At 66.1% G+C, this 54,593-nt stretch carries 58 protein-coding genes and 1 other RNA gene (1 of these 59 running past the window's edge); 24 read left to right on the forward strand and 35 right to left on the reverse strand.

The annotated features are described in order from the left end of the window. Positions 1-426: 426 nt before the first annotated feature. The gene (locus tag ACEU5R_RS05160) at positions 427-903 is read right to left on the reverse strand and encodes an Lrp/AsnC family transcriptional regulator (RefSeq protein WP_103272480.1); all 477 of its coding nucleotides are present in this window, start codon (positions 901-903) and stop codon (positions 427-429) included. A gap of 156 nt (positions 904-1,059) precedes the next feature. On the opposite strand from ACEU5R_RS05160, the gene hppD reads away from it, so the two are divergent. Then, entirely contained in the window at positions 1,060-2,172 is a 1,113-nt protein-coding gene (gene hppD, locus ACEU5R_RS05165; protein WP_103272479.1) for a 4-hydroxyphenylpyruvate dioxygenase, read from the forward strand. 114 nt (positions 2,173-2,286) lie between these two features. Here the strand turns inward: hppD and msrA are convergent, their stop codons facing one another. The 3 genes from msrA to ilvD all read right to left on the reverse strand — a co-directional run bounded on the left by msrA (position 2,287) and on the right by ilvD (position 4,927). Then, complete coding sequence (gene msrA / locus ACEU5R_RS05170; RefSeq protein WP_103272478.1) at positions 2,287-2,841, reverse strand: peptide-methionine (S)-S-oxide reductase MsrA; 555 nt, start codon at positions 2,839-2,841, stop codon at positions 2,287-2,289. Between the two features lie 78 nt (positions 2,842-2,919). Beyond that, positions 2,920-3,258, reverse strand: coding sequence for a c-type cytochrome (locus ACEU5R_RS05175; protein ID WP_392409341.1), 339 nt, complete (start codon positions 3,256-3,258; stop codon positions 2,920-2,922). Further along, on the reverse strand, positions 3,242-4,927 hold the full coding sequence (gene ilvD / locus ACEU5R_RS05180) for a dihydroxy-acid dehydratase (protein ID WP_392409342.1): 1,686 nt from the start codon (positions 4,925-4,927) through the stop codon (positions 3,242-3,244). Before ilvD ends, ACEU5R_RS05175 begins: the two co-directional genes overlap by 17 nt. A gap of 126 nt (positions 4,928-5,053) precedes the next feature. On the opposite strand from ilvD, the gene lgt reads away from it, so the two are divergent. Further along, on the forward strand, positions 5,054-5,842 hold the full coding sequence (lgt, locus tag ACEU5R_RS05185) for a prolipoprotein diacylglyceryl transferase (RefSeq protein WP_103272476.1): 789 nt from the start codon (positions 5,054-5,056) through the stop codon (positions 5,840-5,842). On the opposite strand, the gene ACEU5R_RS05190 is transcribed toward lgt, so the two are convergent. The 4 genes from ACEU5R_RS05190 to ACEU5R_RS05205 form a co-directional block, all read right to left on the reverse strand. Beyond that, positions 5,817-6,581, reverse strand: a complete 765-nt coding sequence (locus ACEU5R_RS05190) for an SIMPL domain-containing protein (RefSeq protein ID WP_103272475.1) — start codon at positions 6,579-6,581, stop codon at positions 5,817-5,819. The genes lgt and ACEU5R_RS05190 overlap by 26 nt on opposite strands. Positions 6,582-6,654: 73 nt before the next feature. Then, positions 6,655-6,839: non-coding RNA, 6S RNA (gene ssrS, locus ACEU5R_RS05195), on the reverse strand. Between the two features lie 40 nt (positions 6,840-6,879). Next, on the reverse strand, positions 6,880-7,191 hold the full coding sequence (locus ACEU5R_RS05200) for a cell division protein ZapA (protein ID WP_103272474.1): 312 nt from the start codon (positions 7,189-7,191) through the stop codon (positions 6,880-6,882). Continuing rightward, entirely contained in the window at positions 7,191-7,637 is a 447-nt protein-coding gene (locus ACEU5R_RS05205) for a hypothetical protein (RefSeq protein ID WP_392409343.1), read from the reverse strand. The genes ACEU5R_RS05200 and ACEU5R_RS05205 overlap by 1 nt, the downstream gene beginning before the upstream one ends. Before the next feature lie 496 nt (positions 7,638-8,133). Between ACEU5R_RS05205 and ACEU5R_RS05210 the strand changes: the two genes are divergently transcribed. From ACEU5R_RS05210 to ACEU5R_RS05225, 4 genes are all read left to right on the forward strand, one after another. Beyond that, complete coding sequence (locus ACEU5R_RS05210; RefSeq protein WP_103272472.1) at positions 8,134-8,598, forward strand: tripartite tricarboxylate transporter TctB family protein; 465 nt, start codon at positions 8,134-8,136, stop codon at positions 8,596-8,598. A 13-nt stretch (positions 8,599-8,611) separates the two neighbouring features. After that, on the forward strand, positions 8,612-10,117 hold the full coding sequence (locus ACEU5R_RS05215) for a tripartite tricarboxylate transporter permease (RefSeq protein WP_103272471.1): 1,506 nt from the start codon (positions 8,612-8,614) through the stop codon (positions 10,115-10,117). A gap of 181 nt (positions 10,118-10,298) precedes the next feature. Beyond that, the gene (locus ACEU5R_RS05220) at positions 10,299-11,903 is read left to right on the forward strand and encodes a gamma-glutamyltransferase family protein (protein ID WP_392409344.1); all 1,605 of its coding nucleotides are present in this window, start codon (positions 10,299-10,301) and stop codon (positions 11,901-11,903) included. Between the two features lie 52 nt (positions 11,904-11,955). Next, positions 11,956-12,861 carry an NAD(P)-dependent oxidoreductase gene (locus ACEU5R_RS05225; RefSeq protein ID WP_103272469.1) on the forward strand — a complete coding sequence of 302 codons (906 nt, stop codon included), beginning with the start codon at positions 11,956-11,958 and terminating at the stop codon, positions 12,859-12,861. A 117-nt stretch (positions 12,862-12,978) separates the two neighbouring features. Here the strand turns inward: ACEU5R_RS05225 and ACEU5R_RS05230 are convergent, their stop codons facing one another. Continuing rightward, positions 12,979-13,611 (reverse strand): FMN-dependent NADH-azoreductase, encoded by a 633-nt coding sequence (locus tag ACEU5R_RS05230; protein ID WP_392409345.1) that lies wholly within the window; start codon positions 13,609-13,611, stop codon positions 12,979-12,981. 205 nt (positions 13,612-13,816) lie between these two features. Between ACEU5R_RS05230 and ACEU5R_RS05235 the strand changes: the two genes are divergently transcribed. Beyond that, entirely contained in the window at positions 13,817-14,758 is a 942-nt protein-coding gene (locus ACEU5R_RS05235; RefSeq protein WP_103272467.1) for a LysR family transcriptional regulator, read from the forward strand. A 123-nt stretch (positions 14,759-14,881) separates the two neighbouring features. Here ACEU5R_RS05235 and ACEU5R_RS05240 read toward each other — a convergent pair whose 3' ends face one another. The 14 genes from ACEU5R_RS05240 to ACEU5R_RS05305 form a co-directional block, all read right to left on the reverse strand. After that, positions 14,882-15,811, reverse strand: a complete 930-nt coding sequence (locus ACEU5R_RS05240; RefSeq protein WP_392409346.1) for a 2-hydroxyacid dehydrogenase — start codon at positions 15,809-15,811, stop codon at positions 14,882-14,884. Positions 15,812-15,930: 119 nt separating this feature from the next. Next, positions 15,931-17,454 (reverse strand): tripartite tricarboxylate transporter permease, encoded by a 1,524-nt coding sequence (locus tag ACEU5R_RS05245; protein WP_392409347.1) that lies wholly within the window; start codon positions 17,452-17,454, stop codon positions 15,931-15,933. Positions 17,455-17,460: 6 nt separating this feature from the next. After that, complete coding sequence (locus ACEU5R_RS05250) at positions 17,461-17,940, reverse strand: tripartite tricarboxylate transporter TctB family protein (protein WP_392409348.1); 480 nt, start codon at positions 17,938-17,940, stop codon at positions 17,461-17,463. A 203-nt stretch (positions 17,941-18,143) separates the two neighbouring features. Then, the gene (locus ACEU5R_RS05255) at positions 18,144-19,649 is read right to left on the reverse strand and encodes a sensor histidine kinase (protein ID WP_103276314.1); all 1,506 of its coding nucleotides are present in this window, start codon (positions 19,647-19,649) and stop codon (positions 18,144-18,146) included. A gap of 170 nt (positions 19,650-19,819) precedes the next feature. Then, positions 19,820-20,767, reverse strand: a complete 948-nt coding sequence (locus tag ACEU5R_RS05260) for a LysR family transcriptional regulator (RefSeq protein ID WP_392409349.1) — start codon at positions 20,765-20,767, stop codon at positions 19,820-19,822. Between the two features lie 118 nt (positions 20,768-20,885). Then, positions 20,886-21,560 carry an RraA family protein gene (locus ACEU5R_RS05265; protein WP_392409350.1) on the reverse strand — a complete coding sequence of 225 codons (675 nt, stop codon included), beginning with the start codon at positions 21,558-21,560 and terminating at the stop codon, positions 20,886-20,888. Positions 21,561-21,570: 10 nt separating this feature from the next. Beyond that, on the reverse strand, positions 21,571-22,392 hold the full coding sequence (locus ACEU5R_RS05270) for a carbon-nitrogen hydrolase family protein (protein ID WP_392409351.1): 822 nt from the start codon (positions 22,390-22,392) through the stop codon (positions 21,571-21,573). Between the two features lie 33 nt (positions 22,393-22,425). Next, positions 22,426-23,160 carry an HpcH/HpaI aldolase/citrate lyase family protein gene (locus tag ACEU5R_RS05275; RefSeq protein ID WP_103272460.1) on the reverse strand — a complete coding sequence of 245 codons (735 nt, stop codon included), beginning with the start codon at positions 23,158-23,160 and terminating at the stop codon, positions 22,426-22,428. 42 nt (positions 23,161-23,202) lie between these two features. Beyond that, positions 23,203-23,994: an ABC transporter permease gene (locus tag ACEU5R_RS05280; protein WP_103272459.1), complete on the reverse strand. Its 792-nt coding sequence runs from the start codon at positions 23,992-23,994 to the stop codon at positions 23,203-23,205. Between the two features lie 14 nt (positions 23,995-24,008). Further along, positions 24,009-24,887: an ABC transporter permease gene (locus ACEU5R_RS05285; RefSeq protein ID WP_103272458.1), complete on the reverse strand. Its 879-nt coding sequence runs from the start codon at positions 24,885-24,887 to the stop codon at positions 24,009-24,011. Beyond that, entirely contained in the window at positions 24,884-26,023 is a 1,140-nt protein-coding gene (locus ACEU5R_RS05290; RefSeq protein WP_392409352.1) for an ABC transporter ATP-binding protein, read from the reverse strand. The genes ACEU5R_RS05285 and ACEU5R_RS05290 overlap by 4 nt, the downstream gene beginning before the upstream one ends. Before the next feature lie 67 nt (positions 26,024-26,090). Beyond that, positions 26,091-27,155 (reverse strand): extracellular solute-binding protein, encoded by a 1,065-nt coding sequence (locus ACEU5R_RS05295; RefSeq protein WP_392409353.1) that lies wholly within the window; start codon positions 27,153-27,155, stop codon positions 26,091-26,093. Positions 27,156-27,325: 170 nt separating this feature from the next. Next, positions 27,326-28,015, reverse strand: a complete 690-nt coding sequence (locus ACEU5R_RS05300; protein WP_103272456.1) for a response regulator — start codon at positions 28,013-28,015, stop codon at positions 27,326-27,328. Beyond that, the gene (locus ACEU5R_RS05305; protein WP_103272455.1) at positions 27,996-28,568 is read right to left on the reverse strand and encodes an RNA pyrophosphohydrolase; all 573 of its coding nucleotides are present in this window, start codon (positions 28,566-28,568) and stop codon (positions 27,996-27,998) included. Before ACEU5R_RS05305 ends, ACEU5R_RS05300 begins: the two co-directional genes overlap by 20 nt. A gap of 65 nt (positions 28,569-28,633) precedes the next feature. Between ACEU5R_RS05305 and ACEU5R_RS05310 the strand changes: the two genes are divergently transcribed. From ACEU5R_RS05310 to ACEU5R_RS05355, 10 genes are all read left to right on the forward strand, one after another. After that, positions 28,634-30,364 carry a proline--tRNA ligase gene (locus ACEU5R_RS05310; protein ID WP_103272454.1) on the forward strand — a complete coding sequence of 577 codons (1,731 nt, stop codon included), beginning with the start codon at positions 28,634-28,636 and terminating at the stop codon, positions 30,362-30,364. A 57-nt stretch (positions 30,365-30,421) separates the two neighbouring features. Then, positions 30,422-30,844 (forward strand): tol-pal system-associated acyl-CoA thioesterase, encoded by a 423-nt coding sequence (gene ybgC / locus ACEU5R_RS05315; protein ID WP_103272453.1) that lies wholly within the window; start codon positions 30,422-30,424, stop codon positions 30,842-30,844. Positions 30,845-30,846: 2 nt separating this feature from the next. Next, on the forward strand, positions 30,847-31,530 hold the full coding sequence (gene tolQ, locus ACEU5R_RS05320) for a protein TolQ (protein ID WP_103272452.1): 684 nt from the start codon (positions 30,847-30,849) through the stop codon (positions 31,528-31,530). After that, positions 31,530-31,988 carry an ExbD/TolR family protein gene (locus tag ACEU5R_RS05325; protein ID WP_006388741.1) on the forward strand — a complete coding sequence of 153 codons (459 nt, stop codon included), beginning with the start codon at positions 31,530-31,532 and terminating at the stop codon, positions 31,986-31,988. Before tolQ ends, ACEU5R_RS05325 begins: the two co-directional genes overlap by 1 nt. A 39-nt stretch (positions 31,989-32,027) precedes the next feature. Then, positions 32,028-33,116: a cell envelope integrity protein TolA gene (gene tolA / locus ACEU5R_RS05330; protein ID WP_103272451.1), complete on the forward strand. Its 1,089-nt coding sequence runs from the start codon at positions 32,028-32,030 to the stop codon at positions 33,114-33,116. Between the two features lie 20 nt (positions 33,117-33,136). Continuing rightward, a complete protein-coding gene (gene tolB, locus ACEU5R_RS05335; protein ID WP_392409354.1) occupies positions 33,137-34,456 on the forward strand; it encodes a Tol-Pal system beta propeller repeat protein TolB in 1,320 nt (439 codons plus the stop codon). A gap of 31 nt (positions 34,457-34,487) precedes the next feature. Beyond that, positions 34,488-34,985, forward strand: a complete 498-nt coding sequence (pal, locus tag ACEU5R_RS05340) for a peptidoglycan-associated lipoprotein Pal (RefSeq protein WP_103272450.1) — start codon at positions 34,488-34,490, stop codon at positions 34,983-34,985. An 85-nt stretch (positions 34,986-35,070) separates the two neighbouring features. After that, complete coding sequence (gene ybgF / locus ACEU5R_RS05345; protein ID WP_103272449.1) at positions 35,071-35,760, forward strand: tol-pal system protein YbgF; 690 nt, start codon at positions 35,071-35,073, stop codon at positions 35,758-35,760. Next, the gene (locus tag ACEU5R_RS05350; protein WP_392409355.1) at positions 35,760-36,803 is read left to right on the forward strand and encodes a FecCD family ABC transporter permease; all 1,044 of its coding nucleotides are present in this window, start codon (positions 35,760-35,762) and stop codon (positions 36,801-36,803) included. Before ybgF ends, ACEU5R_RS05350 begins: the two co-directional genes overlap by 1 nt. Continuing rightward, on the forward strand, positions 36,800-37,609 hold the full coding sequence (locus ACEU5R_RS05355; RefSeq protein WP_392409356.1) for an ABC transporter ATP-binding protein: 810 nt from the start codon (positions 36,800-36,802) through the stop codon (positions 37,607-37,609). Before ACEU5R_RS05350 ends, ACEU5R_RS05355 begins: the two co-directional genes overlap by 4 nt. A 28-nt stretch (positions 37,610-37,637) precedes the next feature. On the opposite strand, the gene ACEU5R_RS05360 is transcribed toward ACEU5R_RS05355, so the two are convergent. After that, positions 37,638-38,135, reverse strand: a complete 498-nt coding sequence (locus tag ACEU5R_RS05360) for a YbaK/EbsC family protein (RefSeq protein WP_103272446.1) — start codon at positions 38,133-38,135, stop codon at positions 37,638-37,640. A 165-nt stretch (positions 38,136-38,300) separates the two neighbouring features. Here ACEU5R_RS05360 and ACEU5R_RS05365 point away from each other — a divergent pair, with 165 nt between their 5' ends. After that, entirely contained in the window at positions 38,301-39,116 is an 816-nt protein-coding gene (locus ACEU5R_RS05365) for an alpha/beta fold hydrolase (protein ID WP_103272445.1), read from the forward strand. A 37-nt stretch (positions 39,117-39,153) separates the two neighbouring features. Here ACEU5R_RS05365 and ACEU5R_RS05370 read toward each other — a convergent pair whose 3' ends face one another. After that, positions 39,154-39,624 carry an Lrp/AsnC family transcriptional regulator gene (locus tag ACEU5R_RS05370; protein WP_103272444.1) on the reverse strand — a complete coding sequence of 157 codons (471 nt, stop codon included), beginning with the start codon at positions 39,622-39,624 and terminating at the stop codon, positions 39,154-39,156. Between the two features lie 299 nt (positions 39,625-39,923). Here ACEU5R_RS05370 and ACEU5R_RS05375 point away from each other — a divergent pair, with 299 nt between their 5' ends. Further along, a complete protein-coding gene (locus ACEU5R_RS05375) occupies positions 39,924-40,823 on the forward strand; it encodes a DMT family transporter (protein WP_392409357.1) in 900 nt (299 codons plus the stop codon). 16 nt (positions 40,824-40,839) lie between these two features. Here ACEU5R_RS05375 and fusA read toward each other — a convergent pair whose 3' ends face one another. From fusA to ACEU5R_RS05395, 4 genes are all read right to left on the reverse strand, one after another. Beyond that, entirely contained in the window at positions 40,840-42,951 is a 2,112-nt protein-coding gene (gene fusA / locus ACEU5R_RS05380; protein WP_103272442.1) for an elongation factor G, read from the reverse strand. Positions 42,952-43,228: 277 nt separating this feature from the next. Further along, positions 43,229-43,693, reverse strand: a complete 465-nt coding sequence (locus tag ACEU5R_RS05385) for a universal stress protein (RefSeq protein WP_103272441.1) — start codon at positions 43,691-43,693, stop codon at positions 43,229-43,231. 90 nt (positions 43,694-43,783) lie between these two features. Beyond that, a complete protein-coding gene (locus tag ACEU5R_RS05390; protein ID WP_103272440.1) occupies positions 43,784-44,128 on the reverse strand; it encodes a TIGR01244 family sulfur transferase in 345 nt (114 codons plus the stop codon). Between the two features lie 10 nt (positions 44,129-44,138). After that, positions 44,139-45,572, reverse strand: coding sequence for a PLP-dependent aminotransferase family protein (locus ACEU5R_RS05395; RefSeq protein ID WP_392409395.1), 1,434 nt, complete (start codon positions 45,570-45,572; stop codon positions 44,139-44,141). A 220-nt stretch (positions 45,573-45,792) separates the two neighbouring features. On the opposite strand from ACEU5R_RS05395, the gene ACEU5R_RS05400 reads away from it, so the two are divergent. Beyond that, positions 45,793-46,437 carry a LysE family translocator gene (locus ACEU5R_RS05400; RefSeq protein ID WP_392409358.1) on the forward strand — a complete coding sequence of 215 codons (645 nt, stop codon included), beginning with the start codon at positions 45,793-45,795 and terminating at the stop codon, positions 46,435-46,437. A 6-nt stretch (positions 46,438-46,443) separates the two neighbouring features. Here the strand turns inward: ACEU5R_RS05400 and ACEU5R_RS05405 are convergent, their stop codons facing one another. Together ACEU5R_RS05405 and ACEU5R_RS05410 are read right to left on the reverse strand one after the other, a co-directional pair. Next, complete coding sequence (locus tag ACEU5R_RS05405) at positions 46,444-47,139, reverse strand: LrgB family protein (protein ID WP_103272438.1); 696 nt, start codon at positions 47,137-47,139, stop codon at positions 46,444-46,446. Continuing rightward, positions 47,129-47,533 (reverse strand): CidA/LrgA family protein, encoded by a 405-nt coding sequence (locus tag ACEU5R_RS05410; protein ID WP_103272437.1) that lies wholly within the window; start codon positions 47,531-47,533, stop codon positions 47,129-47,131. The genes ACEU5R_RS05405 and ACEU5R_RS05410 overlap by 11 nt, the downstream gene beginning before the upstream one ends. Positions 47,534-47,626: 93 nt before the next feature. On the opposite strand from ACEU5R_RS05410, the gene ACEU5R_RS05415 reads away from it, so the two are divergent. Next, positions 47,627-48,514 carry a LysR family transcriptional regulator gene (locus tag ACEU5R_RS05415; RefSeq protein WP_392409359.1) on the forward strand — a complete coding sequence of 296 codons (888 nt, stop codon included), beginning with the start codon at positions 47,627-47,629 and terminating at the stop codon, positions 48,512-48,514. 116 nt (positions 48,515-48,630) lie between these two features. Further along, positions 48,631-49,518: an alpha/beta hydrolase gene (locus ACEU5R_RS05420; RefSeq protein WP_392409360.1), complete on the forward strand. Its 888-nt coding sequence runs from the start codon at positions 48,631-48,633 to the stop codon at positions 49,516-49,518. Positions 49,519-49,597: 79 nt separating this feature from the next. Here ACEU5R_RS05420 and ACEU5R_RS05425 read toward each other — a convergent pair whose 3' ends face one another. Continuing rightward, positions 49,598-50,074: a multidrug/biocide efflux PACE transporter gene (locus ACEU5R_RS05425; RefSeq protein ID WP_103272434.1), complete on the reverse strand. Its 477-nt coding sequence runs from the start codon at positions 50,072-50,074 to the stop codon at positions 49,598-49,600. Between the two features lie 111 nt (positions 50,075-50,185). Between ACEU5R_RS05425 and ACEU5R_RS05430 the strand changes: the two genes are divergently transcribed. Next, entirely contained in the window at positions 50,186-51,049 is an 864-nt protein-coding gene (locus ACEU5R_RS05430; RefSeq protein ID WP_103272433.1) for a LysR family transcriptional regulator, read from the forward strand. Positions 51,050-51,058: 9 nt separating this feature from the next. Here the strand turns inward: ACEU5R_RS05430 and ACEU5R_RS05435 are convergent, their stop codons facing one another. After that, on the reverse strand, positions 51,059-51,835 hold the full coding sequence (locus tag ACEU5R_RS05435) for a ChbG/HpnK family deacetylase (protein WP_392409361.1): 777 nt from the start codon (positions 51,833-51,835) through the stop codon (positions 51,059-51,061). 75 nt (positions 51,836-51,910) lie between these two features. Here ACEU5R_RS05435 and ACEU5R_RS05440 point away from each other — a divergent pair, with 75 nt between their 5' ends. Beyond that, a complete protein-coding gene (locus ACEU5R_RS05440) occupies positions 51,911-52,306 on the forward strand; it encodes a GtrA family protein (RefSeq protein WP_392409362.1) in 396 nt (131 codons plus the stop codon). Here the strand turns inward: ACEU5R_RS05440 and ACEU5R_RS05445 are convergent. Together ACEU5R_RS05445 and ACEU5R_RS05450 are read right to left on the reverse strand one after the other, a co-directional pair. Continuing rightward, positions 52,266-53,849, reverse strand: coding sequence for a glycosyltransferase family 39 protein (locus tag ACEU5R_RS05445; protein WP_103272431.1), 1,584 nt, complete (start codon positions 53,847-53,849; stop codon positions 52,266-52,268). The genes ACEU5R_RS05440 and ACEU5R_RS05445 overlap by 41 nt on opposite strands. Then, positions 53,849-54,593 carry the 3' portion of a glycosyltransferase family 2 protein gene (locus ACEU5R_RS05450; RefSeq protein ID WP_103272430.1) on the reverse strand. Its footprint extends 308 nt past the window's final position, so only the last 745 of its 1,053 coding nucleotides appear in the window; its start codon lies beyond the right edge, outside the window — the gene reads right to left on this strand; its stop codon occupies positions 53,849-53,851. The genes ACEU5R_RS05445 and ACEU5R_RS05450 overlap by 1 nt, the downstream gene beginning before the upstream one ends.

The following is a 54,593-nucleotide window of genomic DNA, read 5'->3' on the forward strand; positions in this document are numbered from 1 at the left end:
TCGAAGAACCTCGTTTGCCGCTGCGGCAGATCGCTGAAAAAACCAACAACCCGTTGCGTCCTGCTTGGCTTCGCGGTTCAGAAAACTGCTTGAACTGCGAAGGAGCGAGACTATAGCACGGAATTTGAATCTGTGTCGCCGCTATGACACCTTTTTTGCAGAAACATGAAAAATATGGGGGACGATCCCTGATTTGACCAGCGGATCTGTCGCGAACGCCCTGCCCAACGGCATCACAGGCTGCTACTACCTACTCTGGGTCGCCCAGAGCCCCCTCTGTACCTACCTATATATATAGGTAGATAGTGAATGGCGCCTCTCTATATAGAAGGAAGCGCATTCCTGACCCAGCCGGCCGGCCGCGCGCACCGGCTCGGGACGCATTCCCTGAAGAAGCTAACCGTCCCCCAATGGCTCTTCCCCGACCTACAAGCGCAGTTCCGTTGTCTCCTTGATCTGCTGTAGCGCGAAGAAGGAACGCATGTCCACCACGGCGGGATGCCGCATCAGCGTGTCCATAGCGAATCGGGAGAAATGCGCCAGGTCAGCCACCTGGATACGCAGCAGATAGTCCATGTCCCCCGACATGGCATAGCACTCCACCACCTCGGGCCAGAGCTGCACGTCGCGGGCAAAGTCGCTCATCGGTGCGTGACTGGACCCGCTGTACTTGTTGAGCCGGATGTTCACATAGGCCAGCAGGCCCAATCCAACTTTGCCAGCGTCGATCAGCGCGACGTATTTCTTGATGAACCCCTTCTCCTCCAGGCGCCGAACCCGGCGCAGGCACGGGCTGGGCGACAGAGAAACGCGGTCTGCCAGCTCCTGGTTGCTGAGCCTGCCATCGCGCTGCAACTCGGCAAGAATCCTGATATCTGTCCTATCCAGTTCATTGTCAGACATTTTCAACCCTTAAATTTCCAAGTACGGCAATTTAATTGCCGAGACTACTGCCTTTCGCAGCATGTTTGCAATAGTCTGCCTGCCTTTCCTACCTACAATCTCCAGCCTAGACTTGAAGAACAAGTCGTCCGCAAAACGATGCAAGGGAGCAGACTTATGAGCAGCGCTTTCCAACCCTGGGACAACCCGATGGGCACCGCCGGGTTCGAGTTCATTGAATATGCCGCGCCGGACCCCGCCGCGCTGCGCAAGGTGTTTGAACTGCTGGGCTTCAAGGCCATCGCCAAGCACCGCCACAAGGACGTGACGCTGTATCGCCAGGGCGGCGTCAACTTCCTGATCAATGCCGAGCCGGATTCTTTCGCGCAACGTTTCGCCCGTCTGCACGGTCCGTCGATCTGTGCCATCGGATTCCGCGTCCAGGACGCCGCCAAGGCCTACAAGCGCGCACTGGAACTGGGCGCCTGGGGCTTCGACTCGCACAGCGGCCCGATGGAGCTGAACATTCCCGCCATCAAGGGCATCGGCGATTCGCTGATCTACCTGGTGGACCGTTGGGCCGGCAAGGAAGGCCACGGGGGCATCGGCGACATCAGCATCTATGACGTGGACTTCGTGCCGCTGGACGTAGAAAACGCCCAGGCCGACCTGAACCACCGCGGCGCGGGCCTGACGCTGGTGGACCACCTGACGCACAACGTGCACAAGGGCCGCATGGCCGAATGGTCGGAGTTCTACGAGCGCCTGTTCAACTTCCGCGAAGTGCGCTATTTCGACATCGAAGGCAAGGTCACGGGCGTGAAGTCCAAGGCCATGACCTCGCCGTGCGGCAATATCCGCATTCCGATCAATGAGGAAGGCACGGACGAGAAGGGCCAGATCCAGGAGTACCTGGACCTGTACCGCGGCGAAGGCATCCAGCATATCGCCATGGCGACCGACGATATCTACGGCACGGTCGAAGCGCTGCGCCAGAACGGCGTGGTGTTCCTGGATACGCCCGAGACCTACTACGAACTGCTGGACCGCCGCCTGCCGAACCACGGCGAGGACGTGTCACGCCTGCAGAAGAACCGCATCCTGCTCGACGGCGCCCCCGGCGGCGGCCTGCTGCTGCAGATCTTCACCGAGAACCAGATCGGCCCGATCTTCTTCGAAATCATCCAGCGCAAGGGCAACGACGGCTTCGGCGAAGGCAACTTCAAGGCCCTGTTCGAATCGATCGAACTGGACCAGATGCGCCGCGGCGTACTGAAAACGGTGGAATAAGCACCCGCTCTTCCCCTGTCGGCGCCGCCGCTCGGGCGGTAGCGCCGGCCTTGAAACCTCGCCAAGCGGCGAGGTTTTTTTTTCGCCGGATGCGGAACCGGCGGGCCCATCGGCTCAGCGCTGCAGGCGATCCTGGAATTGCTTGCGGAACTTCGCCACCTTCGGCGCGATGACGAACTGGCAATAGCCCTGTTCCGGATGCAGCTCAAAATAGTTGCGATGGTAGTCCTCGGCCGGCCAGAACGTCGCCGGCGCCAACAGCTTGGTCACGATGGGCGCATCATAGATTTTCTGCGCATCGACCTCGGCGATGACGGCCTGGGCCTGTTCGCGCTGGGTTTCGTTCTGCCAGAAAATCGCGGACTCGTATTGCGGACCGACATCGTTGCCCTGACGACCCGGCGTGGTGGGATCATGCGTGGCAAAAAAGACGCGCAGCAGATCGCCATAAGACAGCACTGCCGGATCGAATTCGACGCGTGCCACTTCGATATGGCCGGTATCCTTGCGGCAGACCTGCTCATAGGATGGCTGGTCAACGTGGCCGCCGCTATAGCCCGGCAGCACGCTGACAACCCCGCGCAGGTCGGTCAGTACCGCCTCGACGCACCAAAAGCAACCGCCACCTAGGACGGCGACTTCCTTTCCAGGAGATGCTTGTTCTGCCATGACGGCTCCTTCCATAGGAAAAACGGGCAGACCGCCCGGCCCGGCCGTCACACGACCGGGCGAATAGATGAATAGAGACTACTGCTTGGCGGGCGCCAGCGACAAGATCCATTCGGCCAGCTGGCGCGCATCTTCGGCGCTGACCTGCGTCTGGGCCGGCATGGGCACGGCTCCCCAGGCGCCGCGACCGCCGCCCCGGATCTTGCCAGCCAGATAATCCACCATGGCATCGCCCTGGCCGGCATAGCGCTCGGCCACGCTCTTCAAAGGCGGACCGACGCGCTTGGCCTCGACCTGGTGGCAAGCCATACAGGCCTTGCTCTTGGCCAGGTCCAATCCGGTGGTCTGCGCCTGCGCCGCGGCGGCCGCGCCCAGCACGCTGATCACGGCGGCCATCAAACTACGCTTCAAATGCATCGGTTACTGCCCCACGGCTCGCGGTGCTGGCGAGCTTGCCGAACTTGGCAAGCACACCGCGTGTATAACGCGGCTTGGGCTGGACCCAGGCCTGGCGACGGGCCGCCATTTCCTCGTCGCTGACATTGAGCTGCAGCAGCAGCTGATGGGCATCGATGGTAACCGAATCGCCCTCGCGGATCAGCGCGATCGGGCCGCCGACGAAGGCTTCCGGCGCGACGTGCCCGACCACCATGCCCCAGGTGCCGCCGGAAAAACGACCGTCGGTGATCAGGCCGACGGTCTCGCCCAGCCCCTGCCCGACCAACGCCGACGTTGGCGCCAGCATCTCGCGCATCCCCGGGCCGCCCTTGGGGCCTTCATAGCGAATCACCACCACGTCGCCATGCTGAATCCTGCGGGCCATGATGGCCTCCATGGCATCGTCCTCGGAGTCGAACACGCGGGCCGGCCCGGTGATGACCGGGTTCTTCAGGCCGGTGATCTTGGCCACGCAGCCTTCCGGCGACAGATTGCCCTTCAGGATGGCGAGGTGGCCCTGCGGATAGAGCGCGCGGTCCAGCGGCATGATGACGTCCTGGTCGGCGCGCGGCGCGTCGGGCACATCCACCAGTGTTTCGGCGATGGTCTTGCCGGTGATGGTGATGCAATCGCCATGCAGCAGGCCCGCATTCAACAACAGCTTCATGACCTGCGGAATGCCGCCGGCGCGGTGCAGATCCGTCGCGACGTAACGTCCGGAAGGTTTCAGGTCGCACAGCACCGGCGCGCGCTGGCGGATGCGCTCGAAGTCATCGATAGTCCATGGCACTTCAGCCGCATGGGCAATGGCCAGGAAATGCAGCACGGCATTGGTGGAACCGCCCGTGGCCATGATAACCGACACGGCGTTTTCGATGGATTCGCGGGTGATGATGTCGCGCGGCCGCAGCCCGCGCCTGACGGCATCCACCAGCACGCGCGCCGACTCCGCCGCCGAGACGACCTTTTCCTCGTCCTCGTTGGCCATGGTGCTGGAGTAAGGCAGACTCATGCCCATGGCCTCGAAGGCCGAGCTCATGGTGTTGGCCGTGTACATGCCGCCACAGGAACCGGAGCCCGGAATGGCGCATTTCTCGATCTGCTTGAAATCGGTCTCGTCCATGCGGCCCATGGTGTACTCGCCCACTGCCTCGAACACGGAAACGATGGTCAGGTCCTTGCCCTGGTAGCGGCCCGGCTTGATGGTGCCACCATAGACGTAGATGCCGGGCACGTTCATGCGCGCCAGCGCGATCATGCCGCCGGGCATGTTCTTGTCGCAGCCGCCGATGACGACCACGCCATCCATCCACTGGCCCTGGGCCGCGGTCTCGATACAGTCCGCGATGACTTCGCGCGACACCAGCGAATACTTCATGCCCTCGGTGCCCATGGACATGCCGTCCGAGATGGTCGGCGTGCCGAACACCTGCGGATTCGCCTTCGCCCGACGGATGGCGTCGATGGCGGCGTCGGCCAGCCGTTGCAGACCGCTATTGCACGGCGTGATGGTGGAATGGCCGTTGGCGACCCCGATCATGGGATTGTCGAAGTCGGCTTCCTGGTAGCCCAGCGCGTAATACATGGCGCGGTTGGGCGCCCGCGCGACGCCATGAGTGATATGGCGGGAACGTTCGTTGTTCGGCATGGTCTGGTCTCCTGACGACCGCCACGGCGCGCGGCGGCAAAGCCGGATAAGGGCGGACCCGCGCGGGCACGCCGTGCTGCAGGCTCGCCGGTTATTATCATTCAACTTCATTCTGCCGGGCGGAACATGCTGCAATATCCCGAATTCGATCCCGTTGCCTTGCGGATCGGCCCCGTCGCCATCCACTGGTACGGCCTGATGTATCTGGTGGGCTTCGCCCTGGTCTACCTGCTGGGCCGGCGCCGCATCCAGAGCGGCCACACCACGACGCTGACCACCCGCGACCTCGAAGACGTGATCTTCTACAGCGTGCTGGGCGTGGTGCTGGGCGGCCGGCTGGGATATGTGCTGTTCTACAAGCCGTCGTACTACCTGTCGCACCCGCTGGAAGTGCTGTATCTGTGGGAAGGCGGCATGTCCTTCCACGGCGGCCTGATCGGCGTGATCCTGGTGATGTTCCTGTTCGCACGCAAGAAGGGCCTGCCCTTCTTCGCCATCAGCGATTTCATCGCCCCGATGATTCCGCTGGGCCTGGGATTCGGCCGCCTGGGAAACTTCATCAACGGTGAACTCTGGGGCCGGCCGAGCGACGTGCCCTGGGCCATGGTGTTCCCGCAAAGCGGCGACGGCCTGGCGCGCCATCCGTCCCAGCTCTATGAGCTGGGCCTGGAAGGCATCGTGCTGTTTGCACTGATGTGGTGGTTTTCCAGCAAGCCGCGGCCCCTGGGACAGGTGAGCGCGGTCTTCCTGATCGGCTACGGAACGTTCCGCTTCCTGGTGGAATTCACCCGCGAGCCGGACAACTTCCTGGGCCTGCTCGCGGGCGGACTGAGCATGGGACAGTGGCTGTCCCTGCCGATGGTGGCGCTGGGCGCCATCCTGTTCAGCCTTACTGCAAAACGATCGTCCCGTTGACGGCGACGCTGACCGTCACTTCACCGGATTCCAGGGGAACGTCCGCGCTGTAGGCGGCGCCGCCCCCGGCGTCCTTGGCCATCGCCATCATGCGCGGCATCGGGCCAGGGCCGCCGGAGCCGCCAAGCTCAAGCTTGCTCAGGCGGTAGCCCGAAAATCCAAAAGCGTTGGCGGCGGCCAGCGCCCGGTCCTTGAAGGCTTGCGCCGCTTCCTTGAGCAGCTTGCGCTCCTCGGCCTCGCGCGCAGCGCGCGACAACGAGAAACTAATGCTGGAGATCGCGGTCTTGTCCGACAGCTTCGACGCCAGCGCGGCGGCGGCCTCGAAATCCTTGGACTCCAGGATTACTTCGCCCTGCCCGCGCCAGCCGGCGATCTTGCCCTTGCTGCCGGTATTGGGCCAGACGTTGTAATTACCCGTGCGCACTTCGACGCCCTTGGTGTCGCGCGCCCGCTTGACCACGTCGTCCAGCAGCGCACTGAGCTTCTTGCCCGTAGCCGGCTGGTCCGCCCCCTCCACCTCGGCAGCCAGCGCGATACGCACCGTGTCCTGCTTGACTTCGGATGACGCGGTGGCTTGCAGGCTCAGTTCGGGCGAGCGGTTGGCGGCGGCCTCGGCGGGCGCCGGCGACGCGGCCGGAGCCTGCGTTTGAGCGAAGACGGGCTGCGCCACGGAAATGGCGGCCACGGCGGCGCATGCCGCGCTGAGCCTGGTCAGCGTAGTAACGGTGTTTTTGAGCATGAACTGGTCCTAGGAGGGAGGACGATGGGAGGCACCCGAGGCGGACCTGCGCTCATGGCAGGCCCGCTGGGATAGATGCCCCGCCTGTGCCGTCTAGGCCGGCATCTCGAACCCTGAGGTTCAAGGTGGTCGCGTTCCGAGGAGCTTCGGGTTCGTCTACGAGAGACAATCACACCTGCTCCGCACTCCCGCAACCAATATGCCATAAGACATAGGTTCAGAGAATGTATGGCCAGGTCACGAGCACGGCAGGGACAAACTGAAAAAACAGACGGCACCAGGTGCCGGTACTAGAACGTCAGAGCAGCTTTTCCTGGCCCGAGAGGGCGTCGTCCAGCGTCGCGTTCATGTCCTCGATTCTACGCTTGAAGTCGCCGACCGCCAAACCGCCCAGCGGACCGTCGGGCGCTTTCATGGCCAGCAGCTCGCCAGCGATCTGCAGCGCGGCCATGACAGCGATGCGTTCGTTGCTGGAAACCTTGCCCGTGCCCTGGATGCGCAGCATGAGCTGGTCGACATGGCGAACCGCCGCGACCAGCGTGGGTTTTTCCTCGGACGAGCACGCCAGGGAATAGTCGCGCCCCAATATGGTTACGTCTACGCGTTCCATCAGTGTTGCTCCCCAGCCGGCGCGCCCGGCAAGCGGGCCAGCACGGCGTCGATGCGCTCGCGCGCGGCCACGGCCGCGACGCGCAAGCGCTGCAATTCGGTGTCACGGTTTTGCAGGTTGCCCTGCAGTTCCGCTTCGCGGGCCGTGAAGCGCGCTTCGAGCGCCTGACGCTCGGACGTTTCGCGGGCCAGCTGTTCGCGCAGGGCGGTTTCCGCGCGCTGGGCCTCGGCCAGCATCGAGGAAACTTCTCCGTCGTGGTCCTGCAGCTTGGCCTGCAGGGCAACGATTTCAGCCTCGCGTTCGGCGGCGCGCTGCTTGAGCGCGCGTTGCTCGGCTTCGGCGTCGTTCAGGCGCAGGCGCAGCGCGTCGCGCTCGGAGTGCAGGTGCCGGGTGCGTTGCACCAGTTGCCCGATACGGGCAGCGAGTTGGTCTAGGTCTTGCAGCATGGGCGCTATCGTAAACCATCCAGGGGTGATCCGGGCTACTACACGCAAGGTGAGAAACCCAGCAATATTCAGTAGGAAATCAGGGGCTGCGATTCATGGGCATGAAGCGAGCGGCCGGCACGTTAACCGATTCCCGGTCAGCCAGGAAAGTCCCTCGCATGCGAAAGCCGCCATCCTTCCGATCGTCTGCTTTCGCATTTCTTTCTATAAACTTTCACTTTGCTTTCAATCAGCCCACAAACCTCCTGACCCGTTACATCTCGGGATCAGGAGTTCCCCAATTTTAGGGAAAACCCCAGGCTTTCACCTAGCTTACAGGGTTTGCATCGTGCCGGGCGTCAATTACCATTCGCCCTTTCAAGAAGGCACTCCCAAGCTTTCAATACATAACTAATGGCACGCCGGAGTGCCTTTTTTGTGCCTGTCACTTGCCTTTCGGCGACCCGACAGACCACAAGCTTTTTTCTACATGCTGTAAACAGGAGCCAACCACATCATGCAGCTACGCAATCGACAGGATTTCTGGTCGGGGGTGATGTTCATCATCCTCGGGCTGGGATTCGCCTGGCAGGCCAGCAGCTACCAAATGGGTACTGCCGCCCGCATGGGCCCAGGGTATTTTCCTTTCTGGCTCGGCATCGTGCTGGCGTTGTTGGGCGCCGTGGTGTTGCTCGGCGCGCTGTCCAAGAAAGCCGAGGAAACGCATGTCGACAAGTTCGACTGGCGCATCGTGTTCCTCGTGGTGGGCTCGGTCGTCGTGTACGGCCTGGTGCTCAAGCTCCTGGGCGTGTACATCTCCGTCTTCATCCTGGTCCTCATCAGCAGCCTGGCCAGCCATGAATTCAGCCTGAAGGTCGCCGTCGCCAATGGCATCTTCCTGGTGGTCTTCACCTACTTGGCGTTCATCAAGGGGCTGGGGCTGATTTTCCCGCTGTGGCCGTCGTTTCTGGGTATGAATTGAGGAGCTAACGGCCATGGAATTGTTTGACAACCTGATGCTGGGTTTCACGGTCGCGTTCACGCCCGAGAACCTGCTGTACGCGCTGCTGGGCTGCGTCCTGGGCACCCTGATCGGCGTGTTGCCGGGCATCGGCCCGGTCCCGACCATCGCAATGCTGCTGCCGATCACCTACGTGCTGCCACCGGTGGCCGGCCTGATCATGCTGGCCGGCATTTACTACGGCGCCCAGTACGGCGGATCCACCACGGCCATCCTGGTGGCGCTGCCTGGGGAAACCTCCGCGGTGGTGACCGTGCTGGACGGACACCAGATGGCCCGTAACGGCCGCGCCGGCGCCGCCCTGGCGATCGCCGCCCTGGGTTCGTTCTTCGCCGGCTGCGTGGCCACGCTGCTGCTGGCCGCCTTCGCGCCCCCGCTGGCCGAAGTCGCCTTCAAGTTCGGTCCCGCCGAATACTTCTCGCTGATGTGCCTGGGCCTGGTGGGCGCCGTGGTGTTGGCCTCGGGCTCGCTGCCCAAGGCCATCGCCATGATCATCCTGGGCCTGTTGCTGGGCATGGTCGGCACCGACGTCAACTCGGGCGTGGCCCGCTTCGACTTCGGCGTGCCGGAACTGCAGGACGGCATCGACTTCGCCATCGTGGCCATGGGCGTGTTCGGCTTCGCCGAAATCATGACCAACCTCGAGCAGAAGGAAAACCGCGTCGACATCACCGACAAGATCGGCTCGCTGTACCCCAACAAGCAGGAGTTCAAGGAATCGTATCCCGCGGTGCTCCGCGGCACGGCCCTGGGCTCTGCGCTGGGCATCCTGCCGGGCGGTGGCGCCGTGCTGTCGTCGTTCGCGTCGTACACGCTGGAAAAGAAGATCTCGCGCAATCCGGAACGCTTCGGCAAGGGCCATCCGGCCGGCCTGGCCGGCCCGGAATCGGCCAACAACGCCGCCGCGCAGACCTCGTTCATCCCGCTGCTGACGCTGGGCATCCCCGGTAACGCCGTGATGGCGCTGATGGTCGGCGCGATGACGATTCACAACATCCAGCCGGGTCCGCAGGTCATGACCAGCCACCCGCAGCTGTTCTGGGGCCTGATCGCCTCCATGTGGATCGGCAACCTGATGCTGGTGGTGCTGAACCTGCCGCTGATCGGCCTGTGGGTCAAGCTGCTGAAGGTGCCTTACCGCATCCTGTTCCCCGCCATCCTGGTGTTCTGCACGATCGGCGTCTACTCCCTCAACTACAACCCATTCGACGTGTTCACCACCGCCATGTTCGGCATCGTGGGCTACGTCTGGTCGAAGTTGAAGTGCGAAGGCGCGCCGCTGCTGCTCGGCCTGGTGCTGGGCCCGATGATGGAAGAGAACTTCCGCCGCGCCCTGCTGCTGTCGCGCGGCGACTTCACCACCTTCATCACGCGCCCCCTGTCGGCCTCGCTGCTGGCGATCGCGGTCTTCCTGGTGATCCTGGTCGCCCTGCCCGCGATCCGCAAGAAGCGCGAACAGACGTTCGTCGAAGAAGACTGACGCAGGACGCTGCCGCCTCGCGGCGGTCCTTGTGCACAAGAGCCCCCGGCCCGTCCGGGGGCTTTTTTTCGTCGAAATTTGACCCTTTAAAAGCAACCAAGAACTACAACAAACTACAAACTGTCGTAGAACCGTTTTCTTCTACGTTAAGCTACGGGTTTACCCCACGCGATCGTTCGACATGAATTTCGACTGGAACAACCCCTATCCCACCACGCGGATTCCGGTGTTCGCCCGCAATGTCGTCGCCACCTCGCAACCCCTGGCCGCCCAGGCCGGGCTGCGTGTCCTGGCCAGTGGCGGCAATGCGGTGGACGCCGCCATCGCCGCGGCCGCGACGCTGGCCATCGTCGAGCCTGTCAGCAACGGGCTAGGGTCGGATTGCTTTGCCATCGTCTGGGACGGTTCCCGGTTGCATGGCCTGAATGCATCCGGCCCGGCGCCGGGCGCGTGGAACCTGGATTACTTCCGCCGCAAGCACCAGGGCGCGATTCCGATGCGGGGCTGGGACAGCGTGACCGTGCCGGGCTGTGTGGCCGGCTGGGCTGCGCTGCATGACAAGCTGGGCAAGCTGTCCTTCGGCGACGTGCTGGCGCCAGCCATCGAATATGCCGAGCGCGGCTATGCCGTAACACCCGTCGTGCAACGCAAATGGGCCGCGCAGGCCGACATCCTGCAGCCCCAGCCCGGCTTTGCCGCGCACTTCATGCCGCGCGGTCGCGCTCCCCAGGTCGGCGAGCACTTCGTGCTGCAAGGCGCCGCGGCGACCCTGCGCCGCATCGCCGCCAGCGCGGGCCGGGATTTCTATGAGGGCGAGACCGCCCACAAACTCGTGGCCCACGCGCAGGCGCACGAAGCCGCGCTGACCCTGGCGGACCTGCGGGACTACGCGCCGGAATGGGTTACGCCCATCAGCCAGGCCTATCGCGGCCACACGTTGCACCAGATTCCTCCGAACGGGCAAGGCATCGCGGCGTTGATCGCGCTTGGCATCCTGCAGCATTTCGACCTGGCCGCGCGCCCCATCGATCATCCGGAAACGCAGCACCTGATGATCGAGGCCATGAAGCTGGCCTTCGCCGACGTCTACGCCCACGTGGCCGACGCACGGCACATGCAGGTGCCGCCTGAACAGATGCTGCAGGCGGACTACCTGGCCTCGCGAGCGCGGCTCATCGATCCGAGTATCGCCCAAGCCTACGGCACGGGCCATTCGCCCCAGGGCGGCACGGTCTACCTCACCGCCGCCGATCGCAGCGGCATGATGGTGAGCTTCATCCAGTCCAATTACATGGGCTTCGGCTCGGGCGTGGTCGTGCCGGGCACCGGCGTCAGCCTGCAGAACCGCGGCTACTGTTTCGGCCTGGACCCCGAGCATCCCAATGTGGTGGCCGGCGGCAAGCGGCCCTTCCACACCATCATCCCGGGCTTTCTGATGCGCGACGGCGCGCCGGTGATGAGCTTCGGCGTCATGGGCGGCAACATGCAACCCCAGGGACAGTTGCAGACCCTGGTGCGCATGCTGGACTACGGCCAGCAGCCGCAGGCGGCCTGCGATGCGCCCCGCTGGAAATGGAACAGCGGTCTGACCGTGGACGTCGAGCCCGCCCTGGGCGCGAGCATGGCCGAAGGGCTGCGCGCGCGTGGCCATGTCCTGGAAGGATTGGACGACCCTTACATGGACTTCGGCTCCGGCCAGTTCATCTGGCGTCTGGGCGACCCGGCCGTGGACGGTTATGTCAGCGCCAGCGACAGCCGGCGCGACGGGCTGGCCGCCGGCTTTTGATTGCCCCGCTATTGCGGTAACGTTGCGGTTGAAAACAACCGGAGTTCCCTGCATGGCATCGATCGGTACCAAGAGCTACGACGCGGTCGTGGCTCAGAAAGTCGCATTCCTCGGCCTGGGCGTCATGGGCCTGCCCATGGCCGGCCATCTGGCGCGCGCCGGCCACCACGTCACCGTCTATAACCGCACGCCCGCCAAGGCGCAGGCCTGGGCCTCCGAATTCGGCGGCCGCCATGCCGCCACGCCGCGCGAAGCAGTCGCGGGCGCCCAGATCGTGTTCGCCTGCGTCGGCAACGACGACGACCTGCGCAGCGTGGTGTTGGGCCCGGACGGCGCGTTCGCCGGCATGGCGCCGGGCGCGGTCTTCGTCGACCACACCACCGCCTCGGCGGACGTGGCCCGCGAGCTGTACGTGCAAGCCAAGGAACTGGGACTGAACTTCATCGACGCGCCGGTTTCCGGCGGCCAGGCCGGCGCCGTGAATGGCGCGCTGACCATCATGTGCGGCGGCGAGCAGGCAGTCTTCGACGCCATCAAGCCGGTGGCCCAGGCCTTCGGGCGCGCCGTCACGCGGGTGGGAGCCCCCGGCGCCGGCCAGCTTGCCAAGATGGTCAACCAGATCTGCATCGCAGGCATCGTGCAGGGCCTCTCGGAAGCCGTGGCTTTCGGCCAGGCGGCCGACCTCGACATGAAGCTGGTGCTGGACGTCATCAGCAAGGGCGCGGCGCAAAGCTGGCAGATGGAAAACCGTGGCGGCACCATGGTCGACGATAAATTCGACTTCGGCTTCGCGGTGGACTGGATGCGCAAGGACCTGGGCCTGGTACTGGCCGAAGCGCGCAACAACGGCGCCCGGTTGCCCTTGACCGCGCTGGTGGACCAGTTCTACGGCGATGTGCAGAAAATGGGCGGCGGCCGCTGGGATACGTCCAGCCTGATCAAGCGCCTGCGCGACTGACGCCGCGCCGCGTCTGCGTCCATGCGAAAGCGGGCCTGAGGCCCGCTTTTTTCATTGCCGATCGCACCTGGAAGAACGCCCCGTGGACCCGGCAGCACGCTACATGACGGACATCGCTCAAGCCGCCTGCAAGGCTGGCTGGACCGCGCCCGGCATCGACTCGTCGATCCGCTGCTTGGCCAGGGCCAGCCCTTCCATCGCGGCCAGCTCGCCCATCGCCAAGCCTTCAGCCGCGACAAACGTAACATCCGTCATCCCCATGAAGGCCAGCATCTGGCGCAGATAGGGCGTCATCGTATCGGCCGGCGTGCCTTCGGCCTTGCCGCCTCGGGAAGTCAGCACAAACACCTGCTTACCCTTGACCAGCCCTTCGGGCACGCCTTCCGGCGTATAACGGAACGTGACGCCAGCACGGGCCAGGTAGTCCAGGTAGCTTTTGAACTGCGCCGGCAAATTGAAGTTGTACACAGGCACGGCGAACACGATGCGATCCGCGGCCATCAGTTCCGCCACCAACGTGTCGCTCAGCTCAACGATGCGCTGCTGCTCCAGGCTGCGGGCGTCGGCGGGCGTGAACAGCGCGCCGGCGGTGGCGCCGTCGAAGTAAGGGATGGGTTCAGCGCCGATGTCGCGCAACGTGATGGATGCGCTCGGATCCGTCTGCTTGATGCGGGCGACCATGTGGTCGGCCAATTGCCGGCTCTTGGAACGGTCGCCGAGAATCGAGGAAAGAATCACCAGGGTTTTCATTGCAAATATCTCCGTAATTGCCCCGCCATGCCGCGGGTCGCCAGGGTCTGCAAGCGCCAGGCCCCAAGGCGCGGGGCCCGGGCCGGTCTGGCTCGCCGCCCGACGGGCGGTGGCAGATCCCGAACACATGGCCTCACTGTAGCGGGCATTATTAGCAACATAAACCCGGTTAACATGAACTGTTCGTTCCAAAGCTAGAACAATCATGCAAGATCTCAATGACCTGTACTACTTTTCCCAAGTCGTCGAGCAGGGCGGTTTCAGCGCCGCGGCCAGGGCGCTGGACATTCCCAAGTCGCGCCTGTCGCGGCGCATTTCACACCTGGAGGAAAGCCTGGGCGTGCGCCTGCTGCAGCGGACCACGCGGCGGCTGCGCCTGACGGCGGCGGGTGAGCGTTATCTGCACTACTGCAAGGAAATGGCCGCGTCGGCGCGCGCCGCCGACGACGCCATGCGTCAGCTGCAATCCGAGCCCGCCGGGCCGGTGGTCGTGAGTTGTCCCGTGTCCATCGCCCAGGACATCCTGGCGCCGCTGCTGCCAGAATTCCTGGATGCCTGGCCCGCGATCTCGGTGCAACTGCTGGTGTCCAACCGGCGCGTCGACCTGATCAGCGAAGGGGTGGACCTCGCGCTGCGGGTCCGCACCAAGCTCGACACGGACGCCGAACTGGTGGTGCGCCACCTGGGCACCGCGCGCGGCACGCTGGTCGCCAGCCCGGGCTACCTGCAACGTCACGGCGCGCCGGACACGCCCCAGGACCTGGCCGCCCACACCACGCTGAGCTTCAGCGACCCGCAGCACGAGGTGCGCTGGCCGCTGCGCAACGATAAGGGCGAAGAGGTCCACATCGAGCTCAAGCCCCAGCTGTCCTGCAACGACTTCATCGTGCTCGTCGAGGCCGCGGTGCGCGGGCGTGGCATCGCGCTGCTGCCGTCCATCGCCACGCAAGAGGAACTGCGCCGCGGCCAGCTGGTGCCCGTGCTGCCGCAATGGCAGTCGCCCGAAGGCATCGTGCACTGCATCTACCCCTCGCGGCGCGGCATGATGCCCGCCGTGCGCACGCTGCTGGATTTCCTGTCGCAACGCATCCCCGCCACCTACCAACGGCTGGAACGCGCGCCGTCGCCAGCGGTGGCGGCAGCGTAAGAAAACCGGGCCTGTCGCCTGACGCGGGCGCCGCGTCATCGGGATAGCGCGGATCCGGCCCTGCCGGTCCGCAGGCATGCCCTCTTGAGGGGGAAGCGCCAAAGGCGCTTCGAGGGTGGGCGATCAATAGCCGCGATTGCGCTCCACCACGCCGCTGATCGGCTCGCCACGCATCAGTTGCGCGACCTTGGCCGCGATCTGGGCGATGCTCTCGTCGCGCAACGTGCGCGCGGCGATGTGCGGCGTCACATGAACACGGGGATCGCGCCAGAAAGGATGGTCCTTCGGCAAGGGTTCGGTGCGGAACACGTCCAGCGTGGCGCCGGCGATCTCGCCCTCTTCCAGCATCTCGACCAAGTCTTCCTCGACCAGGTGGTCGCCGCGGCCGACGTTGACCAGGTGCGCGTCCGGCAACAGTTGCGACAAGGTATCGCGGTTGAGAATACCCACGGTATCCGGCGTCAGCGGCAGCACGTTCACCAGGAAGCGGGTGCGAGCCAGGAACGCCGGCAAGGCCTGCTCGCCAGCGTAGGATTGCACGCCGGGCAGATCCCTGGGCGTGCGCGACCAGCCGGCCACCGGATAGCCGAACCCGGCCAAGGTCTGCGCCACGCGCGCGCCCACCTGACCCAGTCCCAGCACGCCCACTGGCCAATCGGCCGGGCGCGTGCCTTCGCGCGTATCCCAATGCTGGCGCGCCTGAGCTTCGTCGAAGGCCTGGAAATCACGCGACACGCGCAGCAACGCATACAGCGCGTACTCCGCCATCTGCACCGACATGCCGGCATCTTCCAGCCGCACAATGCTGATTTGCGGCGGAATCTCTTTCATCTTGAGCAGCGCGTCCACGCCGGCGCCCAGGTTGAACAGCGTCCGGATGCCCTGTTCATGCGCGAACAACTCGGCTGGCGGACGCCATACCAGGGCGGCCTCGGCGCCGGAAGGCGGGCCTTCCGGGTCCCACACGGAAATGCGGCAACCGGGCATGGCGGCCTGCAGGCGCGGCACCCAGGCATCGGGATCGTGGAGCGGACAAGCGAAGAGAATATGCATGAAGGATCGTCCAGCGCTGAGCAACGGGGAAAGCGCAAGCATGCGGCAAGGCGCGGCACAAATCAAACGGCCCGGCGGAACAATCCGCCGGGCCGTCTTCCCAGCCGCCTCGAACCGCTTCAGGCCGCGGACGCGACTTCGGGCTTGTCCTTGGCCTTGCCACGACGCAGGAAGGCCCAGACCTGCAGCAGGATCAGCAAGGCGCTGGCGCCGATGAACCAGGCACTGATCGGCCGCTGGACGAACACCATCAGGTCGCCGCGCGACAGCAGCAGCGCGCGCCGGAAGTTCTCTTCCACCATCGGGCCGAGCACGAAGCCCAGCAGGATGGGCGCCACCGAGAACTCCAGCGTCATCAGCACGGCGCCAATCACCCCGAACGCCAGCACTTCCCAGATCTGGAACAGGCTGTTCTGAGTGCTGAATACGCCCACCGCGATGAAGAACAGGGCCGACGGGAACAGATAACGGTAAGGCACCTGCAGCAGTTTCACCCAGACGCCGATCAACGGCACGTTCAACACCATCAGCAGCACGTTGCCGACCCAGAAGCTGGCGATCAGCCCCCAGAAGATGTCCGGATGCTCGGTGATGAGCTGTGGACCGGGCTGGATGCCCTGGATCAGCAGCGCGCCCAGGATCAGCGCCATGACCGCGTCGCCGGGGATGCCCAGGCTCATGGTGGGGATGAAATCCACCTGCGTCTTGGAGTGCGAGGACGCCTCGGGCGAGGCCACGCCCGCGATCATGCCGGTACCGAATTTCTCTGGCGTCTTGGAGATCTTGCGCTCCAGCGCATAGGCCACGAAGGTGGTGATGGTGGGGCCGGTGCCCGGCATGGCGCCGAACAGCGTGCCGACCAGCGTGCCGCGCACCATCGGCATGAATGCGGTCTTGAGCTCTTGCTTGCTGGGCCGCATGTCGCGCAGGCGCAGCTTGGCGCCGCTGCCGATGATGGTCATGCGGTTCACGCTCATCAGGAAGTCGGCCACGCCGAACAGGCCCATCGAGATCGCCACCAGCTCCAGGCCGTCAGACAGGTCCAGCAGGCCGAACGAGAAGCGGATAGTGCCGGTGTTCACATCGGTGCCGACCACGCCGCACATCAGGCCGAACAGCGTCATCGCCACGCCCTTCAGCGGCGAACCTCGGGACATCGTGGCGCCAGCCAGCAGGCCCAGCAGCATGATGGAGAAGATCTCCGTCGGCCCGAACTTGAACGCCACCTCCACCAACAGCGGCGAGGCGAAGATCATGACGATGATGCCCACCGACGCCGCGAAGAACGAGCAGATCATGGTGATGCCCAGCGCGGTGCCGCCCTTGCCCTGCTTGGTCAGTGGATAACCGTCCAGGCAGGTGACCGCGTGCGGCGGGTGCGAAGGCAGGTTCAGCAGGATCGCGCCGATGGCGCCGCCATACTGCGAACCGTAGAAGATGCCGGCCAGCATCAGGATGGCCGGCACCGGCTGCATCACATAGGTGAGCGGCAGCAGGATCGAGATCGCCGACAGCGCCCCCATGCCGGGCAGCACACCGATGAGGTTGCCCACCAGCACGCCGAAGAACGACCACATCAGGTTGTGCCACTGGAAGGCGACGCCGAAGCCGTACCAGAGATCCATCAAGGATTGCGAGATCATGGCGCGTCAACCCCAGCGAAAGAGCGGCAGCTGCAGTTGCAGCGCCCACCAGAAGACCACGACCGCGACCACGGACATGCCCAACGCGAGCACCAGGGCCTGCTTGACCGTGTTGTTGCGGTCGCCCAGCGCGGAAATGAAGACGATGGCGAAGGTCGCCGGCAGCAGGCCGCCGTAGTGGCCCAGGCCCAGGAACGCCAAGATGCCCAGCAGGATGCAGACGCTGCCGCGCAAGTCGGGCAGGCTATGACTGTGGGCTTCGCCCGGCGCAGGCTCCGAAGCCTGGCCAGAACGCGCGGATACGGCGATCAGCACGCCCGTCAGTGCGAGCAGGCCACCCAACGCGGCGGGAAAAAATCCCGGACCCATGTGGCTCAGCGTGCCGATGTGATAGTCACTGCCGCCGTAGATCGCCCCCAGTCCGATCAAGACCATCAGGGCGCCGCCGTAATAGTCTTTTCTGTTGATTGTTTTCTGCACTTCCATCCTCCTCAAGCAGGACCCGTGCCGGTCCTTGAGACGCCGCCCGGAATGCGCGGCGCCCAGCCCATTGCTGCAGGCTGGAAGTCAGGTTACGCAAGCAAGCTGCGAATCCGCTTTCCCTGCGCTGTCGCGCCCCTGAATCCAGGGGTAATCCCTGAGCACGGAAGCCAGCCCATTGAAAGCTGAAGGAAAAAAGCAGGAGGAGACTACTGATCGCCCTTGAGTTCGATTTCTACGGTGCGGGGGTACGGCGACACCGTCGGCGCCAGCGGCAGCCACAGCACCGATGCCAGGCCGACGCCTCCCTGGCCATTGGGTTCTCCATCGCGCAGCTCGATGTCGCCGTCGTTGCGGCGCGCATAGGCCCGCGCGATCGCCAGGCCCAGGCCCGAACCCGACGATGCGGCCTCCGGCCGGTCCGTGCCGACACGCTCGAAACGCGCGAAGGCGCGCGCGCGCAGCTCCGGATCCAGCCCCGGCCCATTGTCGGACACTGCGACTTCGACGCGTCCGTCAGCCCTGCCGACCGAGACCGTGATGCGCGCGCCGGCAGGCGCGTAGTGGATCGCGTTGTGAACCAGGTTGGACAGGGCCTCGTGCAGCTCGGCCTCGCTGCCGGACACAGGCAACGACGTATCCACGCCGTCCTCGGCTTCGGCGCAGCTCCAGCCCAGATCCTGCTGCTTTTCGTGCGCCAGCGGCAGATACTTCAGCACCACTTCACGCGATACGTCGTTCATGTCCAGCAACTGACGCGGCAGCGACTCGGCCTGATTGGCGTGCGCCAACGACAGCAGCTGTTCCGTCAGGCGGCGCGTGCGCCCCAGCTGGCCCACAATGGCCCGCAGGCCTTCCTGCGCGCGCGCCGGATCGCGCTCGCGCAGCGCGTATTGCGCCTGGGTCAGCATGATCGCCAGCGGCGTGCGCAGCTGGTGAGAGGCGTCGGCCAGGAACTGCGACTGCTCGTCCAGCACCCGCCGATAGCGCGCGATGTGATGATTGACGGCATCGACCAGCGGCGCCACTTCGCTCGGCACGCGCGCCGCGTCCAGCGGCGTCAGGTCATCCGGACGGCGGCCGCGGATGTCGGCGCGCAGCCGGCGCAGCGGCTTGAGCGCCCAGGACACGCCCCACCAGACCAGCAGCGCCACCAGCGCCAGCATGCGCGCATCGCGCAGGATTTCCTGGCGCTGCGCGTTGCTCTCGGCCTCGATGCGCTTGCCCGTGCTTTCCGCCACCATCACCAGCACCTGCCGGTGCATGCCCTGGTAGTACAGGTCACGCACCACCGCCACCACGCGCACGGGATCGTTGCGGTACACGCTGTCGTAGAAAATGGGCAGGCCATTCGAACGCGGCCATTCGGGCGGGCGCGGCATCTCGGGCATGCCCAGCAAGGTCTTGCCTTGCTCCGTGGGCACCGGCGCGCCGTCGGGCAGCGGTGGATTGATTTCCTCGATGCGGAAATACTTGCGCAGGCCGGCGCGGGATTCCAGCATGACCTGCGCGTAAAGCGGCGTGGCCACCTGCAGATTGCCCTCGGGCGTGAACTCCAGGCTGCTTTCCAGCACCCGGGCGGGCTCCACCAGGGCGCTGTCATAGGCCTCGTTGGTGATCGCCGCCAGCGTGCGGTAGTCGTACAGGCTGTCGATGACCAGCAGCGCGATCACGCCTGGCAACAGCAGGATGATGAGCAACGCCCGGATGCCGATGCGCGGCGGTCGGGATGGGCGCGCGCCCGCGCCATCGGATGCGTCGGAGTCGGATATGGGTTCTCTCACCACCGGCCTGCTGTTGCAACGAAAGCCCGCCATGCGGCGTAAAGCGCAATTATGGCACCAGCTCCCCTCCCCGGCGCGCCCGCATGCGCCATCAGGGGAGTTCAGGCCAGCGGCCCGAGACCTACGGCATTGCCCTGCTGACAGACCAGCGCGTCGTCGTACAGCGAACAGAATTGGGTCGCGACCTCACGGGCAATGGACGCGATCAGTGGCGCCAGGCGGGAGGACGGGCTTTCCAGGTAGTAGGCGCAATAGCTGGTCGGCGGAAAGGCCGGCCTGACATTCAGCACCCGCAGCGCGCCACTGCGCAGTTCGTTCTGGATGACGATGGGCGGCAGCACCGAGATGCCGATTCCGGCCGTGATCATGCAGACCGTGGTGGCCAGCGAATTGGAGTAGTGGACCAGCGAACGCTCGAAACCGCTTTCGGACAGGTATTGCACCAGACGGCCGTGGTTGTACATCCCGATCTCGTAGGAAATGATGGGATGGCTCAGCAGGTCGTCCCTGCCCAGCGCCTGCTCGCTGATCGCCAGTCCGCCATGCGCGATCCAGAACATGCCGAACGTGCACAGGTCCAGTACGCGGTACTGTTCACGCCTCGGCCCCGGCAGGCCCAGCACCACATCGAGCTCGCGCCGCTCCAGGCGCTCGGCCAGCGGGCCGGAAGTGTCCGTGGTGATGGCAACGCGGATATGCGGGAATTTGCTGCGCAGCAGCTCCATGATGCCCGCCAGCAAGGTAAACGCCATGCTGGGCACCAGGCCGATCCGCACCGTGTCCTCGACCGTCGCGGCCGGCCGGACCGCCGTCAGCAGGCTGCCATAGCGCGCGACGATATCGCGCGCGCCCTCCACGAACAGCAGGCCCTCCTGGGTCAGCCGGACTTCGCGCACGTCGCGCTCGAAGAGCCGGATGCCCAGTTCCTGCTCCATGACGGCGATGCGGTTGGAGATCGCCGCCGGCGTCAGGTTCATGCGTTCCGCCGTGGCACGGAAGTTCTTCAACTCGGACAGCCAGATCATCGTTTCGAGAAAACGGATATTCATGCAATTCCGGCATCCCGCGAACCGATAGGATCAGAGCCGTCCTCATGCCACACACCGTGTTTTTGTATAGGCAATCGGACCCGCGTACAAGAGGACAAACACCCGCTCACCGCGCGCGTCAACCTTTCCCCAGACCGGCCAGCACCTTGGCGCTGGCGCCGGACAGCTCGCCCAGCCTCGCGCCTGCGTCCCTGACCGAGGCCTCGCGCGCCTTGCCGGTATCCTGCATCGCGAGCGCCCGCTCGGCCACTGCCAGCACCTCATCGCGCGGGATCACCAGCACGCCACTTTCGTCCGCCAGGACCGCGTCGCCGGGCATGACCACGGCGCCGCCGCAACTCACCGGCACGTTCATGCCGCCGCCCAGGTCGTAAAGGCGCGTAGTGATGGGCGCGAGGCCGCGCGCCCAGATCGGAAAATCGGACGCAATGATTTCGGCCAGATCGGTGCAAGGCCCGTCGACGATGCCGGCGACGGCGCCCGTCGCCTTGACCGCCACGGTGACGCCGCCGCCCCAGCACGCATATTTGTCGTCTCCCAGGCGATCGACCACCAGGATGTCTCCCGGCCGCAGCAGCCCCGCCGCATGATGCAGCAGCGTCGAATCCGGACCGGCGATGGCCAGCGTCACCGCCGTTCCCACGACGCGGCGACCGCCGGGCAGCAGCGGCTGGATCGCGCGGTGCATGAACCCCTGCAGGCGCCAATGTCCAACCGTGGCGGTCTCCACGCCGGCCAGCAGGGCCAGCAACTCGGCCGGCACCGGCTCGGGCATGTCGCGTATGGTGTACATGCCGGTCTCCTTAGCCGCAAGCGAGGCGGCGGTGTTGCGCCATCGGGATCAGGCCGCGCACGCGCGCGATCTGGCGCCTGTCGATCCGGGCGCTGACCAGGCCCACGCCGTCGGAGGCGCGCGCGATGGTATGGCCCCAGGGATCGCACACCAGCGAATGCCCATAGCAGGCGCGCCGCTCGCCGTCGACCGTCACCGCGCCGGTCTGGCCGCAGGCGATGAAATAAGCCTGCGTCTCGATGGCGCGCGCCCTGGCCAGCACCTCCCAATGATCCTTGCCCGTCTGCAGCGTGAATGCGGCCGGCAGCACGATGACGTCACAACCTGCCTTGGCCAGGCGCAGGAAAAGTTCCGCGAAGCGTATGTCGTAGCAGATGGCGCAGCCAACCCTCAGACCGTCGATGTCATAGGTCACGATCTCCCCGCCCGGCTTGACGGTGTCCGACTCCCGGTAGACCGAGCCGTCCGGCGCGACGATGTCGAACATGTGGATCTTGCGATAGGCCGCGACTTCGCGTCCCTCCCGGTCGAACACAAAGGACGTGTTCCAGATGCGCGGCTCATGCTCGACTTTCTCCATGATGGTGCCGGCATGGACGAACACGCGATGCTCGCGGGCGAAATCACTGGCCATCCGGTAGGCGGCGGCGCCGGCTGGTTCGGCCATGGCCAGTTTTTCGGTGGTGGAGATGCCATAGGCCTCGAAATATTCCGGCAGAACGATGAGATCCGGGTCTTCCGTGCGGCACGCCTCTTCCATCAGGGCGCGCGTCTGCTCCAGGTTGAGCGCGCGGTTCGGTTGCGGATTGGTTTGCACCAGGCTGACTTTCATTGCTGTGCTCCTGTCTGATCGGCGGGGCTTGGATCAAGCGGCGACGCTTTCCCGCATGACGGCGTCGATGATGCTGGCGATACCCGCGCGCACGGTCATCGTCTGGGTCGCGATCACCAGCAGGGATGCGCCCTCTTCCCGCGCGAACTGGCGCTCGGCCGCGGTCCAGGCGGGCATGACCCAAGGCTTGCCCGCATCACGCGCTGCCTCGGCGATGCGTCGCAGGTCGGCCCTGTCTGCGTCGTTGAACGCGTAGGCGCCTCGCCCACGCGCCAGCGCCAGGTCGGATGGGCCAGGAAACAGTCCGTCCACCGTATCAAGCGCGATGATCCGTTCTACATCCGCCAGGCTTTCCGCGGTCTCGATCATGGCGTAGCACTTGCTGCGGACATTCTCCCTGTCGAAGGCATCGCCGGCCGGCCGCGCATAGCCAAAGACCCGGCCGCCGGTGTAGGAGCGCACGCCCAGCAGGGGATACTTGGCGGCGCGCGTCACGGCGCGGGCATGCTCCACGCCCAGCAGATGCGGCACGATCACACCGTCAGATCCGAAATCGAGCGCCTGCTGGATGGACTCGGCATTCGGCGCAAGGATCTTGGTCAGGACCGGCATGTCCAGGGCCCGGGTGAACGCCAGGAACTGATCCAGCGTCGACAGGTCGAAAGTGCCGTGTTCCAGTTCCAGGATCAGCGACTTCACGCCCAGCGTCCGGGCGATCTCAAGGTAGCCATGATGCGGCTGCGACATCCACAACGCGATGTTTTCCATTTGGACTGCTGCTCCATTGAAAGGGCCGGTGAAGAATGACGTTCATTTGCCAAGCGCCCGGGACATGCCCAGCGTGCGCTCGACAAGGAACACGACGAACAGCGTGGCGACGATGAGCATGACCGAGACGGCGGCGGTCATCGGATCCGTCCTGCTCTCCACGTAGTCGAAAATCTCGACAGGCAGCGTCTTCAAGCGCGGTCCGGTGATGAAGAGCGAAATAACGACCTCATCGAACGAGATCAAAAAGGACAGCGCTGCGCTGGCGACGAAGCCCGGCGCCAGCAGCGGCAAGGTGACGCGACGGAACACCGTCAGCGGCGCCGCGCCCAGCATGGCCGCCGCCTCTTCCACCGACGGCGGCAGCGTGGCGAACGCGGTGGTCATGATGCGCATGACATAGGGCGTGGTGACGACCAGGTGAGCCGCGATCAGCCCGGTATAGGTCCCCAGCAACCCGGCGTTGGCGAACACAAGAAGGATGGCCAGGCCCAGCACGATGGACGGCAGCAGCAACGGCGCGGTGAACAGGCTCAGCAGCGCGTCGCGCCCCGGAAAGCGCCAGCGGCGCACGGCATAGGCCGCCGGCACGCCCACGGCCAGCGACAGCGCCGTCACCACCGCGGCTATGCCAAGACTGACCCGAAAGGCCTGCAGCAGCTTGTCGTGGCTGAACATCGCCTCGTACCAGCGCACGCCCCAGCTCTGCGGCGGAAAGACCAGGTAGCTATCGTTGCTGAAAGACAGCGGCACGACGATCAGCATCGGCCCGAGCAGGAACAGATACAGGCACAGGACCAGCACACGGAAGGGGACGGTGATCTTGCCAATCATGGGCGCTCTCCTTCTCACTCGGCGCGGCGCGCGATGCGTGTGTAGCAGGCCAGAGCAATGCCGAACAACAGCAGCACAACGACCGACGTGGCGGCAGCCCTGGGCCATTCCAGCTGGATGACCGCCAGGTCATAGATTTCGGTGGCCAGCAGGAACACCCGGCCGCCGCCAAGCAGCTTGGGCGTGATGAACGAGGACATGGACAGTACGAAGCACAACAGGCAGCCCAGCGCAACGCCCGGCATGGTCAGCGGAAACACCACCCGGAAGAATCGCCGCCACGCATTGGCGCCCAGCGACGCGGCGGCTTCCTCCAGGTGCGCATCAAGCCGGCCGAAACCGGAAATGAGCGACAGCGCCATATAGGGAATCAGCACCTCGACTAGGCCGACGGTCACGCCGATCCAGCCGTTCACCAGCCGCAGCGGCGCCGAAATCAGCCCGGTCGACAGCAACAGGCTGTTGACCAGGCCCTGATCGCCCAGGATGACCATCCAGCCGTATGTCCTGACGACGGCGCTGACCAGCAGCGGCGATACCGTGATGACGAACAGGAGATTGCGCCGGGCGGGAGGCAGCCGATGCAGGAACAACGCGATCGGATACGCGCAACACAGTGTGATGAAGGTCACCAGCAGCGACAGGAACAGGGAGTTTCCCAGCAGCTCCAGGCTGAAGCGGTCGGTCAGGAAGCCGGCGTAGCTGGCCAGCGAATACTCGCCTGTCAGCACGCCGGCGCGGCTTTCCAAGAAGGAAATCTGGCCCAGCCGGAACACGGGCCACAGGAAGACCGCCAGGTTGACGACGGCCATCGGCGCCAGCAAGGCCAGCGCGAGGACGGCGAAACGGGGCTGCCCCGCGCGGCGCGCGAGCGTCCCGGCAAGCGTGCTCATGGTGCGCAACCTTCGAAGACGATCATGTCCTGCGGCTTCCATTCGCACAGCACCTTGTCGCCCGCGGCCACCGTATGGCCTCCGCTGGCGGTATGGACCTCCGCCTTCAGTTCGGCGACGCCGATATCGATGCCGTACTGCACCACATCTCCGATATAGGTTACGCGTCGCACGCTTCCATGGGCGCTGTTGGTGACCACGCTGACCAGCGACCGGTCCCTGTCGCTGGTCACATGAATGCGATGCGGCCGGATCACGATCTTGGCCTTGCCGCGCCGCAGGCCGCGTGTATCACAGCGATACAGGCCCGCGCCCAGGCGCACCGCGCCGTCCGCCTCGATCTGGCCGTCCAACACGTTGGTGCGGCCGACGAAATCGGCGACGAACAGCGTGGCGGGCCGCTCGTAGATATCCTGGGGCGTGCCCAGCTGCGCCAGCCTGCCGCCGGCCATCACGCCCACGACATCGCACATGGTCAAGGCCTCGACCTGATCGTGCGTCACGAATACCGTGGTGATGCCGAGCCGCTGCTGGATGTCGCGGATCTCGAGCCGCATCTCGTCGCGCAGCTTGGCGTCGAGGTTGGACAAGGGCTCATCAAGCAGCAGGATGCGAGGCCGGATGACCAGCGCGCGAGCCAGCGCCACCCGCTGCTGCTGCCCGCCGGACATTTCCCTGGGCCTGCGCGAGCCATATCCCGGCAAGCGCACCATCTCCAGCGCCTCGTCCACGCGCGCCTGGATTTCCGCCTTGCCCACGCCGCGCATTTCCAGGCCGAAGGCGACGTTCTGCGCCGCCGACATGTGCGGGAACAAGGCATAGTTCTGGAAGACCAGGCCGATATCGCGCTGGTGCGGCGGCTTGTTCGAAATATCGTCGCCGCTCACCCGGATATGCCCGGACGTCACGGACAACAGGCCCGCGATCATGCGCAGGGTCGTCGTCTTGCCACAGCCGGACGGGCCGAGCAGGCCCAGCAGCTTGCCGCGCGGCAGGGCCAGATGCAGGTCGTCGACCGCCGCCTGCTGGCCTGAATAGCGCTTGGTCACGCCGTCAAGCAGAAGATAGGCTGGTTCGCCAGAGTCCGTGCCGGCCGCCTCGCGCGTCGTCCACGCGTCCATGTCCGCCATTTGCATGCTTGCTCGTCCTGTCAGGGAAAACGGAAGAAAAGTGCGCCGACCGTGGGGGCCGCGAACGGATCGCTCAGCGGCTGGCGGGAATGATCTGGCGGCGCCAGGGCCGCAGCATGCTTTCCCGCATATCGCCGATGCTCATCCAATCCACCGGGATGAGCCTGACGCGCTGTTCCGGATCCATCATCGGAATGCGGGCGCGGGTCGCCTCGTCGACCTCGGCCCGTGTATTGGTCGGCGCATAGAACATGGTCCTGGCGAAACTCTCCTGCGCCTCGGGGCTGATTGCGTATTGGATGAAGGCAAGCGTGGCGGCCGGTTCAGCCGCATTGGCGATCGCGCCGATCACGTTGATCTGCGAGGCCGAGCCCTCTTTCGGGCTGATGGACCGGAGACGGCCTTCCGTCTGGTCGTAGTAGTACTGGGAACGGGCGTTGTAGCCGATCGACAGCGTGGACGTGCCATTGGCCACCAGCGTGTAGGCGTCGGGCTTGGGCTCCCAGGTCTGCACCGCGGGCGCGAGCTTGACCAGCTTGTCCACGCCGGGCTGGATCGTTTTCTTGTAGTCGCGCTCGCCCGCCATGCGGTTGGCGATGATGGTCAGGAGTATGGCCTGGATGTCGCCGCCGCCTTGAGCGGGAATCGTCACCTTGCCTCGCTGCTTCGGATCCCAGAAGGCGTTCCAGCTGGTGGGCGCTTCGACGAAGGCGTCGCGGTCGTAGATAAGGGTCAGCGTGTCGTATGTCAGCGGAATCGCCGCGGCGCCCAGGTCCTTGCCCAGATCCGCCAGATCGCCATAGGCGGGAATGCGGGCAAGGTCCAGCTCGGCCAGCAGCCCCTCATCGCGGGCGATCTTGGCGACCGACAGGTCGATGATGACGGCATTGGCCTGCGGTGAGCTCTTTTGCGCGCGCAGATTGCCCAGCGCGGCAGCGGCGTTCTGAACCCCGGCATAGACCACCGAGATGTCCGGGTGCGCCTCCATGAACGGCTCGATCACCGCCTTGACGTAGTTCTGCTCGAACGCGCCGCGGTATCCCATGAGGGTGATTTCGGCCGCTTGCGCCGGTGCCCACGGCGCGCCGGCGGCGGACAGGCAGAATACGGCGACGGCCGCGCGAGATGAGCGTTTCATTGTCTCCCCCCTTGTTCGGGTCCGTAGGGACCTCGCTTGGAGACAAAGATAGGACAGGCCCTTCGGGCCGGTCCAACGGGGAATTCTGTACGCCTGTTTGAAAAAACTTTAGGCGCCGGACGCGGGCGTCATCCCGGGCAAGCGGGATGCGGGCCGTGCCGGCCCGCCGCTCAGTTACCCTCGGCAGGCGCGGCAGCCACGCTTTCCAGCATGTAGCCCAGCCCGCGCACCGTGACGATGCGCACGTCGCTGCCCGCCAGCTTCTTGCGCAGCCGGTGCAACACCACCTCGATGGCGTCCGGGTTCGCTTCGCTGTCGTGGGTGAAAACCTTGCCGAACAGCTGCGACTTGTCCACCGGATAACCGCTGCGGGTCAGCAACGCCGCCAGGGCGGCGTGCTCGCGCGGGGTCAGGAACAGCAGGGAGCCGTCCAGCGTGAAGGCGCGGCTTTCGCTGTCGTAGGACAGCGAACCGCATTGCAGTCGGGGATGCTGGCGACCGCGGCTGCGCCGCACCAGGGCGGTCAGGCGGGCTTCCAGTTCTTCCAGGGCGAAGGGCTTGGTCAGGAAGTCGTCGGCGCCCAGGTTCAGGCCGCGCACGCGGTCCTGCAGCGCGCCCTGGGCGGTCAATAGCAGCACCGGCGTGCGGTCGTCGCGGTTGCGCATTTCGCGCAACACCACCAGGCCGTGCTTGTCCGGCAGGCGCAAATCCATGACGATGGCGTCGTACTCGTTGCCGGCCATGAAGGCTTCGGCGCTGCGGGCATCCGCTGCGTGGTCGGGCACGAAGCCGCTCTGAGCGAGCGCGCGCATCAGCCAGGACGCCATGTCCCGTTCGTCTTCAACCAACAATATGCGCATGACCGTCCGTTCCTTCGGGCAAGTTCTCAGCCGCCCGCTGGCCATGCACGCGCTGGCGCAGGTAGCGGGTTTCGTGATGACGCCGGAAGAGTATGGCAGATAGCTCGTTCAACGCCTGGGTATAGACATCGCGCTTGAACTCGATGACGGCGTCCAGCGGCACCCAATACTGGCTCCAGCGCCAGGCGTCGAATTCGGGATGCTGCGTCGCGCGCAGGCATACGTCGCTGTCGCGTCCGATCAGGCGCAGCAGGAACCAAATCTGCTTTTGTCCTTTATAGTGGCCCCGCCACTCACGCCGGACGAAATGATCTGGCACGTTATAACGTAACCAGTCTCGTGTACGCCCCAAAATACGGACATGCTCGGGCTTCAAGCCCACCTCTTCATGGAGCTCGCGATACATGGCCTGCACCGGGCTTTCGCCGTACTTGATGCCACCCTGAGGGAACTGCCAGGCATGTTCCCTGATCCGCTTGCCCCAAAAGACCTCGTTCCTGCCATTGACGAGAATGATGCCGACATTGGGGCGGTAGCCTTCGCGATCAAGCATGGGCCACCCCCACCGAATTCAATACAATTACAGTCGATTATACGTATCTGCAGCCACCTTTAACCATGCGCGCATCTACCTACCACCTCAATACCCTCAAAGAAGCCCCCTCCGAAGCCGAAGTCGCCAGCCATCAGCTGATGACGCGGGCCGGCATGATCCGCAAGCTGGCCGGAGGCATCTACACCTACATGCCCCTGGGGCTGAAGGTCATCCGCAAGATCGAGGCCATCGTCCGTGACGAAATGAACGCCGCCGGCGCCCTGGAGCTGCTGATGCCGGTGGTCCAGCCGGCCGAACTCTGGCAGGAATCGGGCCGCTGGGAGCAGTACGGCGCCGAACTGCTGCGCATCAAGGACCGTCACCAGCGCGATTTCGTGCTGCAGCCCACGTCCGAGGAAGTCATCACCGACATCGCGCGCAACGAGATCCACAGCTACCGCCAGCTGCCGGTCAACTTCTATCACATCCAGACCAAGTTCCGGGACGAGCGCCGCCCCCGCTTCGGCCTGATGCGCGGCCGCGAATTCACCATGAAGGACGCCTACTCCTTCGACCGCGACGAAGCCGGCGCCCAGCGCAGCTACGACACGATGTACGCCGCCTACATGCGCATCTTCAGCCGCCTGGGCCTGGAGTTCCGCGCCGTCGCGGCCGATACCGGCTCCATCGGCGGCACCCGCAGCCATGAATTCCAGGTCATCGCCGAAACCGGCGAGGACCTGCTGGTCTACAACAGCGACTCCGAATACGCCGCCAACATCGAGCTGGCCGAGGCGCCCAACCTGTACCCGGTGCGCGGCGAGGCCCGCCAGCCCATGGCCGAAGTGGCCACCCCCGGCGCCGCCAAGTGCGAGGACGTGGCCAAGCTGCTCGGCATCCCGCTGGAACAGACCGTCAAATCCATCGTCCTGGCCACCGAAGGCGACAAGGGCCAGGTCCAGATCTGGCTGCTGATGCTGCGCGGCGACCACGAGCTGAACGAGATCAAGGCCGGCAAGCTGCCCGGCCTGGCGGGCTTCCGCTTCGCCACCGAAAGCGAGATCGTCGAGCATTTCGGCTGCAAGCCCGGCTATCTGGGCCCGGTCGGCACCGCCAGGCCGGTCCGCGTCGTGGCCGACCGCACGGTCGCCCACATGGCGGATTTCGTCTGCGGCGCCAACAAGGAAGACTTCCACATCCAGGGCGTGAACTGGGGCCGCGACCTGCCCGAGCCCGAGCAGGTCGCCGACCTGCGCAACGTGGTCGCCGGCGACCCCTCGCCAGACGGCAAGGGCACGCTTTCCATCATGCGCGGCATCGAAGTCGGACACGTCTTCTATCTGGGCAAGAAGTACTCCGAGGCCCTCAAGGCCACGTTCCTGGACGAGACCGGCAAGCCCGCCACGCTGGAAATGGGCTGCTACGGCATCGGCGTGACCCGCATCGTGGGCGCCGCCATCGAGCAGAACCACGACGCCCGCGGCATCATCTGGCCGCGCGCCATCGCCCCCTTCGAAGTGGTGATCTGCCCGGTCGGCTGGGGTAAAAGTGAAACGGTGCGTGACACCGCACAGAAGCTCTACGAATCGCTGCTGGCGCGCGGCGTGGACGTCATCCTGGACGACCGCGACGCCCGTCCCGGCGTCATGTTCGCCGAGTGGGAACTGATCGGCGCGCCGCTGCGCGTAACAGTTGGAGAACGCGGTCTGAACGACGGTGTGGTGGAATTGCAGGCCCGTCGGGAAACCGAAGCGGTCAAGATTCCGGTACAGTCCGCGCTTGAGCAAGTGCTGGCAAAGCTGGACACGCTCTAACCCTATAGTTACTACGGACTTTTCGCGTCCCGAATACGCAACGCCCCTATCCGCATCGTGACCGATCCGAAGTCCCCAGAATCCCTCTTCCAGGTCCGCGTCTACTACGAAGACACGGACGCTGGAGGAGTGGTTTTCTACGCCAACTACTTGAAATTCCTCGAACGCGCCCGCACCGAGTGGCTGCGCGATCTGGGAATCAACCAGTCCGGCCTGGCTGTCTCGGAGCAGCGGCTGTTCGTCGTCAAGGCGCTGGACATGGCCTACCGCAAGCCGGCCCGGCTGGATGACTTGCTTACCATACGCAGCCGAGTCACACGACTGGGCCGCGCTTCGATACACTTCGCGCAGCGCGCGGAACGCGACGGGGAACTGCTTGCCGAAGGCAACATCCAAGTCTGCTGTGTCGATGCCGTTCAAATGCGGCCGGCGGAACTGCCGGCCGACCTACGCGCCAAACTGGGATCAATTCAGGAATAACCATGCAAGCCACCAACGACATGTCGTTGCTTTCGCTGATTTCGCACGCCAGCGTGCCGGTCCAGCTGATCATGCTGATGCTCCTGGGCATCTCGATCATGTCCTGGACCTACATCTTCGCCAAGCGCCTGGCCATCAAGCGCGCCGACTCCCAAACTCGCCGCTTCGAGGATGACTTCTGGTCCGGCGGCGACCTGTCCATGCTGCAGCAGGCCGTGGCCTCGCGCCGCGACGAGCAAGGCGCCCTGGCCCGCATCTTCGACGCCGGCATGACCGAATTCCTGAAAGCCCGCCGCGGCGGCGGTTCCGGCGGCGACGCCACCGCCCTGCTGGACGGCCCGCGCCGCGCCATGCGCGCCGCCTACCAGCGCGAAATGGACTCGCTGGAATCGCACCTGAACTTCCTGGCCTCGGCCGGCTCGGTGTCGCCATACATCGGCCTGCTCGGCACGGTCTGGGGCATCATGCACGCCTTCATCGGCCTGTCGAACATGCAGCAGGCCACGCTGGCCTCGGTCGCCCCCGGCATCGCCGAGGCGCTGATCGCCACCGCCATCGGCCTGTTCGCGGCCATCCCGGCCGTGGTCGCCTATAACCGCTTCACCAATGACATCGACCGTCTGTCGATCCGCTTCGACAGCTTCGTCGACGAGTTCCTGAACATTCTGCAACGGCAGGTGCGCTAATGCCCTCGGTAAGCTCGCGCGGCAGGTCCGGCCGCCGCATGAAGGCCGACATCAACGTGGTGCCCTACATCGACGTGATGCTGGTGCTGCTGGTCATCTTCATGGTGACCGCGCCCCTAATCACGCCGGGCCTGATCCAGCTGCCGTCGGTCGGCGCCGCCTCCGACGTGCCGGTCAAGCCGCTGGAAGTTCAGATCTCCGAAGACGGCAAGATCGCGCTGCGCATGCGCGAGCCCGGCGCGACGATGCAGGACATCGCCCGGCCCGAGCTGGTGGCGCAGGTGCGTTCGCGCATCACCGCGGAAACCCCGGTGGTCATCGCCGCCGATGGCAAGGTGCCCTACGAGACGGTCGTGAAGGTCATGGACGAGCTGCGCACCAACGGCATCACCCGCCTGGGCCTGCTGGTGGACCAGTCCGCCGGCGGCAACCAGCCCGCTCCCGCGAAGAAACGCTAACGCGACGCTCTCCCGCCGGCTCGCCGGCATGCAACGCCCATGACGCCACCCATCATTCGACACCGCAGCGGCCCCCCGGCCACGCCGCCCAACACTGACAACCGGAAAGCCCTGCTTCTGGCCTTGTTGGTGCACGCGCTGCTGCTGGCCGTGTTGATCTTCAACCTGAACTGGCGCACGGAAACGCCCGGCCCGGTGGAAGTGCAGCTCTGGGCGAACGGCAATTCGCCCGTTTCGCCGCCGCCCACGCCCGAACCGCCCAAACCCCAGCCTCAGCCCAAGCCGCAACCGGAACCCGAGCCGCAGAAGCAGCCGGATCCTCCCCCGCCTCCGCCCGAACCCAAGGTCCAGCCACCCAAGTCGGAAGTCGACCCTGAGATCGCGCTGCAGCAAGCCAAGAAGAAGCGTGAGGAAGAGGAAAAGGCGCGCGAAGCCGCCGAGGCCGCCAAGGAAAAGGCGCGCCTGGAGGAAGAGCGCAAGCAGGCCGAGCTGAAGGAAAAGAAGCGCCTGGAGCAGGAACGCCAGGCCGCTGACAAGGCTGCCGCCGAAAAGGCCGCTGCGGAAAAGGCCGCGGCCGAAAAGGTCGCCGCCGAGAAGAAGGCCAAGGAAGACGCCGCCAAGAAGGCCGCCGCCGAAAAGGCTGCTGCCGAGAAGGCGGCCGCCGAAAAGGCCGCGGCTGAAAAGGTCGCCGCCGAGAAGGCCGCCGCCGAGAAGAAGGCCAAGGAAGAGGCCGCCAAAAAGGCGGCCGCCGACAAGGCCCTCAAGGACGCTTTCCGCAACGACGCGCTCGGCGCGGCCGGCATCCCGGGCGGCACCGCCGACCGCAACCAGACCGGCGGATCCGGCGGCCGCGACGCGGGCTATGGCGCCAAGGTCCGTGCCTGCGTGCAGCCGGGCGTGGCTTATCCGACGCCTCCCCGCAGCGGCGCGGAGAACCCCACGGCCGAATACCAAGTAAAGTTGAATACTTCTGACGGCAAGGTCACCGCAGTTACGATTACCCGCTCTTCGGGCATCCCGGCGTTCGACCGCGCGATCGAAGCCGGCATACGCCGCTGCAACCCCTTCCCGAAACCTTCGAATGGCCGCTACGAACCGAGTATCTACGGTGAGTACAGCATGTACTAATAGACAGGAGATTGCTGATCATGACTCCCGCCCATAGCCGAAGCGCCCCCCTCCTTGCGTTCTGGCGAACGTACGGACTGGCGCTGCTGCTGGCGTTCGCCAGCCTGCTGGCCGTCCGGCCGGCCCACGCGCAACTGCGCGTCGACATTTCCGGCACCGGCGCCACCCAATACCCGGTGGCCATCGCCGATTTCGCCGTGGACGATGCCCACGGTCGCGCCCTGGCCGAGGTGATCCGCGCCGACCTGACCCGCACGGGCCAGTTCCGCCTGATCAGCGCCGCCGGCGCCGGCCTGAACGTCGATTCGGCCATCTCGCACGACGACTGGCGCTCGAAGGGCGCCGACTTCCTGGCCTATGGCAGCATCGTGCGCGGCGCCGACGGCCGCTACGACGTGCGCTACCGCCTGGCCGACACGGTCAAGAAGGGTCAGCTGGACGGCGTGGCGTTCTCGGGCACCGAACAGGAACTGCGCCGCGTCGCCCACCAGATCGCCGACCGCATCTACGAAAAGATCACCGGCGTGCGCGGCGTGTTCTCCACCCGCATCGCCTACGTGCTCAAGCAGGGTCCGACCTACGAACTGCAGGTCGCCGACGCCGACGGCCAGAATCCCCAGGTCGCGCTGCGCTCGCGCGAGCCGATCATCTCGCCCTCCTGGTCGCCCGATGGTTCGAAGCTGGCCTATGTGAGCTTCGAATCCGGCAAGCCGGTCGTGTATGTGCACACCCTGGCCACCAGCGCCCGCGTGCCCGTGGCCAACTTCAAGGGCAACAACAGCGCCCCGGGCTGGTCGCCCGACGGCACCCAGCTGGCCGTGGCGCTGACGCGCGACGGGTTGTCGCAAATTTACATCGTCAGCGCGGCCGGCGGCTCGAATATGCGCCGAGTTACGCGTTCTCCCGGGATTGACACCGAGCCGAGCTTTACGCCAGACGGCCGTTCCATTATCTTTACCAGTGACCGCAGCGGCGGGCCGCAAATCTATCAGACCGGCCTGGACGGTGGCGATGCTCGCCGCCTCACGTTTAATGGTGGTTACAACATCTCACCCCGAATTTCCCCCGATGGATCGACGTTGCTGTACGTTGCAAGACGCGACGGCGCGTTTCGAATCGCCTCGTTGAACCTGTCCTCAGGCTCCGAATCCTTGCTGACTGATGGTCGTGACGATCAGTCTCCGAGCTTCGCGCCGAATGGCATGCAAGTCCTCTACGCCGCCGTGCAGAACGGCCGTAGCGTGCTTGCGGGTGTGTCGAGCGATGGCCGCGTACGGCAGACGCTTTCGGTACTGAACGGGGAAATACGTGAACCGACTTGGGGCCCATTTACCCGATAACACGTGTGACTCTCTTTGCAAAGGAACTATCATGAAGTCGCGCATTGCCAAAAGCCTAACCATCGCCGCTCTGGCCGCCACCCTGGCAGCTTGCAGCTCCGTCCCTCTCGACGATAAAGCGGGTCAGGGCGGAGGCGCTGGCCAAGGACAGGCCTCTGGCCAGATCCTTGATCCCTTCAACCCCCAAAGCATCCTGGCGCAACAGCGCTCGGTATACTTTGACTTCGACAGCTACTCGGTGTCGGACCAGTACCGCAGCCTGGTGGAAACCCATGCCCGTTACCTGGCCTCGCACCAGCAGCAACGCATCAAGATCGAAGGCAACACCGACGAGCGCGGCGGCGCCGAATACAACCTGGCCCTGGGCCAGCGCCGTGCCGACGCGGTTCGTCGCATGATGACCCTGCTGGGCGTCAGCGACAACCAGATCGAAACCATCAGCTTCGGCAAGGAAAAGCCGAAGGCGAGTGGCACGTCGGAAGCTGACTTCGCGGAAAACCGCCGCGCCGATATCGTTTATCAGCGCTAAGCTTTTCGTATAGTCGATTGCCCCACGACGCGTCGGGACGGTCAGCCGGCCGTCCCGGCGTTTCTTTTTTCACCCGGGAATTTTCATGCGCAATAACGTTCTGTCCCTGCGTCCCCTGATTGCCTCCGCCGGTCTGGCGCTGGCCGCCCTGGCCGCTCCCGTCCAAGCTTTCGCCGACGACGAGGCCCGCCGGGCCATCCTAGACTTGCGCCAACAGGTGCAACAGCAGAACGAACAGAACCAGCGCGCCCGGCTGCAACTGGCCGACCAGATCCAGGCCTTGCAGCAGGAGGTCGCCCAATTGCGCGACCAGCTCGAACTCGTATCCCGCCAGCAGCCCGGCGCCAAGGGCGGCGGCGCGGCCGGCAGCGCCAACCCGCCTGGCGCGAATGCCGGCGATCCGCAGGAACAGGCCGCCTATGACGGCGCGATCGACCTGTTCCGCAAGGGCCAGTACAAGGAAGCCTCGGAATCCTTCGCCGCCTTCACCGCGCTCTATCCGGCCAGCCAGCTCGCTCCGAGCGCCCAGTTCTACCTGGGCAGCAGCCGCTACGCGCTGAAGGACTTCAAGGGTGCGATCGAGCAGCTCACCAGCATGGTCCAGAAGGCCCCCGACAACGCGCGTGCTCCCGATGCGCTGCTGGTCATCGCCGGCAGCCAGATCGAACTGAACAACCGCGCCGGCGCCAAGACGACGCTGCAACGCATCGTCCGCGACTATCCCAGCGCGCCCGCCGCCGGCACGGCCAAGAGCCGTCTCCAACTGCTGCAGTAATGGCGGCAGCCGCGTCCGCGGTCACCGCCTACCGGCACATCCTGCGCCGCCGGGCAGGGCTCATCGCCCTGCTGCTGGCGGCGATTTTCATTGCACTGCTGGCTGACTTCACGACGGGGCCTTCCCCCCTGTCCTGGAGCGAATTGTGGCGCGCGCTGAGCGCGCCCGCCGCGGCCGATCCCAGCACCCGCGTCATCGTCTGGGACATCCGTCTGCCGCAGGCCCTGATGGCCGCGCTGGTTGGCGCCGCGCTCGGCCTGGCCGGCGCCGAGATGCAGACCATCCTCAACAACCCGCTGGCCAGCCCGTTCACGCTGGGCGTGTCTTCGGCGGCCGCCTTCGGCGCCTCGCTGGCCATCGTGCTCAACCTCGGCCTGCCCGGCGTGCCCGCGGGCTGGCTGATCGCCGGCAACGCCTTCCTGTTCGCCGCGCTGGCCGCCCTGGCGCTGGACGCGGCGGCGCGCTGGGCGGGTATGAACACCCAGGGCGTGGTGCTGTTCGGCATCGCCATGGTGTTCAGTTTCAACGCGCTGGTGTCGCTGGTGCAATTCGTCGCCAGCGCCGAGGCGCTGCAAAACCTCGTGTTCTGGACCATGGGCAGCCTGTCGCGCTCCAGCTGGGCGTCGGCCGGCGCGCTGGCCGCGGCCGTGGCATTGGCCCTGCCGCTGGCCTTGCGTCAGTCCTGGAAGCTGACGGCGCTGCGGCTGGGCGAAGAGCGCGCCGCCAGCTTTGGCGTCGACGTGCGGCGCGTGCGCGTGGCGGCGCTGGCGCGCGTCAGCCTGCTGTCGGCGCTGTCCGTGGCCTTCGTCGGCACCATCGGCTTCATCGGCCTGGTGGCGCCCCATATCGCCCGCCGGCTGTTCGGCGAGGATCACCGCTATTACCTGCCCGGCAGCGCACTGACCGGCGCCACCATCCTGTCGCTCGCGTCGCTGGCGTCCAAGAACCTGATGCCCGGCGTGATCATCCCGGTCGGCATCGTGACCTCGCTGGTCGGCATCCCCTTCTTCGTATCGGTGGTCATGCGCCGCCGCCTGCCATGAACCCGGCTTCCCCCCTTGCGCCCGCGATGCTCGAGGTGGACGAGCTGAAGGCCGGCTATGGCCGGCAGGACGTGCTGCACGGGCTGAGCCTGCCCCCGCTGGCCGCCGGCGAACTCACCGCGCTGCTGGGACCGAACGGCAGCGGCAAGTCCACGTTGCTCAAGACGCTGGCGGGCCTCGTCCGCGTGCGCGCCGGGACGGCGCGGCTGGATGGCCGCGACCTTGCGACGGCCGATCAGGCCGAACGCGCGCGCCACGTCGTCTACCTGCCGCAAGGTCTGCCCGCCGAAGTCCATCTGCGGGTGTTCGAATCCGTGCTGGTGGCCGCCCGCGCCGGCGACGGGCTGGCGCCCTCTGCCAGCCCCGCCGAGATCGAGACGTTGCTGGAACGCCTGGGCATCGCCCCCCTGGCCCTGCATTATCTGGACGCGCTTTCGGGCGGGCAGAAGCAGCTGGTCGGCCTGGCCCAGGCCTTGATCCGCCGTCCGCGCGTGCTGCTGCTGGACGAGCCGCTGTCGGCGCTGGACCTGAACTACCAGTTCCACGTCATGCAATTGCTGCGCCAGGAGACGCGGCAGTACGGGTTGATCAGCGTCATCGTGCTGCACGATCTGAACGCGGCCCTGCAGCATGCCGACCGGGCGGTGCTGATCCACCAGGGCCGGCTGGCGGGGGCCGGCGCGCCCGCGGATGTGATCACGCCGCAGGCACTGGCCGCCGTCTATGGCGTGCAGGGACGCGTGGAAAGTTGTAGCCGGGGCCTGCGCCAGGTGCTGATCGACGGGCTGCTGGCGCATCCGCGCTGACAGCCCGGCCGCGCGGCGGCCAGCGGGGTCAGGCGCGTTGCGCCACGTCCGCGACCGGCGCGCCGGTCATGTCGGCCAGTTGTTGCGGCGTCAGGTTGAACACCGCATGCGGATGCCCGGCGGCGGCCCACAGGCTGTCGTACTGGAACAGATCCTGGTCCAGCAGCATCACCGGCTTGACCGCGTGGCCGATCGGGCAGACGCCGCCGATGGCGTAGCCCGTCATGTCGCGCACGAACTTGGCGTCGGCCTTGGCCAGCGCGCCCACCTGCGCGGACACCTTGGCCTCGTCCACCCGATTGGTGCCGCTGGCGATCACCAGCACTGGCGCGTTGTCGGCAGCGCGGCGGAAGATGATCGACTTGGCGATCTGCGCCACCTCGCAGCCCAGGCCCGCCGCCGCTTCCGCCGAGGTCTTGCCGGTCTGAGGCAGGACCACCACGGGCTTGTCGTGGCCCAGCTCCAGCAGAAGGCGGGCAACACGTTGGGCGGATTCGGGCAAGGCGGCAAGAGACTCCGGGGACATCGGGACAGCTCCGATCAAATGAGTGTTCGCAAAAACCCGCCGGACGGCGGGCGATCCGTAATTAGCATATCAGCAGTTCACGGAGCCGCCGTTCCGGCCTCGGCGCCTCAAAGGGCGCGGCGCGTCGGGCTAGAATGCGACCCTGGCCCTCCCAACCCTGCACCAATGCGTTCCGAACCCGTCCTGCCCCAGCAGACCGCCATCATCGGCGGCTATGCCATGTCCTACACCGAATATGGCAGCGGCGACCCGCTAGTGCTGGTGCATGGTTCGCTGTCGGACAGCCGCTACTGGAAATCGCAGATGGGCCCGCTGGGCCGCAGCCGCCGCGTGCTGGCCGTCTGCCTGCGCCGGTACTGGCCAGAGGCCTGGAACGGCGAAGGCGGTGGCTTCTCTGTCGCGCAACACGCCGAGGACGTGCTGGAGTTCATCGACCAGGTGGCCGGCGGACGCGCCGACCTCGTCGGCCATTCGCGCGGCGGCCGCGTCGCGCTGGAAGTCGCCCTGCGGCGGCCCGACGCCCTGCGCAGCCTGACGCTGGCCGATCCCGGCCTGCCGCTGCCCGGCGAAGATGATCTGCGCGGCAGCTTCCGCCAGGAGGCGCTCACGCTGATCCGGCAGGGCGACGTGGACACCGGCCTGGCGCTGTTCGTGGACACGGTGACCGGCCCCAACACCTGGCAGCGCATGGTGCCCTGGTTCAAGGAAATGGTGCGCGACAATGTCGGCACCCTGTTCGGACAGGTCGACGAGAAACCGCCCGTCCTGACCGCCGCACAGATCGGTGGCCTGGCCTTGCCCACCCTGCTGATCGGCGGCGCCCTCAGCCCGCAGCCCTACCCCGCCGTGCTGGATGCACTCTCGCGCTGGCTGCCACAAGCGCGGCGCATCGACATCGCCGGCTCTTCGCATGGCATGAACCTGGGCAATCCACGCGCGTTCAACGGCGCGATCGACGATTTCCTGAACGGACTGGGTTGAAGCGGCCCGACGCCGCCCCACGCTGGGAACTCATGCCTCACGGCTCGACCGAGGGCGTGTGCTTGAGCCGCCGCAGCACGAACGTGGAACGGCTGTGCCGCACGCCCTTGAGCTTGTACAGGCGCTTGCGCAGGAATTCCTCGTAACCCTCGGTGCCGGCGACGGCGACCTTGATCAGATAGTCGTATTCGCCCGTGACCAGGAAAGCCTCGACCACCTCCGGCAGGCGCGTGATCTCGTCGCCAAAGCGCGCCAGCGTGTCGTCGTCGTGATGTTCCAGCGTCACCTCGATCATGACGGTATCCGGCAGGCCCAGCGCCTTCTGGTTCAGCAGCGCCGCATAGCCCTCGATCACGCCCGCCTCTTCCAGCGCCCTGACGCGGTTCCAGCAAGGCGTGGGCGACAGCCCCACCTGCTCGGCCAGTTTCAGGTTGGTCAGCCGACCGTCGGCGCGCAACGCGCGCAGGATCTTGCGGTCGGTTTCATCGATTTTGGGTGGCGTGGACACGCGGGCGCTCCTGCTCGGGAGAATATCTCTTCAAAATTGAATTCTAGAGGATATTAATTTTCCACATACGCCAGATCAGGCGTGAATGCAGAAACCTATTTTGCGGATCTGCCGATAGACTCTCCATCAAGACAGGCACCACCCCGCCCGTCCGATCCGGCGCCCGAGCGGCGGCACAACCCCGCCCGGACACCGGCGATTCATCGCAGCAAGCCGCGCGCCGACCCGCGCGGCCGGACATCATGCCTCACACCGCAGCACCCGCAGCACGCCCCGGCCTGGGCCTTGCCGGCACGGCCATGCTTTTCAGCGCCCCCGCGCTTTTCGCCTCCAACATGGTGGCGGCCCGATGGGCCCACGACGCCGCCCTTCCCCCCGTTTTCCTGGCCTTCGGCCGCTGGCTGATCGCGCTGCTGATCCTGCTGCCGATCGCCGCGCCCGCGCTGTACCGGCATCGCCAGGCGCTGCGCCGCGGCCTGCCCTCGCTGCTGCCCCTGGCGGTGCTGGGCATGGGCGTGGCAGTGGCGCCGCAATACATCGGCGCGCAGCACACCAGCGCCACGAATATCGCGCTGATCTTCTCGTGCAGCCCCATCCTGGTATCGCTGCTGGAAGCGCTGATCTGGCGCAAGCCCCTGCCGGCCACGCGCGTGGCCGGCCTGTTGCTGGCGCTGGGCGGCGTGTTGACGGTGCTGTCGCGCGGCGACGCCGATGTGCTGGCGCGACTGGCCTTCGGCCAGGGCGATCTGTGGGTGCTGCTGGCCGCCACCGGCTGGGCCTTCTACACGGTGCTGCAAAAGCGCCTGCCCCAGCCCGCGGTGCCTGCCAGCGCCAAGCTGGCCGTGATGATGGCCGCCGGCGCGCTGGCGCTGGCGCCCTTCGCCGCCGTTGAAACGCTGACTGGCGCCGCGCCGGCCTGGAGCGACCCTCGCCTGGCGGCCGCGCTGCTGTTCCTGGCCATCGTGCCCAGCCTTGGCGCGTATTACGTGTACGGCCGGCTGATCAGCCTGGCCGGTCCGGCCACGGCGGGGCTGTCGATGTTCCTGGTGCCAGTCTACGCGGCGCTGCTGGCCTGGCCGCTGCTGGGCGAAGCGCCGCAGCTGTTCCATGCCTACGGCTTCGTGATGATCCTGCTGGGCGTGCGGCTGGCATCGCTGCGCGGGCGCGGCCGGACGGCAACCGCCGCCGCCCCGGCCTGATCCGCCCTCGACGCGATCAGCGGCCGCCGCCCTTGGCCGCGATGACTTCCTGCATCACCTGGCGCGGCGCCTCGGCGTAGTGCTTGAACTCCATGGTGTAAGTGGCCCGTCCCTGCGTCAACGAACGCAGGGACGTGGAGTAGCCGAACATCTCGGCCAGCGGCACCTCGGCCCGCACCAGCTTGCCGCCGCCACCCGCGATGTCCTCCATGCCCTGCACCATGCCCCGGCGCGAGGACAGGTCGCCCATGACGTTGCCGGTGAAGTCCTCCGGCGTTTCCACCTCGACCTGCATCATCGGCTCCAGCAGCACCGGATCGGCGCGCCGCATGCCTTCCTTGAACGCCATGGACGCAGCCATGCGGAAGGCGTTTTCGTTCGAATCCACATCGTGGTACGAACCGAAGAAAAGCGTCGCCTTCACGTCCACCACCGGGTAGCCTGCCAGCACGCCGGCGTTGAGCGATTCGCGGATGCCCTTGTCCACGGCTGGGATGAACTCGCGCGGCACCACGCCGCCCTTGATCGCGTCGACGAACTCGTAGCCCTTGCCCGGCTCCTGCGGCTCCAGCTTCAGCACCACATGGCCATACTGGCCACGACCGCCCGACTGCTTGACGAACTTGCCTTCGACCTCGTCGCAGGTCTTGCGGATGGTCTCGCGGTAGGCCACCTGCGGCTTGCCCACGGTCGCCTCCACGCCGAACTCGCGCTTCATCCGGTCCACCAGGATCTCCAGGTGCAGCTCGCCCATGCCGGAGATGATCGTCTGCCCCGACTCTTCATCGGTGCGCACGCGGAACGACGGATCCTCCTGCGCCAGCCGGCCCAGCGCGATGCCCATCTTTTCCTGGTCGGCCTTGGTCTTGGGCTCCACCGCCTGCGAGATCACGGGTTCGGGGAACACCATGCGTTCCAGGATGATGACGTGCGCCGGGTCGCTGAGCGTATCGCCGGTGGTGACGTCCTTCACCCCCACCGCCGCCGCGATGTCGCCGGCATAGACTTCGGTGATCTCGCGCCGCTCGTTGGCGTGCATCTGCAGGATGCGGCCCAGCCGCTCCTTCTTTTCCTTGCCGGGGATGTAGACGGAATCGCCCGACTTCACCACGCCGGAATACGCGCGGAAGAACACCAGCTGGCCGACGAAGGGGTCGGTCATGATCTTGAAGGCCAGGGCCGAGAACGGTTCCTTGTCGGTCGGATGGCGTTCGATCTCGCGGTCGCGCTCGTCGTGGCCCTTGATTGCCGGCACGTCCACCGGCGACGGCAGGTAGTCGATCACCGCGTCCAGCATGGCCTGCACGCCCTTGTTCTTGAAGGCGCTGCCGCACAGCATGGGCACGATCTCGTTGGCCACGGTGCGGGCGCGCAGGCCCTGCTTGATTTCCTCTTCGCTCAGCGCCTCGCCGGACAGGTATTTCTCGAGCAGCGTCTCATTGGCCTCGGCCGCCTTCTCGACCATCTTCTCGCGCCAGGCTTCGGCCTCGGCCTGCATGTTCGCCGGAATGTCCCGATACTCGAAGCGCACGCCCTGGCTGGCATCATCCCAGATGATGGCCTTCATCTTGACCAGATCGATCACGCCCTCGAAATGATCCTCGGCGCCCACCGGCAGCTGGATCGGCACGGCGTCGCCTTTCAGGCGCTCGACGATCTGGCGCTGCACGCGCAGGAAGTCCGCGCCCACGCGGTCCATCTTGTTGACGAAGGCCAGGCGCGGCACCTTGTACTTGTTGGCCTGGCGCCAGACCGTCTCTGACTGCGGTTGCACGCCGCCGACGGAGTCGTACACCATGACGGCGCCGTCCAGCACGCGCATGGAGCGTTCGACCTCGATGGTGAAATCCACGTGCCCCGGCGTGTCGATGATGTTGATGCGGTGCTCGGGATAGTTGCCGGCCATGCCCTTCCAGAACGCGGTGGTGGCGGCCGAGGTGATGGTGATGCCGCGTTCCTGTTCCTGTTCCATCCAGTCCATCACGGCGGCGCCGTCGTGCACCTCGCCGATCTTGTGAGTGATGCCTGTGTAGAAGAGGATGCGCTCGGTGGTGGTCGTCTTGCCCGCGTCGATATGGGCGCTGATGCCGATATTGCGGTAAAGCTCGATGCGCGTCTTGCGAGTCATGGCCTCTTCCCTTGCTGTGTGCAGATGGGCGAAGACGGCAAGCCCGACCGGGCGTTGCCGCGGCGGGCGCGAGGCCGCGGCCAGATGCGTTGCGTACCGCGCGCCCGCACTTGCATCGCCAATATTACGCGCGGCGCGTCAGGCTGCAAGAGGGAAAGCAAAGGGAGCGCTGCACGGGGTGGACGAAACGCGCGGCCAAGCAAAAGCCCCTCCGGAAGGAGGGGCTTGATGCCCGCAGGGGCGGCGCACTGACGGACGGCTGAAGCCGCCCGCGCGCTTACTTCTTGTCTTCCTTGACGCGGTACACCAGCACGGCGGTGCTGGCCAGCGACAGCACCTTGGCCGTGACGCTGCCCAGCAGCAGACGCGACAGGCCGCTGCGGCCATGGCTGCCGATGAAGATCAGGTCGCAGCCCTGGTCTGCGGCGGCCTGGACGATGCCGTCTGCCACGTTGAAGTTGGACACGGCGCGCGACTCGGACTTCACGCCGGCGGTGTCGGCGCGATCGGTGATCTGCTTCAGGTACTTATCGGCCTGCTCGGCCGAGGCCTTTTCGTAGTCTTCGTCGGTGATGGCATAGGCGGCCGCCATGCCGTCAAAGCCGATGGTGGCCGCGAAGGGCTGGGTCACGTACAGGGCAACGACTTCGGCGCCCACGGAGCGCGCGAACGAAATACCCGCATTGGCGGCCTGCGCGGACAGCGGCGAACCGTCGGTGGGAATCAGGATCTTCTTGAACATCTTGCCTGCTCCTGGTTTGAGGACAGTCTCCATGCTACCGGAAAAACCCGCCAGATTCGCATCAAGCGAACCTGGCGCCCTTGACGCCGATCAAGCCAGTTGCTGGGCGGCGGCGAAAAGATTGGTGCACCGGGTGCCCGTGCGGCAGTAGGCCAGCACCGGACCGGGCAAGGTGCGCAGCAGCTCGGCGAAGCGCTGCACATCGGCGATCGTCATGGCGCTGCCAACGACCGGCTGGTATTCGATCCGCAGGCCGGCGGCCTGGGCGGCCTTGGACACGTCCGCGGCGGTCGGCTGGTCGGGACCGCCCTCGAAATCCGGACGGTTGATGATGACGCTCTTGTAGCCGGCGGCGGCCACATCGGCCATGTCGTCGGGGCCCAGTTGCGGCGCGACGGCGAAGTTCTCGGTAAGGGGCTTGATCGGTGCGGACATGGCGGTTCCTTCAGGTGGAGTGCTGCCCATTATTATTGCAGGAGAGGCCGGGCATGAAGAGCTTTTCCAGTTTCGCCCAGATGTCATTGTGATCCACCATCGTGACGGAAAAACGCACCATGGAGGACGGCGCCTGCGACGGCGAGAACAGCGTGCCCGGCGCCAGCAGCAGGCCCTGGTCGGCCGCCTCGCGCGCCAGCACCTCGCTGTCGCGTCCGCAGTCTGCCCACACGAACATGCCGGCATGCGGTTCGCGCGGCACGGTCAGGCCCAGTGCCGTCAGCCCTTGCACGCAGCGCCGGCGAGCCTCGTCGACCCGGGCGCGAACGCGCTCGGCGTGACGGCGGTACTGGCCCTCCATCAGCACGCGGTGAATGACCCGCTCGCCCAGCTCCGGCGATGTCAGTCCGGCCAGCATCTTCAGGTCCGCCAGCTTCTGCAGGATGTCGGGGTGCGCCGCCACGTAGCCCACCCGCAGGCTGGCGGCCAGCATCTTGGAATAGCCGCTCACCAGGATCACGCGCCGCAGCCGGTCCAGCACGGCCAGCTTCATGGCGCCGCCTGGATGCAGATCGCCGTAGGTGTCGTCCTCGACCACCAGGAAATCATGGCGCTCGGCAATGCGCAGGATCTCGTAGGCGATGCCCGCCGACAGCGTATGGCCCGTGGGATTGTGGACCGCGCTGTTGATGATGAAGAGCTTGGGCTTGTGCTCGGCGGCCAGCCGATCCAGCAGCGCCGTGTCCGGACCGTCCGGCCCGCGCGGCACGCCGATCAGCCGGGCGCCAAACGCCGCCAGCCGGCCGAAAATCAGGAACCAGGCGGGATCCTCGACCAGCACCGTATCGCCGGGTTTGACCAGGTGCCGCGCGATCAGGTCCAGCGCGTGCGTGACGCCATTGGTGGTCAGCAGATTGCGCTCGGGATGGGCGGGCACGCCCTCGCCCTGCAGCGATGCGGCGATCTGCTGGCGCAGCGGCAGAAAACCCTGCGGGTGGCCGTAGGACACGAGCTGGCCGCGCACCGACCGGCCCACCGCGCGCACGGCGCCCGCCACCATTTCGGGATCCAGCCAGTCCGGCGGCAACAGGCCGGCGCCGCCCGGCATGCCGTGGACGGAGGTTTCGCGGAACATGCTGCGCAGCAGCCAGGCCACGTCCACCCTGGCCGGCGCGGCCAGGGTATGGGCAGGCGCGGGCGCGACGGCGGCCAGGGGGCCGCTGCGGGCGCGCACGAAAAAACCCGCTCCGCGCCGCGACTGCACCAGCCCGCGAGCGACCAACCGGTCGTATGCTTCCACCACGGTGAAACGACTGACGCCGGATTGCTCGGCCATCTTGCGGATGGACGGCAGGCGGGTGCCGGGGCGCAGGCCCTGTTCGTCGATGCGGCGGGCCAGGCCCTCGGCCAACTGCGCCACCAGCGTGGCGTCGGCCTGGCGCACGGGCTGCCAGGGCAGGGTTGAAGACGTGGCGGGAGCGACTGTCATGGGAATATCACCAGGCCAGTTGATAAAGTGAGTTGCCAAAGTGTACCGGTACTGTACCGATAACTATGCGTAGAGTGACAGCAATGCCGCCGACCCGCAAGTGCGCGCCCGGCGGCCCGCCCCAACACGCAGACAGTTCCGTAAGCGGATGCCGGGCACCCATAAGGACCGCAACATGAGTTTGATCCCCGCCAACTGGGCCGACGTGCCCCTCACCTCCCTGTCGCTGCTCGGCCCGCTGGCCCTGTTCGCGCTGGTCAGTTCGATCACGCCCGGACCGAACAACGTGATGCTGGCCACGTCCGGGCTGAATTTCGGCTTCCGCCGCACCATTCCGCACCTGCTCGGCGTGAGCATCGGCTTCACGCTGATGGTGTTCCTGGTCGGTGTCGGCCTGGGCTCGGTGTTCCAGCAGGTCCCTGCGCTGTACACCGTGCTGAAGTACGCCGGCGCGGCCTATCTGCTGTACCTGGCCTGGAAGATCGCCAATGCCGGCGAGATGAAGGACGGCGTCAGCCGCGCCAGGCCCATGACCTTCCTGCAGGCCGCCGCTTTCCAGTGGGTCAATCCCAAGGCCTGGGTCATGGCGGTGGGCATTATCGCGACCTACACGCCGCAGGCCAGCTTCTTCGCCAATCTGGTCATCGCCACCGTGGTCTGCGGACTGGTCAACCTGCCCAGCGTCGGCGTCTGGGTCACCTTCGGCACCGCGTTGCGCCGCGTCTTGCACAAGCCCGCCGCGATCCGCGCCTTCAACGTCGGCATGGCGCTGCTGCTGGTGGCCTCGCTGTATCCGGTGGCGCTGGACCTGCTGCGCTGAAACCGGTCAATGGGCCAGCAGGCCGGCCACCACGGCCGGCGTGACCAGCACGTTGAACAGGCCAGCCATCACCATCACCAGGCCCGCGACCGCGCCCTCCTCGGCCGCCAGCTCGCGGGCCTTCGCGGTTCCCGCGCCGTGCGCGCCCATGCCGAACAAGGCGCCGCGCGCCAGCGAGGAACGCAGCGGCAGCCAGCCGCGTACCAGTTGCCCGATCGCCGCGCCGGCCACGCCGGTCACGATCACGAACACGGCAGTCAGATCCGGCACCCCGCCCACATGCGATGACACCGTCATCGCGAACGGCGTGGCGACCGAGCGCGGCAGCAGGCTCAGTCGCAGGTCCGCCGGCAGGTCCAGCATGCTGCCCAGCAGCCAGGCGCTGACGCCGGCGATTAGGCTGCCCACGGCCACCCCCGCGGTCAGCACTGGCCAGTAGCGGCGGATCAACGCGCGCTGCTGGTACAGCGGCAGGGCGAAGGCCACGATCACCGGACCGAGCATGGCGGTGAGCCAATGCGATCCCGCCATGTATTCCCGATATCCCGTATGCAGCGCCAAGGCCAATGCCAGCAGCAGCGCCGGCGCCAGCACCAGCGCCGACGTCCACCAGCGCGCATGGCGCCGGTACGACAGGCGCGCGCAGACATAGGCCAGCACCGTCGCCGCCGGCCAGAACACCAGATGGAATTCAGGACGCATGACGGTTCATCCAGCGGTGGCACAGCTCGATGGTGATCGCCGTGCCCGCCATGACCAGGGCGGTGCCCAACACGATCACCAGCAACAGCTTCAGGCCCAGCAGGCCGATGAATTCGCGGTGATCCAGCAGCGACATCACCGCCGGCACGAAGAACAGCAGCATCTCGCCCAGCAGCAGGCTGGCGCCGCGCTGCAGGTTGCTGGCGCGTAGCAGACGCGACGCCAGCAAGGCCAGCACCAGGCCCAGGCCGATGACGCCGCCGGGCAACGGCAGACCGGACCAGCCGGCCAGCGCCTGACCGAGCAGGGAAAACAGAATCAAGAGCCCGATTTGCAGCAGACGGCTGCGGCGCAGGGCGATGCGCGCGTATAGAAGGCGACGGGACAAGAACATATGAGGATTCCTACGGCCCTTCTGTTTTACGCCTGCGGGGAGCATAGATAAAATGAATTCGATGAATCCTTCGAATTCCAATCAGGAATAAGCATGGAATTGCGCCCCTTGCGCGCGCTGGTCGAGGTCGTCCGCCAGGGCGGCTTTTCCCAGGCCGCCAAGACCATTCACGCCACGCAACCCACGGTCAGCAAGGCGATCAAGCAGCTGGAAGACGAGCTTGGCATGCCCTTGCTGGACCGCCAGGTCTACCCGCCCCGGCTGACCGAGGCCGGCGAAATCGTCTATCGACGCGCCTTGTCGATGTTGGCGGAACGCGACGATCTGCGCGCCGAACTGGATGCGCTGCGCGGCCTGCAGCGCGGCGTGCTGCGCCTGGGCCTGCCCCGGCTGGGCAGCAGCTCGCTGTTCGCGCCCTTGTTCGCGCGCTTTCGCAGCCGCTATCCGCGCATCGAAATCAGCCTGGTGGAACACGGCAGCCGGCGGCTTGAAGAGATGGTGATGGCGGGCGAGATCGAGCTGGCCGCCACGCTGCGTCCGGTGCCCGACAACTTCGACTGGCAGCCGGTGGCGCGCGAACCGCTGATCGCGCTGATGCCGGCGGATCATCCGCGCGCCGGCGCGGCCGCAGTCGGCCTCGTCGAACTGCGCGACACGCCCTTCATTCTGTTCGAGACGGGTTTCGCGTTGAACCGCATCATCCAGGATGCCTGCCAGCGCGCGGGCTTCACGCCCACCGTCGCGGCGCGCAGCGGGCAGACCGACTTCATCGTCGCCCTGGTCGCCGCCGGCCTGGGCGTGGCCTTCCTGCCGCGCATTAAGGCCGACGAGGAAACCCACGCCGGCGTCAGCCGCGTGCCGTTGCGCGATCCGGGCACCGATTGGGAAATGGTGCAGGTCGGGCGGCGCGGCGGCTATCTTTCACACGCGGCGCAAGCCTGGCTGGCGCTGACGCGCGATCCACGTCCAACCACGACATAGGCAAGTACATTTGGACACCAGGCGCGCGCCGAGCCCGCGCGCGCCCGGGGTATGCTCTAGCCGCCCTTCCGGCGCCCTGGGGGAAGCACCCGTCGCGCCCAACCGTCGTACCGAACATGCCCGCCCAGTCCCGTTCCGCCCTCCGCCGCCTGATCGGCGCCGCCGTGCTTGCCGCCGCCAGCGTCGTCGGCTGCACCCAGCTCGACGCCTGGCAACGGCAGAGAATCTTCGCGCCCGAACCCCAGCCCCAGACCTGGTGGCGCGAGCCCGCCGCCGGCACCGAAGTCTTCGACCTGGATGTCGGCGGCGGCGAACGCGTGCGCGCCTGGTACTGGCAAAGTCCGCGCGCCGACGCGCCCACGGTGCTGTATCTGCATGGCGCGCGATGGAATCTGAATGGCGCCGCCTTCCGAATCGAGGGCTGGACCCGCATGGGCTATTCGGTGCTGGCGATCGACTATCGCGGCTTCGGCGCGTCCACGCCGCGCCTGCCGTCCGAGGCCACCGCGCAGCAGGACGCCGTCGCCGGCCTGCGGGAGCTGGCCCGGCGCCAGCCCGACCCGTCGCGCCGCTTCATCTACGGCCACAGCCTGGGCGGCGCCATCGCCATCGACCTCGCGTCCCGCCCCAACCAGCCGCCGTTCGCCGGTCTGATCGTCGAGTCCAGCTTCACCAGCATCGGCGCGATGCTGGCCACGATGAAATGGGGCAAGCTGCCCGGCGCCAGCCTGCTGATCACGCAGCCCTTCGATTCGATCGAGAAGGTGGCGCTGATGCGCACGCCCATGCTGTTCATGCATGGCACCGCCGACCGCGTGGTGCCGCACACCATGAGCGATCAACTGTACGAGGCGGCCCACAACGTCACGCCCGGCTTGAAGCGGCTGGTCAAGATCGAAGGCGCCTCGCACTCCGGCGCGTTCCGCAGCGGCGCGCAATACGAAACGGCGGTGGGCGCCTTCATGCGCGACGCCTCGCGGGCCTACGGTCGCAAGCAAGGCTAGAGGCGCAAGACGACTGCGCACACCCCGCCAGCAGCGCGCGGACGCCGGATACGCCGCCGGGAAACCTGGTTGCTCCGGTTTATCGGGGCGTGACCGCGGCTGCCTCGCAGGCGCCGCCGCGACGGCGTTCCAGCCAGCGGATCACCCGTGAACGGGACTTGTCGTAGGCCAGGTTGTAGAAAAACGCGTAGGGCAGATAGAACAGCACCAGCGCGATATCCAGCACGAAAGCCTGCCACAGGCTGATGTTCAACCACCACGCGGCCAGCGGAATCACGATCAGGATCAGGCCCAGCTCGAAGCCGAAGGCATGAATGACGCGCAGCCGCAGGTTGCGCGTCAGGCCATAACGGTTTTCCAGGCGGTCGAAACCGGCGTTGTAGATCATGTTCCAGACCAGCGCGATCCAGGCGATCACAGCGGTCAGCACACCCATTTCGAACAGCGATTTGCCCATGGCCCATGCGGCGACGGGCGCGCACAGGCCGATGGCCAGGATTTCGAACAGGAAAGCGTGCAGGAAGCGTTCTTTGAGGGTTTTCTTGGCTTGCGTCATGGACCCACCTGAGGTCGTTCATTTCATCAACGGGGCAGATTGTCCACGACTATTCCGGTACCATAAAGATAGTTTCCATCGGAAAAACCGATAACACCGCGATCTCCCATCATGCGCCACTCCCTGGAATCACTGGCGGCCTTTGCCCTGGTCGCCGCCGAAGGCTCGTTCTCCGCCGCCGCCCGCAAGCTGGGCAAGAGCCAGTCCACCATCAGCGAAACCATCGCCAATCTGGAGGTGGACCTGAATGTGTCCCTGTTTGACCGCCGCCAGCGGCAGCCGTCGCTGACCGAAGCCGGCCAGGCCCTGCTGGCGCAGGCGCAGCAGGTGCTGGCGGCCAATGACCGGCTCAACCGCTGCGCCAGCCAGTTGTCCGAGGGACAGGAGCCCCGCCTGACCGTGGTGCTGTCCGACACCTTCCAGTCTGAAACCTTCGCCGCCATGCTGCGCCAGATCGACCTGCGCTATCCCACGCTGCGGTTCGAATGTCTGATCGCGGAGTACGAAGACGTGGTGGCCCTGGTGCAGCAGGGCCGCGCGCACCTGGGCCTGATGGCCGCACAGGACAGCTATCCGCCGGATGTGGGCTATTCGGCGCTGAAGGAAAAGTCGGAGCTGGTGCTGTGCGTGGGCCGTGGCCACCCGCTGGCCGCCTTGCCACACGTGACCAGCGAGCAGCTGCGCGCGGAACGCGAATTGCGGCTCAGCACCTACGAACTGGACAACAAGGACGATTGCCCGGCGCAATCGACCTGGTCGGCGCCGGGTTATCTGATGCTGTGCGAAATGGCCAGCCAGGGGTATGGCTGGACCGAGCTGCCGCGCTGGATGGTGCAGCGCTACGGCGCCGATCAGCTGGTGGAACTGCCCGTGCCGGGCTGGCCTCGGCACACCCGGGTGGACGCCGTCTGGTCCATGCGGCGCGCGCTGGGTTCCGCCGGCGCCTGGCTGTTGCAGAGCCTGATCGAGGCGTGACGCGCGGGATCAGTGCCGGGCAGCGTCCAGGCGCGCGATGCGCACGCCGTTGGTGCGCAGCCATTCGCCCATCTTCGGGCAGGCCAGCACTTCGTACTCCGCGCGGCGCTGGCGCGACATGGCGCAATCGCCGCTGCTGTCCTTGGCGGGGTGGCACATCAGCAGGTCGCCGTCGCAGGCATTGACAAGCCAGTTCTGCAGCAGGTCCGCGTAATGCCGCTTGCCGCCCTCGAATCCATAGACGCCCAGCATGCGCCGGTTGGTGCGCAGGCCATCCCTGGCGGCGTCCCGTCCCAGCGCGGCCGCGCCCAGCGCGCCGATCACATGGGCCTTGAACGTTTCCTTGAGTGGAATGCCGCTGAGCATGCCCGGCGCGGTCTGCCGAAGCCAGGGCATGCGCCCGCCGTAGCGGCGCTTGAGCAGCGCCAGCAGACGCTGACGAACGACCGGCAACTGATGCACGTGCTGGTGGCCGTCGACATAGTCGGGCATGCGCCCGAACGCGGCCTCGAAGGCGTCGAACTGGCGCTCAAGCTGCGCATCGACCCAGGCGGCGTCCAGCCGTCCGGCATAGGCGCGCATGATCAGGCGGGACAGGGATGGCATGGCCTGCGCGCCGTCCGACAGCGCTTCGGTCAGATTCAGGTGCAGCCCGAGATCGATATCGAGCTTGGCCAGCCGCGCGGCGTTCGCCAGGAACGTCGGCCCCAGCGTCAGGCAGCTGACCGCGCTCATACGCCCCAGCCCGGCCAATGAGATCATGGCTTCATCGATGTCGGCGTTCATGCCAAAATCATCGCCGCACACAATCACGTGCTTGATCAAGAACTCACCCCGTACTTCCATATCTGCACGCCCCGCATGCGCGCCCTGTTCAAACAACTGCTTTTTTTTGTCGCCGTCGGATGCGCTGCCGCCGCAACGCACTGGGCGGTGGCCGTGGGCTGCGTCGAACTCGCCGCCGCGGCGCCGCTGGTCGCCAACCTGGTCGGCTGGCTGGTCGCATTCGCGGTGTCCTTCATTGGACACTACCGGCTTACGTTCCGCCATAGTCGCATACCCTGGACGATAGCCATCCGACGTTTCTTCCTCGTGTCGGCCGCGGGCTTTCTGGTCAACGAGAGCGCCTATGCCTGGCTGCTGCACGCCACGGCGGTCCGCTATGACGTGCTGCTCGCCTTGATCCTGATCGGACTGGCCGTGCTGACCTTCGTGGTCAGCCGGCTTTGGGCGTTCCGCCACAAACCCGCTGCCTGAGCGCCGGCCCCGCCTCGACCTTCCAGATCAGGAATTTGATGCTGCTCGCCACCGGCGTCAGGCCTTGCAGCGCCGGATAGTCCGTTCCGTCCGAGCTGGAGCCCCACACCCAGTAGCGGGCGCCATCCGGCGCGGCACACAGCCTGGCGTTGAACTCCTCATTGCTGATCAACACCTGCTTGCCCACGGCGGGATCGAACTTGGCGGCGTCATACAACTCCTTGCGCCAGTTGTCACGCGTGGCAATTTCGGGATTGAGCCAGTCATCCACCACCCAGGACGGCTTGATCGCGCGCATGTAGAGCGCCAGGTCGAAGGGATAGGCATGCAGGGACACGAAGGTATCGTCCGCCTGAAGCTGCGGCCGGATCACCTTGGCCAGGGGCTCCGCGCTGCCCCGGGCGTTGTGTCCGGCGATACCCACCGCCAGCACGCAGATGAAGGCGCCGGCGCCGGCGCTGATGCGCACCAGCCTGGGCGTGATCGTGTCGTGCTCGTTGCGCCAGGCGGCCACCACCACCTCGGCCAGCAGGAAAGCCAGCGGCGGCAGCGTCGGCAGCACATAGCCCACCAGCTTGGACGCCGGCAGCGAGAAGAAAGCCAGGATGACCACGGCCCAGATGGCCGCCAGCAATCGCAGCTCGCGCGTCGGCCCGGTCCAGAACGTCTTGCGCAGGATCCCGCCGCCCCACAGGGACCAGGGCAGCGCCAGGCCGACGATCACCGGCAGGTAGAACCAGAACGGCTGGGCGTTGTTGAACCCGGTCGCGGCGAAGCGCTGGAAGTGCTGGTAGACGAAGAAATAATCGTAAAAGCCCGAGAAACGCGTCTGCATCAGCCAGAACCACGGCACCGCGACCGCCGCGAACAGCAGCAGCGCGGGCGGCCAGACCAACGCCTTCAGGCCGCGCCAGCGCTTGCCGGCCACCAGCCAGATGAACAGGACGGCGCCAGGCAGCACCAGCCCGATCAAGCCCTTGGCGAGCACGGCCAGGCCGGCCAGCGCCGCGGCGACCAGCGACATGACGCGATAGGCCTGACCCCGCTCGGCCCGCAGCGCGGTCTCGGCCGCGGCCAGCACGCACAGCGAGATCATGCCGGCCACCAGCATGTCCAGGTTGGCGAACTGCGCGCCGCCGTAGAAGAACGGCATGCAGGCCAGGATCAGCGTGGTCATGGTCGCGGTGGCGCGGTCGCGATGGCGCAGCACGAAGAAATACAGCGCGATCGACGTGCCCCAGGCGGCCATCCAGGACGGCAGTCGGGCCAGCCACGGATGCGGCCCGAACAGCGCGAAGAAGAATTCAGACAGCCAGTAGTACAGCGGCGGCTTGTGAAAATAGGGCATGCCGTCCAGCAAGGGCACCCCATGCGAACCGGCGCGCAGCATGTCCCAGGCCACGCCCGCGTAGCGCCCTTCGTCGGGCAGCGTCAACGGCCGGTACCAGATCAGAGCGGCCAGCCATGCGCCAATGGCAAGCAAGAACCATCCTGCCGGCGGCGTCCATTCGGAGCGGGCCGGCTGTTGCATGATCTTGGCCATCAGTTCGTCGCCTCGTCGCTGGAGGCGGGACGCCCCTGCCTGCGGCGCACGACATAGAGCGGCCGCCCTTTGACCTCATCGAAAATGCGGGCGACATATTCGCCCACCACTCCCAGGGAGATCAGGTTGATGCCGGCGAAGAACAGCACGGCGGTGACGATGGTGGTCCAGCCGGAGACCGGGTTGCCCAGCAACAGATATTCCCCCACCAGATACGCGGCGTAGCACAGGCCCACCAGGGCCATGACCACGCCGGCCAGGCTGACCATGCGCAGCGGCCAGGTCGTGAATGCAGTCAGGCCGTCCAGGGCCAGGCGGAACAGCCGCAGCCCGCTGAAACGGCTATTGCCGTGCAGGCGCTCGTCCGGCGTGTAAGGCAGGGCTTCGCCCTTGAATCCGACCCAGGCATACAGGCCCTTCATGAAACGGGTACGTTCAGGCAAGGCGTTGAGCGCGTCCACCACGCTGCGGTCCATCAAGCGGAAATCGCCGGCGTGCGCGGGCACGTCGACCCCGCGCGCGCCGCTCAGCAGCTTGTAGAACCAGCGCGCGCCCGCGCGCTTGGCCCAGGACTCGTCGGCGCGGGTCTCGCGCACGGCGTAGACCATCTCGGCGCCGGCGGCCCAGCGGGCCAGCATCTGCTCGATCAGCGCAGGCGGATGTTGCAGATCGGCGTCCAGGGAAATCACGGCATCGCCGGTGGCCGATTCCAGGCCCGCGCTCAGCGCCGCCTCCTTGCCGAAA

Source organism: Achromobacter sp. 413638, from assembly GCF_043119405.1.
GTDB lineage: Bacteria > Pseudomonadota > Gammaproteobacteria > Burkholderiales > Burkholderiaceae_B > Achromobacter.

Bases quoted from the DNA above. Each gene is read 5' to 3' on its own strand.
- ACEU5R_RS05160 (WP_103272480.1), bottom strand. From the start codon at position 903: ATGTCTGACAATGAACTGGATAGGACAGATATCAGGATTCTTGCCGAG.
- hppD (WP_103272479.1), top strand. From the start codon at position 1,060: ATGAGCAGCGCTTTCCAACCCTGGGACAACCCGATGGGCACCGCCGGG.
- msrA (WP_103272478.1), bottom strand. From the start codon at position 2,841: ATGGCAGAACAAGCATCTCCTGGAAAGGAAGTCGCCGTCCTAGGTGGC.
- ACEU5R_RS05175 (WP_392409341.1), bottom strand. From the start codon at position 3,258: ATGCATTTGAAGCGTAGTTTGATGGCCGCCGTGATCAGCGTGCTGGGC.
- ilvD (WP_392409342.1), bottom strand. From the start codon at position 4,927: ATGCCGAACAACGAACGTTCCCGCCATATCACTCATGGCGTCGCGCGG.
- lgt (WP_103272476.1), top strand. From the start codon at position 5,054: ATGCTGCAATATCCCGAATTCGATCCCGTTGCCTTGCGGATCGGCCCC.
- ACEU5R_RS05190 (WP_103272475.1), bottom strand. From the start codon at position 6,581: ATGCTCAAAAACACCGTTACTACGCTGACCAGGCTCAGCGCGGCATGC.
- ACEU5R_RS05200 (WP_103272474.1), bottom strand. From the start codon at position 7,191: ATGGAACGCGTAGACGTAACCATATTGGGGCGCGACTATTCCCTGGCG.
- ACEU5R_RS05205 (WP_392409343.1), bottom strand. From the start codon at position 7,637: ATGCTGCAAGACCTAGACCAACTCGCTGCCCGTATCGGGCAACTGGTG.
- ACEU5R_RS05210 (WP_103272472.1), top strand. From the start codon at position 8,134: ATGCAGCTACGCAATCGACAGGATTTCTGGTCGGGGGTGATGTTCATC.
- ACEU5R_RS05215 (WP_103272471.1), top strand. From the start codon at position 8,612: ATGGAATTGTTTGACAACCTGATGCTGGGTTTCACGGTCGCGTTCACG.
- ACEU5R_RS05220 (WP_392409344.1), top strand. From the start codon at position 10,299: ATGAATTTCGACTGGAACAACCCCTATCCCACCACGCGGATTCCGGTG.
- ACEU5R_RS05225 (WP_103272469.1), top strand. From the start codon at position 11,956: ATGGCATCGATCGGTACCAAGAGCTACGACGCGGTCGTGGCTCAGAAA.
- ACEU5R_RS05230 (WP_392409345.1), bottom strand. From the start codon at position 13,611: ATGAAAACCCTGGTGATTCTTTCCTCGATTCTCGGCGACCGTTCCAAG.
- ACEU5R_RS05235 (WP_103272467.1), top strand. From the start codon at position 13,817: ATGCAAGATCTCAATGACCTGTACTACTTTTCCCAAGTCGTCGAGCAG.
- ACEU5R_RS05240 (WP_392409346.1), bottom strand. From the start codon at position 15,811: ATGCATATTCTCTTCGCTTGTCCGCTCCACGATCCCGATGCCTGGGTG.
- ACEU5R_RS05245 (WP_392409347.1), bottom strand. From the start codon at position 17,454: ATGATCTCGCAATCCTTGATGGATCTCTGGTACGGCTTCGGCGTCGCC.
- ACEU5R_RS05250 (WP_392409348.1), bottom strand. From the start codon at position 17,940: ATGGAAGTGCAGAAAACAATCAACAGAAAAGACTATTACGGCGGCGCC.
- ACEU5R_RS05260 (WP_392409349.1), bottom strand. From the start codon at position 20,767: ATGAATATCCGTTTTCTCGAAACGATGATCTGGCTGTCCGAGTTGAAG.
- ACEU5R_RS05265 (WP_392409350.1), bottom strand. From the start codon at position 21,560: ATGTACACCATACGCGACATGCCCGAGCCGGTGCCGGCCGAGTTGCTG.
- ACEU5R_RS05270 (WP_392409351.1), bottom strand. From the start codon at position 22,392: ATGAAAGTCAGCCTGGTGCAAACCAATCCGCAACCGAACCGCGCGCTC.
- ACEU5R_RS05275 (WP_103272460.1), bottom strand. From the start codon at position 23,160: ATGGAAAACATCGCGTTGTGGATGTCGCAGCCGCATCATGGCTACCTT.
- ACEU5R_RS05280 (WP_103272459.1), bottom strand. From the start codon at position 23,994: ATGATTGGCAAGATCACCGTCCCCTTCCGTGTGCTGGTCCTGTGCCTG.
- ACEU5R_RS05285 (WP_103272458.1), bottom strand. From the start codon at position 24,887: ATGAGCACGCTTGCCGGGACGCTCGCGCGCCGCGCGGGGCAGCCCCGT.
- ACEU5R_RS05290 (WP_392409352.1), bottom strand. From the start codon at position 26,023: ATGCAAATGGCGGACATGGACGCGTGGACGACGCGCGAGGCGGCCGGC.
- ACEU5R_RS05295 (WP_392409353.1), bottom strand. From the start codon at position 27,155: ATGAAACGCTCATCTCGCGCGGCCGTCGCCGTATTCTGCCTGTCCGCC.
- ACEU5R_RS05300 (WP_103272456.1), bottom strand. From the start codon at position 28,015: ATGCGCATATTGTTGGTTGAAGACGAACGGGACATGGCGTCCTGGCTG.
- ACEU5R_RS05305 (WP_103272455.1), bottom strand. From the start codon at position 28,568: ATGCTTGATCGCGAAGGCTACCGCCCCAATGTCGGCATCATTCTCGTC.
- ACEU5R_RS05310 (WP_103272454.1), top strand. From the start codon at position 28,634: ATGCGCGCATCTACCTACCACCTCAATACCCTCAAAGAAGCCCCCTCC.
- tolQ (WP_103272452.1), top strand. From the start codon at position 30,847: ATGCAAGCCACCAACGACATGTCGTTGCTTTCGCTGATTTCGCACGCC.
- ACEU5R_RS05325 (WP_006388741.1), top strand. From the start codon at position 31,530: ATGCCCTCGGTAAGCTCGCGCGGCAGGTCCGGCCGCCGCATGAAGGCC.
- tolA (WP_103272451.1), top strand. From the start codon at position 32,028: ATGACGCCACCCATCATTCGACACCGCAGCGGCCCCCCGGCCACGCCG.
- tolB (WP_392409354.1), top strand. From the start codon at position 33,137: ATGACTCCCGCCCATAGCCGAAGCGCCCCCCTCCTTGCGTTCTGGCGA.
- pal (WP_103272450.1), top strand. From the start codon at position 34,488: ATGAAGTCGCGCATTGCCAAAAGCCTAACCATCGCCGCTCTGGCCGCC.
- ybgF (WP_103272449.1), top strand. From the start codon at position 35,071: ATGCGCAATAACGTTCTGTCCCTGCGTCCCCTGATTGCCTCCGCCGGT.
- ACEU5R_RS05350 (WP_392409355.1), top strand. From the start codon at position 35,760: ATGGCGGCAGCCGCGTCCGCGGTCACCGCCTACCGGCACATCCTGCGC.
- ACEU5R_RS05355 (WP_392409356.1), top strand. From the start codon at position 36,800: ATGAACCCGGCTTCCCCCCTTGCGCCCGCGATGCTCGAGGTGGACGAG.
- ACEU5R_RS05360 (WP_103272446.1), bottom strand. From the start codon at position 38,135: ATGTCCCCGGAGTCTCTTGCCGCCTTGCCCGAATCCGCCCAACGTGTT.
- ACEU5R_RS05365 (WP_103272445.1), top strand. From the start codon at position 38,301: ATGCGTTCCGAACCCGTCCTGCCCCAGCAGACCGCCATCATCGGCGGC.
- ACEU5R_RS05375 (WP_392409357.1), top strand. From the start codon at position 39,924: ATGCTTTTCAGCGCCCCCGCGCTTTTCGCCTCCAACATGGTGGCGGCC.
- fusA (WP_103272442.1), bottom strand. From the start codon at position 42,951: ATGACTCGCAAGACGCGCATCGAGCTTTACCGCAATATCGGCATCAGC.
- ACEU5R_RS05385 (WP_103272441.1), bottom strand. From the start codon at position 43,693: ATGTTCAAGAAGATCCTGATTCCCACCGACGGTTCGCCGCTGTCCGCG.
- ACEU5R_RS05390 (WP_103272440.1), bottom strand. From the start codon at position 44,128: ATGTCCGCACCGATCAAGCCCCTTACCGAGAACTTCGCCGTCGCGCCG.
- ACEU5R_RS05400 (WP_392409358.1), top strand. From the start codon at position 45,793: ATGAGTTTGATCCCCGCCAACTGGGCCGACGTGCCCCTCACCTCCCTG.
- ACEU5R_RS05405 (WP_103272438.1), bottom strand. From the start codon at position 47,139: ATGCGTCCTGAATTCCATCTGGTGTTCTGGCCGGCGGCGACGGTGCTG.
- ACEU5R_RS05410 (WP_103272437.1), bottom strand. From the start codon at position 47,533: ATGTTCTTGTCCCGTCGCCTTCTATACGCGCGCATCGCCCTGCGCCGC.
- ACEU5R_RS05415 (WP_392409359.1), top strand. From the start codon at position 47,627: ATGGAATTGCGCCCCTTGCGCGCGCTGGTCGAGGTCGTCCGCCAGGGC.
- ACEU5R_RS05420 (WP_392409360.1), top strand. From the start codon at position 48,631: ATGCCCGCCCAGTCCCGTTCCGCCCTCCGCCGCCTGATCGGCGCCGCC.
- ACEU5R_RS05425 (WP_103272434.1), bottom strand. From the start codon at position 50,074: ATGACGCAAGCCAAGAAAACCCTCAAAGAACGCTTCCTGCACGCTTTC.
- ACEU5R_RS05430 (WP_103272433.1), top strand. From the start codon at position 50,186: ATGCGCCACTCCCTGGAATCACTGGCGGCCTTTGCCCTGGTCGCCGCC.
- ACEU5R_RS05435 (WP_392409361.1), bottom strand. From the start codon at position 51,835: ATGAACGCCGACATCGATGAAGCCATGATCTCATTGGCCGGGCTGGGG.
- ACEU5R_RS05440 (WP_392409362.1), top strand. From the start codon at position 51,911: ATGCGCGCCCTGTTCAAACAACTGCTTTTTTTTGTCGCCGTCGGATGC.
- ACEU5R_RS05445 (WP_103272431.1), bottom strand. From the start codon at position 53,849: ATGGCCAAGATCATGCAACAGCCGGCCCGCTCCGAATGGACGCCGCCG.